Source organism: Lacrimispora xylanisolvens (assembly GCF_002934545.1).
In the GTDB taxonomy this organism is placed as follows: Bacteria; Bacillota; Clostridia; order Lachnospirales; family Lachnospiraceae; genus Lacrimispora; species Lacrimispora xylanisolvens.
In genome coordinates, this window is the sequence record NZ_PTJA01000013.1 from 115,343 (window position 1) to 173,013 (window position 57,671).

The following is a 57,671-nucleotide window of genomic DNA, read 5'->3' on the forward strand; positions in this document are numbered from 1 at the left end:
ATTCCAAATTAGATAGTATTGCTGATGAGTACAACATAAGACGTTAAAAACGACCTCTTTCAGGCTGTCAGAAAAAGGGTGAAAGGAGCTTCCCTTCATGTATACAAACACAGGTTATATGAATTTGACAGAAGAAGAACTGGAAAATATGAAAGTCCCATTAAGAGTCAACAGTTGCGGAGTCTACCGTCTGGTTTCTCTCAATGTTATGTCAACTTTTCGTCCTCTCGGACGTTCTGATTATCAGCTCCTTTATATCGCGTCAGGAAAAGCCTTTTTTACCTTTAATGGAACCGTTACCGAGGTTTCAGAAGGCAGCATGGTTTTATATCCTCCCCATACCCCCCAGCAATATGCTTATTATCTAAATGATAAGACGGAGGTTTACTGGCTACACTTTACTGGCAGCGAGTCTGCCACTCTGACCAAAGAAGCCGGTTTTAATGAAAGTCATATTCTGTATACCGGTATATCTTCCAAATACCAGGAACTATTCCTTTCAGTAATCCGGGAAATACAACTTACCCGCCCTTCCTTTGAGGAGCTGTCTGCCCTTTACTTAAAACAGCTTTTTCTCCTACTCAGACGAATCAGAGAAGAAGGTGGATTTAAAAAAACTGAAATTCAAAAACAGATGGAAAAAGCAGTCCGCTTTTTTCATGAAAATCTGGCAAATAATATCGAAGTTGAGACGTATGCCAGAGAACTTCATATGAGCACCTGCTGGTTCATCCGTTGTTTCAAGGAATATTCCGGAATGCCCCCTGGAAGGTATCTAACCGATATACGGATTAAAAAAGCCAAGGAACTCTTAGAAAGTACTGATTACAGCATCGGTGAAATAGGTGGGATCATCGGTTATGAAAACCCGCTCTATTTCAGCCGTATCTTCAAAAAAACTGCCGGAGTCTCTCCGGCTGAATACAGAAAAGCGGCAAGGTAAATGTATCCCCTGCCGCCTTTTTTCTATCGTTCAATGACACTATAGGTCTGCCGGTATTCCTTGGCTGTCATACCCATATATTTTTTAAATATCCTTCTGAAATAATCCACGTCTTCATATCCGCACCGGTAAGCAATCTCACTTCCTGTCAGATTCGTCTCAATCAGCATTCTGCATGCCTTGTTAAGCCGTGCTTCATGGATTCCTTCCGTCAGGGTCTTCCCGTAAACTGCATGATAGGTTCTCCCTAAATAATCCGGACTGCATTCCAGCTTTTCCGCCAATATGGAGGCAGATAATGGTTCTTTTATATGATTCTTAATATACTGTCCTGCCTGGTTGGCCAAAAGCACTTTTTGTCCGTTAATTTCCATGGGAGAAAGAGAATCACTCAGCTCGCAAAGCAGTTCTAACAAAACCAGATTTAAAATAGTTCTGTCCTCCCTGCATACGTTCTGCCTCTTAATAAACCGGCGAAACAGTTCCTCAAACTGCTGGGGCTTTCCGATCCGTATGAGCTGGGGAAGGGACATAATATCTGTTCCCGTCTCTTCTGCCTTCTCTTCCAAATGGAAATGAAGCCAGTAAAAATTCAAGTCCTTGCCAAATTCCCTGGTTCCCCAGTGATGTCTGCCAGGAAATAAAATCAGGGCCTCCCCCTCTTCCACTTCATATTCCACATCTTCCTCCGCAATTCCAAGCACACCGGAATTGACATATATTATTTCAAAGGAATCCATAACACGGTCTGCGTGCCGTCCCTTGCCCCCTGTAACCAGATATCCTGCATTTAATGCTCTTACTGGAAGAACTGCCTTTAGATGTAAGTAATGTTCCATGTGTCGCCCCCCTCTGTCGTCTTCAAGTCGGAATCATCCAGTTTTTCGCTTCTTTTTCCTCTTGTATCCTTTGACTCAAACTGGCAATATAGAGAAAGTATTTTTATTTCTATAAAAAGGATAGCAGATCTACGAATAAAAGAAAAGGGGAACACGGCAGATTTGCCGTTTATATATAATGGTTACAGACCTGATAAGAAAAAAAACGGCGTTTTCCAGCAAGGAAACAACGCCTATGACAGCTGCAGATTTTTCAAAAGGACGAAATCTTTTTATTGCGGAAGGATGCTGCGCCAATGGAATCGTTACACTCACCACAGGTGCATTTCTCTCCGGATACGCCAGCTCATTGGGAGCTGAAGACTCTTTAAACGGCATCATTGGTTCCATTCCAATTCTTCTTTGCAGCCTTCAGATGTTTTCTTCCATTCTTTTAGAAAGCCTCAGGAGAAGAAAAGGACTGATCGTTGGTTTTTCCTTCGTTCACAGGCTGCTGCTTTCACTGATGTTTTTTCTGCCGTTATTTATCACACAACCGGTCATTCGCCTGACAGCAGTGGTTATTCTCTATGGAATCGCCCACTTCTTTGGTGCATCCATCGGTACCGGAACCGGCAACTGGATACTCCAGCTGGTTCCCCAGAATATCAGGGGAGATTATCTTGGCAAAAAAGACTCCTTTGCCTTTGCTTTCTCCACTGTTTTAAGCCTTATCATGGGTAGAGTCATGGACTGGTTTCGAAATAACTCCATGGAACAGACCGGTTTTCTGGTAGTAGGGGCCACCGTTCTTCTGATTGCGTGCACAGACTTCTGGTGCCTGCTATCCATAAAGGAACCGGAAAGTACTCCCCATAAACAGAAGCTAAAGGATGTTCTTCTTGCTCCCATCGCTGACATAAAATACCGGAAGGTTATGATCACCTATGTATTCTGGAACCTGGCGCTGCAGATTGCAGGTCCTTTTTTCAGTGTATACATGGTTACCGGGTTGAAGATGGATTATACTTATATCACATTCCTTGGACTGATTTCATCCACCGTCCGGATTCTGGCTGCCTGGCTTTGGGGAAAACTGGCTGATGCCACCTCCTGGCTTCTTGCCGGCAGACTTTCCATGGGACTGCTTGGATTTATCCATATCAGCTGGCTCTTTATGACACCGGATACCTGCTATACCCTCCAGCCAGTCTTACAGGCCTTATCCGGAGCTGCGTGGGGCGGAATTGCAATTTCCGTATTTAATCTGCAATATCATTATGCACCGGAAGATAAACGGGTTTTATACGTCAGTGCCAATTCATCCTATGCGGGGCTCTGCGGCTTCTTATCCACCCTCTTAGGCGCCAGTTTACTGACCATACTCCCATCCTTTCAAATCGGGAATCTGCCAGTCAGCGGCATGCAGATTCTCTTCCTGCTGTCCGGTTCCTTAATACTGGGCTGCGTTCTTTATATGGGAAAACTGAAGAAATACTAACCGGTTACTGATCCTTTCTCCGGTCTTTGCAGGACTCCCGGATCACAAGCACCGGCTTTAATACCCGTTCCACCCGGCTTTCTTCGTCTGGAATTCCATGAATCTTTTCCAAAAGCAGTTCAGCCGCCATTGCCCCCAGCCGTTCCTGGGGGTGTGCAATGGTGGTCAGCTTTACCATACCATTTTCTGCTATGAAAGAATTGTCATACCCAGTGACAGATATCTCTTCCGGTACAGAAATTCCTTCTTTCTGTATGGTCTTAATGACCTCAAAGGCAATCTGATCGTTATAGCAGGCAATCCCGTCAACAGGAATCTTCTCCTCCAGCATAATCTTTAAAGCCTCAGAAGGCTTGGCAGACCGGTCCTCCGTATGATACCAGATCACCATATCCGGATCATAGGAAAACCCGCTTTCCTGAAGAGCCTTTACAAAACCTTTGTGCCTGTCCCTTCCCTGGCTGTCATCCGCCTTAAAAATCCCCAGTATATGCTTATGCCCCAGATCAAGGAGATACTTTGTCACCAGATATCCACCCATACAGTCATCAAGCCTGATATGGGGTTTGCTTTTCATCTGGGCATAGTAGCCCTGTATAAATACATAAGGTATTTTGTAAAAATCCAGCTTGTCATACAGTCCCCTGTGCCCGCAGAGAATCTCACTTTTGCTTGGTTCAATAATGAGCCCGTCCACATCCTTTTCCAGGATTTCTTCTAAACATCTGCTTTCTTTTAATCTGCTGTTTCCTGTATTTTTAATAATAATACTATAACCATTCTCCGTCAGCACCTGATCGATTCCCTGAATCAGCCGCGGGAAAATATAGTCGGACAAATAGGTAGTAATTACCGCTATATTGCCCGACCCTTTTTTCCTTCCCGCTTTTCTGGACACGAAGGTACCTCTGCCATGTTCCGCTTCAATGTAGCCTTCCTGCTCCAGGATGGACAGGGCTTTTCTCACCGTATGACGGCTGATATGGTAAACTTCCGAAAGCTGATTCTCCGAAGGAAGGCGGTCTCCCGGCTTCTTCTCTCCGGAGATAATCTCTTTTTTCAGTTCTTCCATTAATACGTAATACTTTGTTTTTCCACTGTCCGACACGGTAAGGACTCCTTGTTATTTTTTCTGCCCATAATAGGCATCCGGTCCGTGCTTTCTCATAAAATGCTTATCCTGCAAGGACTGGGGTGCTGGCTTTACTGCTGTATTTAACAGCTCTGTCATCAAATTCATTTTTGCAATTTCTTCTAATACCACCGCATTGTGAACTGCATTGGCGGCATCAGTTCCCCAGGTAAAGGGGCCATGGTTTTTGCACAATACCGCCGGAACATGCATAGGATCAATCCCCTGAAAGGTTTCTATTATCACTGTTCCTGTATTTTTCTCATATCCTTCATCAATCTCTTCCTGAGTTAAGTTTCTTGCACACGGAATCTCTCCATAGAAATAATCTGCATGGGTAGTGCCATAGCATGGCAGCGCTCTTCCGGCCTGAGCCCATGAGGTAGCCATAGGGGAGTGGGTATGGACTATTCCGCCAATCTTTTCAAATGCCCGGTACAGTTCCAGATGGGTGGCTGTATCCGAGGAGGGATTTAATTCTCCCTCCACCTGATTGCCGTCTAAATCCATAACCACCATATCCTCCGGTTTCAGCTTATCATAATCCACTCCACTGGGTTTAATGACAAACAACCCCTTTTCCCGGTCAATGCCACTGACATTACCCCAGGTATAGGTAATCAGCCCTCTCCGGGGCAATTCCATATTCGCTTCATATACACTTAATTTCAGTTCTTCCAGCATCGTATCGCCTTTATCCTTTCCCTATATGTATAAGCTGTCTACAGCCGCCCGTTCGATGGCAAGACCCTTTTTATACCGTTCCATAAATGTCTGAAATCCTGTTACATCTTCCGGATCCGGTTCCATGGTTTCACCTGCCATATCCTTAAACACCCGGTCAGATAAGTAATGATCCAGAGACTCGCCTTCCTTCTTACGAAGCAGGTATGATGCAAGCAGGGCTGCTCCCCAGGCTCCGCCTTCTCCGGCAGTCTCCATAACAGAAACAGGAACTCCCACAGCTACAGCCATGATTCTCTGCCCCGTTTCTCTGGTCTTAAACAGGCCGCCGTGTCCCAGAAGCACATCCAGCTTCACACCTTCTTTAAACAGAATCTCCATGCCCATATTTAAGGCTCCCAAAGCCGTATAAAGATGGACTCTCATGAAGTTTGCCAGGTCAAACCTGCTGTTGGGAGTTCGGACAAATAATGGTCTTCCCTCTTCAAAATGAGTGATATGTTCTCCTGACAAATAGCCGTAGGATAAAAGACCGCCTCCATCTTTATCGCCTTCCAGTGCTTTTCTATAAAGTGCGGTAAAAAGTTCATTTTTATCCGGTTTCATCCCCATGGTATTGGCAAACTCTTCAAACAAAGCTACCCATGCATTCAAATCAGAAGTGCAGTTGTTGCAGTGTACCATGGCAACAGCATCTCCTGCCGGTGTGGTAACCAGATCAAGCTCTTCATAAACTTTGGAAAGCTCCTTCTCCAGCACGACCATGGCAAAAACACTGGTACCTGCCGATACGTTACCAGTTCTCTTTGCTACAGAGTTGGTGGCAGTCATACCGGTTCCTGCATCACCTTCCGGCGGGCAGAGTGGAATTCCTGGCTTTAAATTGCCGCTTTCATCCAGCATGGCAGCTCCCTCTGCAGTAAGAGTACCTGCGTCTTCTCCTGCAGTCAGAACTTCAGGCATAATATCCCTTAATTTCCATGGCAGATTCCGGTCAGAGACAAGTTCATCAAACTGGCTGATCATCCGCTCATTAAAATCCTTTGTCTCACTGTCCACAGGAAACATTCCGGCACAGTCACCGATTCCAAGAACTCTCTTCCCAGTCAGCTTCCAGTGAACATATCCTTCCAGAGTAATCAGATAATCGATTTCAGAAACATGGCTCTCGCCATTTAAAATGGCCTGATACAGATGGGCGATGCTCCATCTTTGAGGAATGTGGAACGAAAACAGCTCCGTCAGTTTTCCTGCTGCCTCTTCCGTCATGGTATTTCTCCAGGTCCGAAACGGAACCAGTAACTCTCCATTCTTGTCAAATGCCATATATCCATGCATCATGGCAGAAAATCCAATAGCTCCGATGGTAGTAATCGTTACCCCGTACTTCTCCTTTACTTCATCTGCCATCTTCCTGTAGCTGTCCTTAACACCTTCCCATATATCATCAATGCCATAGGTCCAGATTCCGTTTTCATAACGGTTTTCCCAGTCATGACCGCCGGAAGCAATGGGATTATGATTTTCGTCTACCAGGACTGCCTTGATTCTGGTGGAGCCCAGTTCAATTCCCAGTGCGGTATTTCCTTCCCGGATTGCTGCTATTAATTTTTCGTTATCCATAGAAACCCCCTCAAACTTTCTATCAGTATCAGCGATATGCCACCGAATTCCATCTCAGTTCATTCTTAAAATCCCGGATATTTGTGTTTTCATCAATATAAACAGCCTCAATTCCCATTGCTTCTGCCCAGTCACCCAGTTGTTTTGCTGTCAGATCATAGGTAAATGCCGTATGATGGGCACCGCCTGCCAGGATCCAGCATTCTGCGCCGGTTATTAAGTTTGGCTCCGGAGTCCAGAATGCAGAAGCAACTGGAAGCTTCGGCATGGGTTTTTCCACCTTTTTGCAATTAACCGTATTGATAATAAGGCGGAAACGGTTTCCCAGATCGATGAGGGAGGCAGCAACTCCTCTGCCCTCTTTTGCAGTAAATACAAGTCTTGCGGGATCTTCTCTGTCTCCCATGGACAATGGATTTACCTTGATGCCTGCTTTTCCTTCTGCAATAGACGGGCAGACTTCCAGCATATGAGCCTGAAGAATCCCTTCCTTGCCTGGAACAAGATTATACGTATAATCCTCCATAAAAGAAGTTCCCTTTGCATCCTTAGTCCCCTCTGTCATCAGCTTCATTAAGCGTACCATGGCTGCTGTTTTCCAGTCTCCTTCTCCACCGAAGCCGTACCCTTTTTCCATCAGACGCTGAATCGCAAGTCCGGGAAGCTGTTTTAAGGAACCTAAATCACCGAAATGGGTAACGATTGCCTGATAATTCTTTTCTCTCAAAAATGCTTCAAATCCAAGCTCGATCCGGGCCTGAACTGCCACATGTTTTTTAAACTCTTCAGGATCTCTCCCCTCCAGCAAAATATCGTAGCGGTCATAATATTCTTCCACGAGCGAAGACACGTCTCCCGCTTTCACATCTGAAACATAATCTGCAACTTCATTCACCGGATAGGCATCGATCTCCCAGCCAAATTTCATCTGGGCCTCTACCTTATCTCCTTCTGTAACTGCTACGTTTCGCATATTGTCAGCAAAACGTACTACACGGATATGGCTGCTTTCTACAATTCCCACTGCAGTTCTCATCCAGGAAGCTATTCTTCTTTTTACGGAATCATCATCCCAGAAACCGGCAATTACCTCTCTTACTATTCCCATTCTGGTCACCATATGTCCGAATTCCCGATCGCCGTGGGCAGACTGGTTCTCGTTCATGAAATCCATATCAATGGAATCATATGGGATTTCCTGGTTAAACTGGGTATGTAAATGGAGCAGAGGTTTTCTGTATTCCTGCAAGCCTAAGATCCAGGATTTTGCAGGGGAAAATGTGTGCATCCAGGTAATGACACCTGCGCAGTCCTCATCATCATTTGCCTGACGGAACAAAGACCGTATGGAAGCATTGTCAATGAGCACCGGTTTTAAAACCACTTCATATGGCAGGAGGCCGGAGGCGTTAAGCCTGCCGGTTATAATTCCTGCATGTTCTGCTACATCTCTTAAGCAGGCTTCTCCGTAAAGATCCTGAGAGCCTGTTGCAAACCAGAATTGATACGCTTTTTGTTTCATATGTATAACCCCCTCCAGTTTTATTTGCCCAGACGAATTACGTTCCAGGATGCCTTGTGTAAGATGCTTGTTACAGTTCCGCCATCTATGGAAGACTGGCTGGTCTGTTTCGGTGCCACTTTTTCCTGAAACGGTCCGTTTACTGCTAACAGATCATCACTTTCCAGAACGGTGTGCTCCAGAACACGGTATCCCTCAAAACTTCTGACATCAATCGTCATTTCTGCATCATCTTTAATAGAACGATTGACTGCGAAAATGGTTACTTCTTCTTTTTCCTCATTGTAAACAGAAACTGCTTCCACTGCTGTTACATCTGCATGGGTGGCAGTGTCAAATTTCGGTGAGCTGATCACTGGTAAGAGAGCGGTTCCTCTTCCGTATGCTGACGCATGCATAAATGGATAGAAGATTGTCTGCTTCCAGGCTGCGCCGCCGCCAGCTTCTGTCATAATCGGAGCAATAACATTAACCAACTGTGCCAGACATGCCATCTTCACCCTGTCAGCATGCTTTAACAACGTGATCAACATCAGGCCTACTAAAAGTGCATCTTCAAAATTATAGATATCCTCTAACAGGGGAGGTGCAATCTGCCATGGATGTTTTTCTGTTGTTTCGTTATCAGCTGCAGAGGAGTGATACCATACATTCCACTCATCAAAGCTGATTTTAATATCCTTTTTGCCTCTCTTTTTCGCTTTCACATAATCGCAGGTAGCAATTACCGTACGGATAAACTGATCCATGTCGTCGGAAGAGGCAAGGAAATCCTCACTGTCTCCTTTTCCATTTCCATAATACTGGTGCATGGATACATAATCCACGTGATCATAGGTATGCTGGAGGGTAACTGCCTCCCAATCCGGAAATGTAGGCATGGTAAGGGAAGAGCTTCCACAGGAAACCAGCTCAATGGTCGGATCGATAATCTTCATGGCTCTTGCAGTCTCTTCCGCAAGGCGTCCATACTCTTCCATTGTCTTATGTCCCAGCTGCCACGGACCATCCATTTCATTGCCCAGACACCATGTTTTAATATTATGAGGCTCTTTATATCCATGACTGATTCTTAAATCGCTGTATTTGGTATTACCCGGGTGATTGCAGTATTCCAGAATGTTGCAGGCATCGGCAATTCCTCTTGTCCCCAAGTTTACCGCCATCATTACATCAGATCCTGCATTTCTTGCCCATTTGGTAAATTCATTTAATCCAACCTTATTCTCTTCAATGCTTTTCCATGCAAGTTCCAGTCTTCTCGGACGCTCACTCACCGGTCCCACACTGTCTTCCCAGTTAAAACTGGAAACGAAGTTTCCGCCTGGATACCGGATAATCGGAACATTTAATTCTTTTATCAAATCCTTTACGTCATTACGGAAACCGTATTCATCTGCCGATGGATGCTCCGGGCTATAAATACCGTCATAAACTGCTCTTCCAAGATGTTCGATAAAAGAACCATAGATCCTTTCGTCAACCTCTGAAATACGGAATTCTTTGTCAATCACCATTTTTACTTTGTTACATGCCATTAGTAGTGTCCAACCTTTCTAAACGATAATTAGTCTTATTCTCCGAATACGTTTCGGTAGTCATCCTGAAATTTCTTAATTCCCTGATCAGTTAAGGGATGTTTTGTCATCTGCTCCAGCACCGGATAAGGCACGGTAGCAATATCAGCACCGGCTTTTGCACAATCGATCACATGGATGGGATTGCGTATGCTGGCCGCTATGATTTCAGTCTCAATCTCATGGATTGAAAATATCTCTGTGATCTCATCAATGAGATCAATTCCAGGCATTGAAATATCATCAAGTCTTCCTAAGAACGGAGATACGTAGGTAGCTCCTGCTCTTGCAGCCAAAAGAGCCTGGGCTGCAGAAAATACCAGGGTCACATTGGTCTTTATTCCTTCCCCTGTCAGCACTTTGACCGCTTTTAAGCCTTCTGCAGTCATGGGAATCTTAACCACCATATTGGGATGGATAGCCGCAATCTGCCGGCCCTCTTCAATCATCCCTTTTGCATCTGTCGTAGTCGCTTTTACTTCACCGCTGATGGGACCATCTACAATTGATGTAATCTCTTCTATCACCTGTTTAAAATCCCTTCCTTCTTTGGCAATCAAAGACGGATTGGTGGTAACACCGCAGATAATTCCCATCTCATTGGCTTTTCTGATTTCTTCAATGTTTGCCGTGTCTACAAAGAACCTCATTGATTTCTACCTCCTGATTTTTCCATGAGAGTGAACCAGTCATCCTCTTACTTACAATTTATAACTTGTACGCACCATTGCACAAGTTGTTTTTATATATTTTACCATATCTGATCCTTTATTTCCAAATAATTCATTCCTGCATAAGCTGGTATATAGCACAAGAGATCAGGGCATTAATATGGTAATCTGTGTTTTTTCCACAATCTTATCATTAAAACACGGTAAAATGCACAATTTTATTTTTTAAATTTGTGAATGTTTGTTGACACTTTTGAAGAAAAATGGGGTATATTATTACATGTAACCCCCCCCCAATACATTATATAGTTTTTGCTACACCCCATAAGAAACGAAATACCTTCTCCGAAAAAAGACCAGCTTCCCCAGCTGGTCTTTTTCATTTACTTCTTTAGTTTTGTTTCTTTTTATTTCTGCGTTCGTTTAAAATGCGTTCAAAGTCAGCCGCATCACCATCTTCCTGAAGGCGGCGTCTTCGTTCCTCTTTTCGCATCGCAATTTCTTTCGACTCTTTTCTTTTCTTTTTCACTACAAACACAGTTCCGGCTGCTAACGCAAAAACCGCCGCAGCAATCCCAAGGGTTCCCATCACTCCAATCCCTTTTTGGGAGTTGTGATTTGTTTCCGCCTTTGTCTCTTCCTCCTGTTTCCCGGAAGATTCTGCTGACGGTTTCTCACTCTGGGATTCCTCCTGTTCTTTTGCCAACAGATAGGCCTGTCCTACTGCTCTGTCATTATAAGTATAGCGGATGAGTGCCACTGCACCTTTGGGGCTTCCTACTGGCAGATCCGTCACCAGTTCCTTATCAACCTCAGAAAGTTCTGCTCCTTTTGGAACAGTAACTGCTGCGTTCTGCTCCAGTTCCAGATCGGAAGGCTGATAGCTTTTAGAACCTATGGATACAGGGGTATCCCCAGATGTATATTCCGTCTCATTCCCTGCCAGGGGCAGGTTTTCGAAATTGGTAAAACCAAATTCAAGGAGGTTCTTCCCATCAATAAAATACTGCCTGGGCTTTCCCTTTAAAATAACGGAGATCAATCTTCTTCCATCTTTTTCTGCATAAGTAACAACCGTATTACCTGCTTTGATCAGATACCCGGTTTTTCCTGCAACAGCCGCAGGATAATAAAATTCGCTTGATTCATCTTTTGTCTTAACCAGTCTATGCTCATTTTCAATGGTCATCCCGTTGGGATTTTTGCTGGTAGGTGGAATTTTATGGGTGATGGCAGAACTGATCTCCACCAGTTTTTTATTATTATAAGCAGCACGGGCGATGAGTGCCATGTCATATGCAGTTACATGCTGGGTATCTCCATTTAAACCTGATGGATTTTCAAAATGGCTTTCTGTACAGCCAAGCTCCACCAGTTTGTCATTCATCATTTTTACAAAAGCTTCTCTGCTTCCTCCTACATGTTCCGCCAGAGCGTTGGCAGCCTGGTTGCAGGAATGCAGAATAAGAGAATAGAGGCAGTCCTCGACTGACAGCGTATCTCCATTGGTCACATTCAGTTTATTACCGCTTCCTTCTTCCACATTGTTAACAGCGTCCTTGGAAAATGTCACCATATCGGTCAGATCACTGTTTTCCAGAACGATTAAAGCAGTCAGTATCTTTGTAATACTTGCCGGTGGATAAGCGGCGTGTATATTTTGTCCAAAGATAACGGCGCCTGTATCTGCATCAATTACAATTCCCGACTCTGCCTGGATGCCCGTGTCAGACGGCCAATCCGGTTTTGCATAAACAGTCATAAGAAACAGCTGGCAAATCAGTACGCAGCTTAACAGTACTTTTATCCGACGTTTCACGTATCATCCTCCTGACATGAAATATGCCCTAAAGCCGCACCAGAATAAGTATACGGTTTTAGGGCACTATTTTACTTCGCGTAATCTGTAACTCTGGACTCCCGGATCACGTTAACCTTAATCTGTCCCGGATACTCTAAGGAATCTTCGATTTTCTTAGAAATATCACGGGCCAGGAGTACCATATCATCATCGTTAATCTGATCGGGAACTACCATAATCCGAACTTCGCGTCCTGCCTGAATGGCAAAGGACTTGTCCACTCCCTTAAAGGAGTTGGTGATATCTTCTAACTGTTTTAATCTGTTTGTATATGTTTCCAGAGTCTCTCTTCTGGCACCAGGTCTTGCAGCAGATATGGTATCTGCAGCCTGAACGATGCAGGCAATCAGACTCTGTGGTTCTACATCGCCATGATGTGATTCCACGGTGTTTAGTACGATTGCGGATTCTTTGTATTTCTTACACAACTCCAGTCCCAGCTGAATATGAGAACCTTCCATCTCATGATCCACAGCTTTTCCAATATCATGTAATAAACCGGCACGTTTTGCCATACGGATATCAAGACCGATTTCTCCGGCTAACAGCCCGGATAACTGAGCGACCTCGATAGAATGCTTTAACGCATTCTGTCCATAGCTTGTTCTATATTTCAGTTTTCCAAGCAAACGTATGAGTTCTGGATGAAGCCCGTGAATGCCCACTTCAAGAGCGGCAGCTTCACCTTCCTCACGCATATTGGTCTCTACTTCTTTTTGCGCCTTCTCCACCATCTCCTCGATTCTGGCTGGGTGAATACGTCCATCCACAATGAGGCGTTCCAACGCGATTCTAGCTACTTCTCTACGAACCGGATCAAATCCGGATAAAACAACTGCCTCCGGGGTATCATCAATAATCAATTCCACACCCGTCAGGGTTTCTAACGTGCGGATGTTACGGCCTTCTCTTCCGATAATACGGCCCTTCATCTCATCATTGGGAAGCTGAACAACAGAAACGGTTGTCTCTGCCACATGGTCCGCCGCACATCTTTGAATGGCAGTAACCACATATTCTTTTGCTTTTTTATCAGCTTCTTCTTTTGCTTTGTTTTCCAGTTCCTTAATTAATTTCGCAGTGTCATGTTTAACATCATCTTCAACAGATTTTAAAAGATATTCTTTTGCCTGTTCGGAGGTAAGTCCGGAAATTTTTTCCAGTTCCTGAATGCCTTTTTCATAAAGAGATTCCACTTCGGAATTTCTCTTATTCAGGGCTTCCTCTCGAGCAGCAAGACCTGCTTCTCGTTTTTCCATAGTCTCGGACTTCTTGTCCAAGTTTTCTTCCTTGCTTAATACTCGTCTTTCATAACGTTGAAGCTCAGCTCTTCTCTCCCTGGTTTCCTTTTCCAGTTCGTTCTTAGTCTTTAAAGACTCTTCTTTCGCCTCAAGGAGAGCTTCACGCTTCTTTGTCTCAGCGGTCTTTAATGCTTCATCTATTATTTCCCGGGATTTTTCTTCTGCAGAGCCAATTTTGCTTTCGTAAGTGTTCTTACGATACGCGGTCGCAGCAGACCAGGCAATAAAAGCAACTACTACTGATGCAATGATCGTAATCAATGCAGCCGTGAATACTGATACTGACACAGGAGCACCTCCTTATTTTATTTTCATTGTACAACAATACAACACTACAATTTTAAACTGTTTTATACATTATGTCAAGTATTTCACCTCTGTTTCCGGTATACTTATACACATTTTCACTATTGTCAGTCTTCGACAAAAATTTCGCCCAAAACCCGGCTTACCGCTTCATATGAGAAACCTTTTCTGCCCAGGGATGCCATCACTTTGCTCTTCTCTCTGGCGTCCATCTGCTCTGGGTTTAAGCGCTTTTTCCTGATATAATCTCTGACTATGGCAGCCTCATCTACAGGCTGCTCCTTTAATATATCTCCAATGATCTCCTTGTCCAGACCTTTTCTCTTAAGTTCATACTCAATCTGTCGTTCGCTCTTTTTTCTGGAATTAAATTCCACATACCTTTTTGCATATTCCTGGTCATTGATAAAACGGTGCTCCTTTAGGAAATGAATGGCATAATCAATGACCTCCTGGGGGTAAAACCCCTCTTTTAATTTTCTCCTCAGCTCCTGCTCCGTCTTATCGGAGGATTTTAAAAGAAACAGAACCCGTTCCCTGGCTCTCTTGTACAGAATCTCCTTCACGATCTCCCCATAAACCTCTTCCGTAATCTCGCTTCCTTCTTCTATGAAATATCGTTTTAATTCCCCTCTATAAAGAACAAGAGTAAAGTCATCATCAAGAATGACTTTACTCCTGCGTTTATCGACGGGCACTATCTCTGTTACTATCATATGCCCTCCAGTAGTTTTATTCCTTAACAGCTCCGGTCTTATCTTCTTCCGGTTTAATACGCTTGCTTTCCTTCTCCGGTGCACGGTCACCTGCAATTGATTTTTCCTCTGCAAGACCGTACTTCACGCGGACCTTATTCTCAATCTCCAGACAAACAGCCGGGTTGTCCTGAAGATAAATCTTGGAGTTTTCTCTTCCCTGACCGATCTTCACGTTATTATACGCAAACCATGCGCCGCTTTTCTCAACAATATTCTCTTTCACAGCCAGATCCAGGATATCTCCTTCTTTGGAAATTCCCCTTCCAAACATGATATCAAACTCAGCTTCTTTAAATGGAGGAGCGATCTTGTTCTTTACCACCTTCACACGGGCTCTGTTACCTACCATATCGCCGCCCTGCTTTAAGGTCTCAATCTTACGGATATCCATACGGACAGATGCGTAGAACTTCAGTGCACGGCCTCCGGTGGTTGTCTCCGGACTTCCGAACATAACTCCTACTTTTTCTCGAAGCTGGTTAATGAATAAAACAATACAGTTGGACTTGCTGATAACAGCAGTCAGCTTTCTGAGAGCCTGGGACATAAGCCTTGCCTGAAGACCTACGTGAGAATCACCCATATCTCCCTCAATCTCCGCTTTGGGCACAAGGGCTGCAACAGAGTCTACAATGATGATATCAACTGCACCGGAACGAACCATGGTTTCCGTGATCTCCAGAGCCTGTTCACCGTTATCCGGCTGGGAAATATATAAATTATCAATATCAACACCAATGTTCTTTGCATAAACAGGATCAAGGGCGTGCTCCGCATCGATAAAGCCTGCGATTCCTCCACGCTTCTGAACCTCTGCTACCATATGAAGAGCAACTGTGGTCTTACCACTGGATTCCGGTCCATAGATCTCCACAACTCTTCCTTTGGGAATTCCGCCAAGGCCCAGTGCGATATCCAGGCTTAATGCTCCGGTTGGTATGGTCTCTACATTCATATTGGTTCCAGAATCTCCCAGCTTCATGACAGATCCTTTTCCATATGCTTTCTCTATCTGGGTAAGTGCGGCATCCAGTGCTTTCAGCTTATCATCTTTATTCATCTTATCCTCCAACACGAACAAATGTTCTTTTAATATTATAATGATAGTATATTTCCAGGCAAAAGTCAACCTGTATTTTTCACGCTTCTTCAATCATACGCATCACACTCCTGCCTTAGTGGGTTTACTTTGTATGGCTACTTTGGAAAATAGGGCGAAACGCCTGAATGGGAGACAAAAAAGGCAGACTGCCTTATGACTTCTGTTTTACTATAGCACAGACAAAAGGACTCTGCAAGTTTTTCCTGACAAAGACGGATACGGACCGCCTTTAAAACAAGAACAGTCCGTATCCATTTTCTATAGCAGCAGCTGCTCTACATCAAGCATTCCCCACCCCTGCTGGTTCATGGGGAGCCCGGCATCCACAGCCCGTTCTCTTAACATTAATTTTACATCCCGGTTGCTCATATAGGGATATTTCTGCAGCAACAGTGCAATGGCTCCGGATACCAGGGGAGTGGACATGGAAGTCCCGCTTTTTGTCTGATACTGCCCTGGTTCATTGGAACAACTTATGATCCCGGCTCCGGGAGCAATAATTTCCGGCTTACAGATACATGCACCGGTAGGTCCTCTGCCGGAATAGTCAATCATCCGGTTTCCCATCACATTCACCTCTTTGTAATCATCGGAACACCCTACCGTTATCACTTTCCGGCTGATTCCCGGCGTTGTAATGGTATTGGTTCCAGGTCCCATGTTTCCTGCTGCAACACATACCACAAGACCGTCATCCCAGGCCGCATTCACCCCTCTTACCAGTACGGAATTTTCCGTCATGCCTTTTCTTGAAAAGGAACCAACCGATATATTTACAATCCTGATTCCATACCTCTCTTTGTTGTCACGGATCCACTTCAGTCCGGAAAGCACATCCGAAGCATATCCATTTCCTTTTTTGTCCAATACTTTCAGCATAATAATGTGGCACTCCGGAGCAACACCCATATAGAGGCCATTGGAGGCTCTGCCATCCCCTGCTATTATTCCGGATATATGAGTACCATGGCCATTGTCATCGTATGGTTCCCGCCTGCGGTGAACAATGTCCACAAAAGCTGCCAATCTATGTTCAAGATCCTCATGAAGGTAAATTCCCGTATCAAGAACTGCAACACCAATTCCGCGACCGGTCAGTCCCATGCGAAGGGCACTGTCACAGTGTATTACTTCTCTTACCTGATTCACAGTCCGCTACCTGATTCCTTTTTTTATTAAGATATTCCGGTACGCTTCCCATGGTTTCTTTTCCATCTAAAATACAGGTGGAATTTTACATTTGTATTTTTTCATGTGCATCTCTCAGTCGGTTTCCTTTGCTTCCTGGCGATGATGATACTTAACTTCTCCTCACGGAGGAATTTTCTATAACAAAAAAACTACCAGCAAATTGCTGATAGTTCGTAATTTTCTTTAAGTTATAAACATAATTATAAAACATAATAATATGGACAAATATCCTCAAAATGGCCATCTTTCATGTAAAATCCACCAGGAATTGTCCCAAGCTGTTTAAAACCAAGCCGTTCATATAAATGCCTTGCATGGGTATTCGTTGAAACTACAGCATTAAATTGCATAATTCTGAATCCATGCTGTTTGGCTTTAATAAGACAATCTGTTACTAACGCTTCACCAATATGCATTCCTCGGCTCTCAGAGCTTACCGCATAACTGGCATTGCAAATATGACCACATCTTCCCACATTGTTGGGATGAAGAATATATAGACCGTATATCTTGCCGCTTTCGCTATCTACTGCCACAGAGCAATATGTTTGTGATTTAAAAAAGGCATAGCCTGTTTCCCAGGTTAACAAAGCCTCCTGAGGAAAAGCAACTCCCTCCTCAACAACTTCATTCCATATGTGAATCATGAAATTAACATCATCTACCGTATATTCTCTTGTCTGAATCTTCAACTGAAAACATCCCTTCTTTTGAAATTTGATGTGCTTTTTTAATTCTTATCAATAGAATATCACCCTGCTTACCAACTATCAATATTAAATTCTAACTGCTGTACCCCTAAACAGTAAGGGAAACGAAGATGCCCCTGCTGGACAGGTAAAGCCAGGTAAATACTGATTCTAACAGCAATTCCATCTCATCTGATTTTTATGCAGATCATTAAAGTTAAGAAAATCTTCATAATCTATTCAAACAATATACAAACTTTTCAAGAAGCGGTGTGTTATACTAAACACATAAGAAATGCACAACGTAACAATTATCCTTTCACCCTTTTTGAAAATCCGAAAATCCTAAGAAAAGTCCCCTGTGTCATAGACACAGGGATTTTTCTGTGTAAAAGAGAAGATCCCGAATGCAATTATTCATACTTAATATTTTTAAGCACATCAAAGCAATCAAAAGTTGCAAAATAATCTTTTGGAGTCTCTGCCCTGCGAATCAGCTCTACAGACCCATCCTCTTTGAGAAGCAGCTCTGCAGATTTTAATTTACCGTTGTAATTATATCCCATGGCATACCCGTGAGCACCGGTATCATGAATAAAAAGCAGGTCACCCCTGGATATCTCCGGCAGCATGCGGTCAATGGCAAACTTATCATTATTCTCACAAAGCGAACCCACAACATCATACTTATGGCTGCAGGGAGCATCCTCTTTCCCCATAACCGTTATGTGATGGTAGGCACCATACATGGCAGGTCTCATAAGATTTACTGCACAGGCATCTACGCCCACATACTCTTTGTGTGTATGTTTTTCATGAATGGCTCTGGTAACCAATGCGCCGTACGGTCCTAACATAAACCGTCCAAGCTCCGTATAGATTGCCACATCCCCCATTCCTTCCGGAACAAGTACTTCTTCATAAACCTTTCTTACTCCCTCACCAATTGCCAGAATATCGTTGGGTTCCTGACCCGGACGGTAAGGAATACCGATTCCGCCGGAAAGATTGATAAAAGTAACCTCTGCTCCTGTTTCCTTTTTTAGCTTTACTGCAAGCTCAAAAAGAACTTTTGCAAGAAGGGGATAATATTCCGTAGTCACCGTATTGCTTGCCAGAAATGCATGAATTCCGAATTTCTTTGCTCCCTTACTCTTCAAAATCCGAAATGCCTCAAAGATCTGCTCTGTCGTCATACCATACTTGGCATCTCCGGGATTATCCATAATATCATTGCTGATCTTAAATATTCCGCCCGGATTATAACGGCAGCTGATGGTTTCCGGAATATGGCCAATGGCTTTTTCCAGAAAATCAATATGAGTAATGTCATCCAGATTGATAATTCCTCCGATCCGGTCTGCAAACTGAAATTCCTCTGCAGGCGTATCATTGGAGGAAAACATAATGTCGGAACCGGAAAATCCGATGGCGTCAGACATCATAAGCTCCGTCATAGAGGAACAGTCAGCCCCGCATCCATACTCTTTTAATATATTTAAAATAAATGGATTGGGAGTTGCCTTCACCGCAAAATATTCCCGGTATCCCTTATTCCAGGAAAATGCTTCTTTTAATTTCTTTGCATTCTCCCTGATGCCCTTTTCATCGTATAAATGGAAGGGAGTTGGATATTCATTCACAATTTCTTCTAATTGTTCTCTGGTTACAAATGGTCTTTTCTCCATTATTTTCCTCTCCTCTCATAACGTTACCATATGCAGAAAAGAGCCATCTCCGGCACATCTGCTGGTAAGCTACATTGTACCGGGGATAGACTCTTTTGTCTACACTTTTTTGTAATAATGTAAGAAGTCATTAATCGACTGTCACAACACGCATGATATTGGTATGAGCTGCAGGCTCATGCTTTCTTGCAGGACTTACTACACCTGCGGTTACAACCACTATGTCATTCTCTTTAATAATGGATCTTGCCTTTAACAGTTCCAGAGAAGAATAGATTAACACGTCAGTTGACTCGGCACGTCTTGCCTGGAATGGTATAACGCCCCAGTACAGCTGCATCTGGCGAAGAGCTGTTGCGCTTGGAGATAAACCGATGATTAAGCTTTCCGGTCTCCATTTGGATAACAGTCTTGTGGTGAAACCAGTGATACTTGGAGCTACAATCACTTTCGCTCCCAGGTCATGAGCGGTGGATACGGAAGAGTAGCATACTGCATTGGATACATTCTGTGTATTCACTGCAGATACCTTACGCTGTCTGTATCCGGTGTAATCCAGATGCTTTTCTGTTTCTTCCACGATGGAAGCCATCATGGAAAGAGCCTCTACCGGATATTTACCCATTGCAGTTTCACCAGAAAGCATAACTGCATCCGTTCCGTCATAAACAGCATTGGCAACGTCAGTTACTTCTGCTCTGGTTGGACGTGGATTACGGATCATGGAATCTAACATCTGTGTTGCAGTAATAACCGGTTTGCATGCCTCATTACATTTCTGGATAATTCTCTTCTGAATAAACGGAACTTCCTGAGCAGGAATCTCAACACCCATATCACCACGGGCAACCATGATTCCATCACTGACTTCAATGATTTCATCCAGGTTTTCAATCCCTTCGGCATTCTCAATTTTTGCGATAACTGCAATATCAGAGCCATGGGCATCCAGAATATCCTTAATTTCACGTACAGCTGCTGCCGTACGTACAAAGGAAGCTGCAATAAAATCAAAGCCCTGTTCGATACCGAAACAGATATCAGCTTTGTCCTTATCAGTAAGAGCCGGAAGTTTAATCTTTACATTTGGAACATTAACTCCCTTTCTCTCTCCCAGTTCGCCGCCGTTTACAATTCTGCAGATGATTTCGCTGCCCTTCACTTCTAAAACTTCAAGTTCAATCAGACCGTCATCAATCAGAATACGGTTTCCTGCAACTACGTCTGAATTTAAGCCGTCGTAGTTGATATGACCCTTACTCTCGTCTCCCACAATCTCTTCTGTTGTGAGAACATAGGTATCGCCTTCTTTCAAGGTTACCTTTTTACCATCTTTTAAAAGTCCGGTACGAATCTCCGGTCCTTTTGTATCAAGAAGAGCAGCGATTGGAAGGTCTAATTCCTGACGAATGCTCTTTAACATGTCAAGACGTTCTTTTTGTTCCTCATAATCACCATGTGAGAAGTTAAATCTGGCAATATCCATTCCGTGCTCAGCAAGTGATTTCATCAGTGCGCGGTCATTCGTGTTTGGTCCCATCGTGCAAATAATTTTGGTTCTCTTCATATTATCCTCCGTAGCTAGTTGGTCGTATCACCGGTTGTGGGGTTATCCGATGTTACATGTTTATGTGTATACAAATGCTCCGAACAGTATTCTAAACTGCCTTCACATTTTGAACAATACCGGAATTCCAGGTTTGGGTTATCCTTTTCGGTCCGACCGCATACGGCGCACTTGTGATGGGTTCCTCCCTGGGGCATTATTTTCATCTGACGATGAAAATTCTGCTTTCTTTTGATTTCCTTCGGATTAAACCGGTTTAAATCCCGGGTCAGAAGGAAAAACACGAAAAAGTTAATCAGCGACATAACAATCGTAACCCTGGTTGCCATATTTCCCATAATAAACTCATACAGGAAATAGATTCCATTAAACATCGCCATCCATTTGGCCTTAATGGGAATCACAAAAAACAGAAGAAATTCCAGATCAGGGAATGTCGCAGCAAATGCAAAAAACAGAGAATAATTTAAAAATTCCGTTGTCAGATAGATTCTCTGTCTGAAAAAGATGTAAACAACCAAAGCGGCTGCCACATGACCAATTACTCCCATAAAGAAGTAAACATTAAAACGGAAAGCTCCCCAGATTCTCTCTAAATTAACTCCCAGCATATAGTAAAGATACATGCCGATCAGACTTCCGAAAAGACTTCCTCCGCCCGGCGGATAAATCATAAAGGTGACAACTCTCCACACCTGACCGCTTAAAATCTTCTGTGCATCGAGTGCTAAATACTGTAAATAAAATTCCGGCGCAAAAAGCTGTAAAAACAGTCCGGTCCCATACATGCCAATAATATAGTACATAAGATTCGGAATGGCATATTTTCTGTATCTGCGTTCCAGATTATAAAAAAATTTCATGCGTTCAACCTTCCTAAGCTAAAACAAATCCTTTTTGGAAAAAATCCAGGCAACACTCAAAGTGAGAATCAGTGTAAGACCTAAAACAATCCAGAAGCCATATGGGCTGTCCGCAAACGGAACTCCCGCTGGATTCACATTCATACCATAAAAGCTTGCTACCATGGTAGGTATGGACATTACAATGGTGATAGTTGCCAGAAACTTCATGACAATGTTTAAGTTATTGGAAATAACGGAAGCAAATGCATCCATGGTTCCGCTCAGTATTCCGCTGTAGATGTTGGCCATCTCAATCGCCTGTTTGTTCTCTACGATAACATCCTCAAGAAGTTCGGTATCTTCCGGATATTTCTTAATCTTTTCATTCCTCATAAGTTTTTCTAACACGACTTCATTGGAACGTAAGGATGTGGTGAAATAAACCAGACTCTTTTCCAGTTCCAAAAGCTCAATCAGCTCCCGGTTTTTTGTGGATTTATGAAGTTTTTCTTCAACAACAGCGCTTTTCTTATCTATAACTCTTAGATACTGCAAATATAACGATGCGTTCTTATAAAGAATCTGAAGAATAAACCGGGTCTTCATGTAAGTATGAAAATCCCTGACTCGTCCATCCATAAAGGCATTTAATACCGTTGTTTCTTCCAGGCATACCGTTATGATAGCATCGTCAGTGGTGATGATTCCCATAGGTATGGTAACATACCAGTCTTTTCCGCCCCTCTCCTCAATGGTGGGGACGTCAACAAGAATCAGCGTGTAATTATTCTCTGTCTCAATACGGGAACGCTCTTCCTCATCAAGAGGAGCCCTTAAATCATCCGGATCAATACGGTAGGTATCTGCGATTTCCAGTATCTCCGTAGCTGTAGGATTGGTAAGTGCGATCCAGCACCCCGGAGAAAGCTCATCCTTTTGTTGAATCAGGCCGTCTTCTGTTTTATAAATCTGAATCATGGCTTTTCTCCCTTCTACGGAAGTATTTTGTGTATACTTTGGCGGACTTTGACTTATACATTATAGTTTCCCCGACCATTTTTGTCAAACGAAAAGCTACCTCAATTTGTGAACTTACACAAATTTTTCTAAGTTTAACATATTTTTAGCATGTCCTGGCAATTGTTTTATTTCTTATTTTATGTTAAACTGATGTCCGGTGAGTCAGCAACTTACTTTTACACTAAAGGAGGCAGGGGTTAACCCCGCACATATGAATACATACAACACTTTAGGAATCGATATCGGTTCCACAACCGTTAAGATTGCTATTTTAGATCAAAACCAACAGCTGTTGTTCGCTGATTACGAGCGGCATTTTGCAAACATACAGGAAACACTGGCAGGCCTTTTAAAGAAGGCCTTTGATCAGTTAGGGCCTATGGACCTTGTTCCGGCCATAACCGGTTCCGGCGGTCTTACACTGTCCCGTCATTTAAAGACACCATTCGTACAGGAAGTGGTGGCTGTTGCCACCTCATTAAAAGATTATGCCCCGCAGACCGACGTGGCAATCGAGCTTGGCGGAGAAGATGCTAAAATTATTTATTTCAGCGGCGGCATTGACCAGAGAATGAACGGAATCTGTGCCGGCGGCACCGGATCTTTTATTGACCAGATGGCTGCTCTTTTACAGACTGATGCCAAGGGTCTCGATGAGTATGCTGCCAATTACAAAGCGATCTATCCAATCGCTGCCCGTTGCGGCGTATTTGCCAAAACAGACATTCAGCCGCTTATTAATGAAGGAGCTACCAGAGAAGATCTGGCAGCGTCTATTTTTCAGGCAGTCGTTAACCAGACCATCAGCGGTCTGGCATGTGGTAAGCCAATCAGAGGCAATGTGGCGTTCTTAGGAGGACCACTCCACTTTCTTCCTGAGCTTCGGAAAGCGTTTATCCGCACTTTAAATCTCACCGGAGATGCAATTATCGCTCCCGAACATTCCCATCTCTTTGCTGCCATCGGCGCTGCCATGAACACAGAAGATAAGACGGATGCAAAGACCTCTCTTGAGGATATGATCTCCCGATTGTCAAATGGTATTCGGATGGAATTTGAAGTAAAGCGAATGGAGCCATTGTTTGCAGGTCAGGAAGATTTTGATGAATTTATTAACCGTCACAGCAGTCACTGTGTGAGAAAGGGAGAGTTATCTTCCTATCACGGCAAATGCTTCTTAGGAATTGATGCCGGTTCCACTACCACAAAAGTAGCCGTGGTTGGGGAAGACGGAACTCTGCTTTACAGCTTTTACAGCAGCAACAACGGATCTCCGCTGTCGACTGCAGTCCGCGCCATCAAAGAGATAAAAGAACAGATTCCTGATGACAGTCAGATTGTATGGTCTTGTTCCACCGGATATGGAGAAGCCTTATTAAAGGCTGCTTTTCTTCTTGATGAAGGAGAAGTTGAGACAATTTCCCATTACTATGCGGCTGCATTTTTTGAACCGGAAGTGGATTGCATCTTAGACATCGGCGGACAGGATATGAAGTGCATCCGCATAAAGAATAATACGGTAGACAGCGTTCAGTTAAATGAGGCTTGCTCTTCTGGCTGCGGTTCCTTTATTGAAACCTTTGCCAATTCCCTGAATTACAAAGTGGAAGATTTTGCCACGGAAGCTTTATTTGCAAAAAATCCCACTGATCTTGGAACCAGATGTACTGTTTTTATGAACTCCAATGTGAAACAGGCTCAAAAAGAAGGGGCTGAGGTTTCTGATATTTCTGCCGGACTTGCGTATTCCGTTATAAAAAACGCATTATTTAAAGTTATCAAAATAACAAGTGCCTCTGATCTGGGAAAACATGTAGTGGTTCAGGGCGGTACCTTTTATAACAATGCCGTACTTCGTAGTTTTGAAAAAATATCCGGCTGTGAAGCAGTAAGACCGGACATTGCCGGAATTATGGGCGCCTTTGGAGCTGCCTTAATTGCAAGAGAGCGTTATGACCAGTCGGCAAAGACTACAATGCTGGATCTTGACAAGATACTGGCTCTTCACTATGAAACATCCATGAGCCGGTGCAAGGGCTGTACCAACAACTGCGTTCTGACCATCAACCGGTTTGACGGCGGACGCCAGTTCATCTCCGGAAACCGCTGCGAGCGGGGACTTGGAAAAGAAAAAACAAGACGTGAGATTCCAAACCTGTTTGATTACAAAAATCACCGGATGTTTGATTACGAACCGTTAAGCGCTGATTTGGCCACACGGGGAGTCATCGGAATTCCACGGGTACTGAACTTTTATGAAAATTACCCCTTCTGGGCTGTATTTTTCCATACCTTAAAGTTCCGTACTGTACTGTCCCCACAATCCACCAGGAAGATCTATGAGCTGGGTATTGAATCCATCCCCAGTGAATCCGAGTGTTATCCGGCAAAGATCGCCCACGGTCATATAGAATGGCTGATTAAGCAGGGAGTTAAAACTATTTTTTACCCCTGTATTCCATACGAACGAAATGAAAGTCCTGATGCAGGCAATCATTTTAACTGTCCCATTGTAACCTCCTACGCAGAAAATATTAAAAATAACGTAGAAGGAATTAAAACAGAAGCCATTCGTTTCTTAAATCCATTTATGGCTTTTACCAATGAAGAAGTCTTAACAAAACGCTTAACAGAGGTCTTTACCAAAGAATTTAGCATTCCTGCATCGGAAGTTGCTGACGCTTCCCATAAGGCCTGGACAGAGCTCATGGCTTCCCGCACAGATATGGAGAAAAAAGGGGAAGAAACCTTACAGTGGTTAAAAGAAAATAACAGACACGGAATCGTACTGGCCGGCCGGCCTTACCATGTTGATCCGGAAATCAACCACGGAATTCCGGAACTGATTACCTCTTATGGTTTTGCAGTGCTGACCGAGGATTCCATCTCCCATCTTGCTGACATTGAACGCCCTCTGGTTGTAACAGACCAGTGGATGTACCATACCCGGCTTTACCGGGCTGCCAGTCTGGTGAAAAGAGAGAACAACTTAGACTTAATTCAGCTTAATTCCTTTGGATGCGGTCTGGATGCCGTCACTACAGATCAGGTTAATGATATCCTGACCGGTTCCGGCAAAATTTATACAGTACTGAAAATAGACGAGGTTAACAACTTAGGAGCTGCCAGAATCCGTGTGCGCTCTCTCATTGCCGCCTTAAAGGTACGTGACAAGCGTCACTTCGAGCACAAAGTTGTTTCCAGCGCCTATAACAGAGTGATGTTTACCAAGGAGATGAAACAGGAATATACCATCCTTTGTCCCCAGATGTCTCCTCTGCATTTTGATCTTTTACAGCCCGCTATCCGGGCATTCGGCTACCGCGTGGAAGTTCTGCAGAACGATAACCGCTCTGCCATTGATACAGGCTTAAAATACGTAAATAACGATGCCTGCTATCCTTCCCTGATTGTAGTCGGACAGATCATGGAAGCACTGCTTTCCGGCAAATACGATTTAGACAGGACTGCTGTGTTTATGAGCCAGACAGGCGGAGGCTGCCGTGCTTCCAACTATATCGGTTTTGTCCGCAGAGCCCTTGATAAGTCTGGGATGAGTCAGGTGCCTGTGATTTCAGTCAACGCAGGAAACATGGAATCCAATCCCGGCTTTACCATCTCACTGCCGCTGTTAACGAAAGCCATGCAGGCAGTGGTATACGGAGATATATTTATGAGGGTGCTGTACGCCACCCGGCCATATGAGAAGATACCTGGTTCCGCCAACTCTCTCCATGAAAAATGGAAAGAACGCTGTATTGTATCTCTCTCGAAGAAGTCCGCTGACATGATCGAGTTTTCCCGCAACATTAAGGGCATCATCAGAGATTTTGACAATCTGCCAAGAAACTCTGTGAAAAAACCAAAGGTCGGTATCGTAGGTGAGATTCTTGTGAAGTTTTCACCACTTGCCAATAACCGGATCGTAGAGCTTTTGGAAGCGGAAGGCGCTGAAGCTGTTATGCCTGATTTAATGGACTTTTTACTGTACTGCTTTTATAACACAAACTTTAAGGCAGATTTCCTTGGAGGTAAAAAATCCACTGCATTCATAGCCAATATGGGAATTTCACTTTTGGAATTCTTCCGTAAGACTGCCAAGCGGGAACTGGAAAAGAGTAAGAACTTTACCGCTCCGGCTCATATCGGAAACCTTGCTAATATGGCAAATGACTTTGTTTCCATCGGCAATCAGACCGGGGAAGGCTGGTTCTTAACCGGAGAGATGCTGGAACTGATCCATACCGGTACCAATAATATTGTGTGCACCCAGCCATTTGGCTGCCTCCCCAATCATATTGTGGGAAAAGGTGTAATCAAGGAGTTAAGAAAAGCATATCCTGACTCCAACATCATCGCAGTGGATTACGATCCAGGCGCCAGTGAAGTAAATCAGTTAAACCGGATTAAACTTATGCTTTCAACAGCACAGAAAAATCTTCTAAAAGAGCAAAATCAAACGACCGGACAGGAATAATGTTCTGTTGATACAAAATACCGGAAACCTGAGAAAAGGTTTCCGGTATTTTTTAATTATTACCCACTGCCAGCATCGCCTGAAAACAGTTATAGTTTAATCCGTGCTGTAATTCAAAGCTGAAATTTCTCATGTCCTCTTTTAGATAATTCCCCAGCTCTTCATTTCCTTCATAAGCAAAATCCATGAGTTCATCGATGTATCTCTTTAATTGTTCCTCCAGCTCTTCTCTGGTTTTTCCACTGATAAAAAGCTTAAGACGTTCCATCTCAATTGGGGAATATCCATTTAAATCAATGCTTTTACCTGCAATCCTGCAGCCTAAGACATTCCTTAACACAATCGATGCCAGATTAATGATCAGTTCTTCGTAATCACCAGAATAGGAGCTTAGTACATGCAAAATATAGTCCGCAGGCAGTTTCTGTAAAAAACTTTGTTCCAGACAGGCACTTCTTACATAGACTTCCATCAGATCCGCTCCGCACCGGGGTTCTAAGGAAACCAGCACCGGATAATCGAGAGTAAGAATATGGTTCATGGGGTAAAAGCGAGCATCATAATACAGGAAAAATTCCGGCATCCCTTTTTGAAAGGTATCATAACAGCACCGATTGCCGTAGTATTGAAACTCCTTCATCATAAGGTTATATTCCTGTTGGATTTTTTTAACCTTCTCTATGAGTATCTCATAACCCTGCCTGTAGGCAGTATCTGCAGATATGGTGGAGTGTGCCGTAACCAGATTCCTTAAGCCAGCTGCTGCATTTTCATATTCTTCTATGCAATAAATCACGGCTCCCATCAGCTGCCTCGCCTTATCATAAGAGATCGACGTACTTTCATTGCTTGTATAACGGGCTGCAAGCTTTGCCACTACAGGCAGTAACTCCTCCTGGCTATATTTCATCATCATCCTCTTCCCAGTTGTCTTGAAAACCAAATCTGGTTTTCCGTGCAAAGCCCTCCAGAGCAGTATCTTCCAGGTAATCTACGGATCCCTGACAGGGACCGTCAAACTGTTCCTTCATAAATTCAATCAGCTCATCATCCGGTATTTCATCCAGGGTATCATTTTTATACGAATAAAATATTTCCTGCAGCCGTCCAAGGGTATCCGTGTAATTATCCTGATATATATACGGGGAATCGCAAAAGGCAAAAATAAGCTTTGGAAGAATTCCTTCTCCAAATTCCACCCTTTCCTGCTTCTTTAAAATATTTGTTCTCTCTTTTAAAAGCAGTGCAGCATCTTCCTCTGATAATTTAAGACCAAATCGTCCGGTATATTCGTTTGCAGCATTTAATCTTGCAAGGGAAGTGTTGTCCTCCTGGTTCACCAACCATTTTTCATTGTCCATAATCATACTCCTTTCTGATAAATCCACAGTTTACGCCTGTTTCAGGGAAATTACAAGACTTGAAAAAAAGTGATTTTTGTGGTATTATATTACCATCAGATCAAGTGATTATTCTTATTTCACAGGAAATTTTATTTTTATCACATAGCTGCTGTCATGGTTTATCACTTCACATATTCCACCCATTTTAACCATCATAGACTTAATGTTCTGAATTCCCATTTTTGTGCTCTCCCCATTGTTTTTGCTTGGAGAGATTTCATTCACGAACCATACTTCCACCTGATTTTTAGAGTACTTCATCTCAATAATAACCGGCTCCCTTAAATCAGCGTATTTTATAATATTAGAGCTTATATTATTGACAATACGAATGATGTAATCAATGGAGACCGCAATTTTTACCGGTTCCCACTCAATCCGGCATTCTGTATCAAAGCCCTGACTTTCCAGAAACATAATCAGATCAGAGATCACATCTTCCATGATATACTGTACCATTTGGGGTTCTTCCAGTTCTTCTTCCTTTTCTTCGGCTACCAGAACACTTTCAAACAGCTGATCCGACAGAACTTTCATCTGCTTTGCTTTTTCTGTACATTTTTTTAAGTATTGCATCTGCTTTTCTGCCTCAGGAACCTTTCCGTTAGATAATAGTTCCAGATAGATCATTAAAGTTGTGAGAGGCGTCCTTAAATCATGGGACAAGCCTGTTACCAGACTTTTGTTGGCTGAACGCAGTTTCTCCTTCATCTCCATATTTTCTTTTAAAGACACCCTCATATCATTTAAACCATGGGCAAGGGAAGTAAGCTCATCTGATCCTCTGATGGAAATTTCTTTTTCCAGAGAACCTCCCTTTAATACTTTTACTTCCCGCTCCAGGAACGTGATATATGTGATCTTCTTCTCCATAAATCCAATACAGACTGCTAAAAACACCAGTACAGCTACGATCAGAGATATGGTCATGGCAGTAAGATAAAACTGGTACCCAAAGAATCCGTCCAGATACACCTTAGCAGGCCCATCCTCAAATTGTATGTCAAAATAAGGCTGATTCTTATAATATTCACCATCGCTCATAATCGAATCATATATAACACTGTCATCTCTGTATACCGTTATATAAACCATATTCTGACGTTCGATCCAGCTATCAAGTGCTGCCTTGTCCCATGAATTTATATGATTCTTTCTTACGTATTCCTGAAACTGATCTGCACTCTTCTTCTGCGCTTTGGCTACAAAGGGCTTACTGGTAAAATAAGAATCCAGGGTTTTCTGGGATACCATATTCGCCCCCATATAGATGAGGACTGCCAGGATTCCTGCTCCCATCATTACCAGTGAAAACTGAAGTTTCATGCTGTGCCGACGTTTATTCAAAGCGGTACCCCTTCCCCCATACGGTTTTTATATGCACCGGTTCCTGGGGATTTCCTTCTATTTTCATTCTTAGCTTACGGATATGAACCATAACCGTACTGTTGGATGAATAAAAATAAGGCTCTTCCCATATGCTTTCATACAGATTCTGAGCTGAGAAAACACGCTTTGGGTGCTTCATCATAAGGAGGAGAATTTTATACTCGATATCGGTCAGTTCCTTCTCATCTTCTCCTACCCATACCTCGTTGAACTCTTCATTAATGCGAATATCATACAGCTCCAGCCATTTTTCCTTATTCATACCGTCTGTAAGCTCTTTTCCTTTGTAAACCCGGTATCTTCTGAGAAGTGCCTGCACTCTTGCAAGAAGCTCTGAATAGGAAAATGGTTTGGACAGATAATCATCTCCTCCAGCCATAAGCCCAATTAATTTATCCGATTCCTGGGTCTTGGCTGTAAGAAATAAAACCGGCACAAAAGACCGTTTCCGTATCTCCCTGCATGTCTTTAATCCATTCATACCGGGCATCATGACATCCAGAATCACCATATCCGTATCTTCTGTTAACAGATCCAGACCCTCGTTTCCATTTTTAGCTTCTTCCACCAGATAATTCTGGCTTTCTAAAAGAATTCTTACCCCTTCCCGAATATCTTCATCATCTTCAATGATTAAAATTTTTAATTGTTCCATCTTATTCCTTCCTCACCCCAGATATCTGATAAAAAAATTATACTACATAACAGAGAAATATCAAATATTTAGTCGCTTCTTAATGCATCGATGGGATTTAAACCTGCTGCTCTTCTGGCCGGCATATACCCAAAAAACAGACCAATGGCAACGGAAACTCCAAATGCAATCACAACCGCGTTTAATGCAGGATGGGCGGTAACTCCTGCTGCCTTCCCCACAGCAGCTGTTACACCGCATCCAAACAGGATTCCGATTATTCCGCCGATGGAACTGGTAACTGCTGCTTCAATAATAAACTGCTGCATGATAGCCCCTTTATTTGCTCCAAGTGATTTGCGGATTCCGATTTCTCTGGTACGCTCTGTTACAGATACCAGCATGATGTTCATGACTCCCACACCGGCTACCAGAAGAGATATCCCTGCAATTCCTCCCGCCAGTCCGCTTATCATTGCCATCTGTTTATTCATGGAATCAAGTATCTTGCTCATGGCCATAACCCGGATCAGGTCCTTATTTTTCAGAATATCCATCAGGAATTTCTGGATCAGTATCACCCCATCATTTGCTTTTGAAACACTTCTCACAGTAAACAAGTAATCTCCTATATTTGCATTTTTCTCTATTTTTACCGCAACCGTGTAAGGGATCCAGACAAAATCATCTTCTCCTCCGCTCTCTGAATACTGTTTGTTTTTAATTTGATAAACTCCTGCAATATCAAAGGTATTGTCTCCTATTTTTATTTTTTTACCTACCGCATTTTCCCCGCTTCCATATAGCTCCTTAGCAACGTATCCCCCAATCACACAAATCCTCTGTCTTGATTCAATATCAGAATAAAGTATGGAACGCCCTGATTCCAATTGAAGCCCTTTTATATCGCCATACTGTTCACTGATGCCCGAAACTGTTGTATACTTTAATGACTGTTCCCCATTTCTCACTTTTCCAGAAACACTCACAACAGGGCTCATGCGTTCAAAAATATTGCTGTTGTCCTCATAAAATGAATACATCTGCCCGCTGTTTACAGATCTTGATGAAAGGTTTGTCACATTGACCTGTATCTGATTGGCGCCCATATCAGAGAAGCTTTTAATCACGCTGTCCATGTAACCGTTAACAAGACTTACCAGCACAATCACAGCTGCAACCCCGATTATGATTCCAAGCATGGTAAGAAACGACCGCATTTTATTGCCCCAGATACTTCTAAGTGCAAGTTTAAAGGATTGCCGCATAATCATCTGCCTTTCCATCAAAATTAATTTTCCCATCTGCAATCCGGATCACCCGTTTTGCTTCTAATGCGATGGTATTGTCATGAGTAATCATAATAATGGTGTTGCCTTCTTCATTAATCTGTTTTAAAAAATCCAGTACATCCCTGCTGGTTTTAGAGTCAAGCGCTCCTGTAGGCTCATCTGCTAAAATCAGGGACGGGTCTCCGGAAAGTGCCCTGGCTATGGATACCCGCTGCTGCTGTCCTCCGGATAGCTGCCCTGGAAGATTCCTCCATTTGTCCGACAATCCAACCTTTTCTAACGCCTTTCGCGTACGCTCTTTTCTCTCCGCTGTTTCTATACCTGCATACAAAAGAGGAAGCTCCACATTTTCAGCAATGTTTAACTTTGGAAGCAGATTATATTGCTGAAAGATAAAACCGATCATTTCATTGCGGATACGGGCAAGCTGTTTATCTCCCATATCCCGTACCGGTTCTCCTCCTAAGTAATATTCTCCTTTAGATGGAACATCAAGAGCCCCTATAATATTCATCAGAGTTGATTTTCCGCTGCCCGACTTACCTACAATGGCAACAAATTCCCCTTTTTCAATGGAAAGACTCACATCATTGTTGGCATAGACTACTTCCCCTTCAAGGTTATAGATTTTATAAATATGATCCAGTTTGATTAACTCGCTGTCTGTACAGTCCTTTTTCTTATTCCCCAGCTTCACCACCAGGTCCACCTCCCATGTCTTCCATTGGATTTCCCGCTGGCAATTCTGTTTCTGTCTGAGAAATATACACTTCATCACCTTCTGATAAGCCACTTGTTATCTCCACAGCATCTGCGCTGATCAGCCCTGTCTCTACTTTTACTGAACGAAATCCGGTGGGTATCTCTCCCTCAGGTTTAAGCACCTTATCATCCTTTATATAAACTAAATTTCCCCTCATAAGTGCGGCTGCCGGTATTAAAAGGACATCGTTGGCACTGCCCAGTGAAATCACTCCCTGCACATTAATGCCCGGTATCAAATCACCTTTTTTATCCAGAGTAACAATGACCGGATAGGTACTGACTCCATTGGTTACAGCACTTTCCAGGCTTACATTGGTGACAGTTGCAGGGTAAGTTTTACCCGGATAAGCATCTGCCGTTACAGCCACTTTCTGTCCAGTTTTCACCTTATGTATATCAAGCTCATCTACAGGTAGCTTAAATGTCAGTTCAGAAAGATCATAGATCACAGCAAGATCCGGTTCTGTGTTGGTATTTCTGCTTATGGTATCTCCTGCTTTATATTTTTTCGCAACCACGGTTCCAGAGATTGGAGCTTTAATTGTATAATTATCGTAACTTTTTCTGGTGCTGTCTAATTTATTCTTTGCCGCCTCTGCATTTTCCTCTGCCTGGTTCATGGGATCGGTGTAGCTCTTCTTTAAATCATCTGCACTTTTCTCTGTGATACGAAACAGGGGTGTTCCCTTTTGCACATAATCCCCTTCATTTACAAGAAGTGCCTCCACTTCAACAGAAACCGGAATATCGGCCTCCAGGGCACTGTTGATCTCTGGTTCAAAGGTGCCGTCTTCTGCACCAGATACTCCTCCAACAGAAGCGGTTGCTTTTACCTGGCTGGTCAAACCTCCTGGATTTTGTACCAGAATAGTGACTCTGCGAACCAGTCTGCCGCCAGTTAGTGCTGTTTCCTGGTTGGAAATGGTCTCCACTGTTCCCTGTATTTGTTCTCCGGTGTCAGAGAGTGTGATGACAGCGGCATTCCCTGCCCCAAAAGCAGCCGCATCGCCGGAAAGAAACGGCACCTTCAGTTTTACCACCTGATCATTATAAAGATCTGCAATTTTTGTTCCATTATCCACTTTAGAGCCTGCTTTTATAAACAGTTCCTTAATGTATCCGGTATTTTTAGCTTTATAGGTATTTCCGCTATATTTTTGTATTGCGTCTTCATAAAGCTTTTTCGCCTGTTCCAGAGAGCTGTTTGCCCTGGTTAATGAATTTTCAGAGCCTGATAATTCAGAATCCATGGCTGATTTATTAATTTCATATAGGATCTGTCCCTTTTCTACCTGATCTCCTTCCGAGAAATCGGCAGATACTATCTCACCTTCTGCCATAGAGGTTATCTTATATGTGTTTTTTGCAGCCAGAGTCCCCGATGCTTTTAATTCCGTATTAATATCTCCTTTTTTTACTACCGCAGTATTGACCGGTATCTGGTCATCAGACATGGCTTTTCTTCCCATTTGATTTACCACCGTAACTGACGCCAACAAAATAACGACAGCTATGGCAATAAGAAAAATATTTTTTTTCTTTCTCTTCATAGATCCACGCCTCATTTTCAATAGTCAATGGCATCCACCGCTGTATAAGTGGTTCCATTCTTGCTGCATACCATTACAACCTTATCCCCGACTGTCACTTTTCCATAGATTGAAAACAGATACTGCAGCTTGGAAGAATCCAGATTAATGGACAGGTAACCATTGCTGTCAACATTTTCACTGCTGCTGATATCGCTGTCTGAATTACTGCTGTCAATTTCAAGTCGAATGGAAGTTGGTGTAATGACATCGGTAGATTTATAATAAATGTTTTTAACCTCACCCAGTATCAGAACATAGGCATTTTCTCCGGTTAACGTATCCTTATCCCAGCCATCCGTTGTATAAGCCCAGATAGTTTTTGATTTAACGTTATAATAGATCACTACAAACCCATTAGTTTTTTGTGATTCCTTTACAGCAGCCAGAGTACTGGTAGCTCCGTTTAGAAAAACATTAGCCTTTTCTGAGCCAAAGGGAACGGATTGAATTACGCTGAAACCCTTCCTCACCAGCAGAGGCCCCTTTCTTTCATCTTTCAGAATCGAGATGGGATTAATCTCCCCATCGGAGTTAAGCTCACAATTTAATACCTTTCCGTAGATTTCACTGGAATCCTTTTTCTTTGTTTTAAGAAGATTGTAAAAAAGATTGACGCAGTCTGTCTGGGTCAGGTTCTCATCTGTTGTGCGGTTTAAGTTTTCATTCAGTTCCAGAAATTGAAATTTTGAAATACGGGAGGAGGTGATATTACCCGTAAAATCCTCATCTTTATATCCAAGTAAGGTAAGAACTGCTTTTACTCCCTCCCTGTATGTAATGTTATTTTCCGGCTTGAATACTCCCCCCAGATAACCTGTCATTAAACCCTGGGAAGCTGCGATTTTAATATATTCTGCATTGGGATTTTGTGAAGGAACATCTTTAAATACAGAGGAATCGGATTTTGAAAGGTTTTCCCTGAAGCTTGATGCGTTCACCAGCATTTTGGCAAACTCTCCTCTTGTAACAATCCCCGTGTTATTTGTCAATTCCATAATTCCAGTCAGGCTCACTACTTTATCACGCATACTAAAATCAGAAGAACTTATATTGGCAGATGCAATTACCGGATTAAATCCTGAAATCACGGCAGTTACGGTCAAAAAACTCCCCATGTTACGATACCAGCCATTTTTAATACCCATATGACATTTCTCTCCTTTTTTATTTGATACATTTATTATGAGCGGTAAATCTTAATGGTTTCTAAATGTCTTCTGAATAAATCTAAAATGATCTCCTTTGTCTATCTTTCTGCCAGGCAATCTGTTAAAATAACAGCAGAGAAATGAAAACAGGAGAAAATCATGAAGCGATACCAAATAGTTATTCTGCCTGCTATTCTTCTGCTGCTTGCAGGTTGTGCAAGATCTGCTGTCCTTTCCTCTCCCTCCGTCCAGGTGCCAGAAGAAACGGAGACCTCTTCCCCTTCACACACGGCCCCCCCTGCTGCCTCTGACCAGGTAGCTGTAAAAAAGGACAGGCTTCCGGAAGGAATCAGCGAAGATTTCATGGCTTTTATTAAATCCACATATGGAACCAGTGTCTATGACAGACTCATAACCTCATTTGAATCAGGCTCTGATGGGGGCGGACTCTGGCATGAACTGACCGGAAACTCACTTCTTGTTTTAAAGGATCTTTATTCTGGGATACTTAACAGCCCTGACACCGCACGTTCCCACAATATCTGGCTGAAACAATCATCTGAACCCAATCAGGTGGTGTTATCCTTTGCGGGAGATATTAGTTTTGCAGACGGATATGCCAATATGTCCGCATATTACGCAAGAGGTGGCATTGATTCCTGCATTTTGACAAATGTAAGAGCACGGATGGATTCCGCTGATATTATGATGATTAATAATGAATTCAGCTATAGCAGACGAGGAACCCCGCTGCCGGGAAAAGCCTTTACATTCCGTGCAGAACCTTCTATGGTACAAAATCTCCATTCCCTGTCCGTGGATCTGGTATCTCTGGCCAATAATCATGTTTACGATTACGGGGCAGATGCCCTTATAGATACTCTGGACACATTATCCGGTGCCGGAATTCCCTATGCCGGGGCTGGAAGAAATATTGAGGAAGCAAAAGAACCCGTCTATTTTATATCCGGGGGGTTGAAGATATCCTATGTCTGCGCCACACAGATTGAACGTTCCACCCGTTTTACAAAAGAAGCCGGTCCTGACAGTCCGGGGGTTTTAAGAACAGACAATCCTGATCTGTATTTAGGTGCTGTAGAAACAGCAAAGGAAAACAGTGACTTTGTAGTGGTGTTTATCCATTGGGGAACAGAAGGAACCAATTACTATGGAGAGGACCAGCAAAGTCTGGCTCGACAGTTTATTGACCATGGTGCAGGACTAATCATTGGCTGCCACCCCCATGTCCTTCAGGGAATTGAGTATTATAAAAGTGTTCCCGTTGTGTACAGTCTGGGAAACTTCTGGTTCAACAGCAGGACAATTCCAACCGGACTTGTAGAGGCAACGGTCACTCCAGACGGTCTTAAGAAACTTCAGTTTATCCCATGTATTCAGGAAAATTGCAGCACCGATCTGGTTGTTTCCCCTGATGAAAAGCAGAAATCTTTCCAGTATATGGAACAGCTCTCTTCCACAATTACCATAGATACTGAGGGGTTCATTCATCCTCTTCCAGAATAAGGTAAGATTACAATTCTATTAACAAATCGCCATTTTCTTACGTATTCTTACGCCTTTTTAACTTCCCTTGACCTTGTACCTACTCCATGGTTTAAAGTCTCCCTATCAGCCGATACGAGCTGAATAAGCCCGATAAACGGGCAGGAGAAATGAACGCCCTGACAGGAGATACAAACACCCTGGGGGGTATCCCTATATGCCCAAAAACCATGGGCGGGAGAGATGAAAGGAGAATTATTATGAAGAAACAGAAACTGAAATGGCTGATTCCCTGCGCTGCAGCGATTTTTACCATAGGTGCCTCCATGACATCCTTTGCAGCACAAGGTTGGTCCGAAGAAAACGGCAGCTGGGTCTACTATGACAAAAGTGGTGATATGACTACAGAGGCCTGGAGAAAATCAGGAGATAACTGGTTTTACTTAGATTCTGACGGACAGCTTGCTACAAACCAGATCATTGAAACAGACGATAATTACTATTATGTAAACTCTGTTGGTGCTATGGTTACTGACGAATGGAGAGAGGTTGCTTCTGACAGTGACGACGAAGATGCGGCAGATACCAACTGGTACTACTTCGGCAGCAACGGTAAGGCTTATAAGGCATCTACCAACGGTAAAACTAATTTTAAATCTATAAAAATTGCAAATGGAGAAACTCACTCCTACGCATTCGATACAGAAGGAAAGATGCTGTACGGCTGGCTTGATGATGCTTCTACCCGTGTTACTGGGGATGATGCATGGAAAGAGGGCATTTATTACTGTGGCGATGCTTCTGACGGTGCCCGCGTAGATGGCTGGAAATCCATTGAAGTAGAAGACGATACAGATAAGGATGACAATTTCAATGGTTCTTACTGGTTCTACTTTGGTTCAAACGGTAAAAAGACCACTGATACCACCAAAACCATTAACGGTAAAAAATATCGTTTTAATGAGAACGGTGCTGCAAAATATGACTGGTACGAGGCTACTCCTGCTTCTACTTCCACAGCAAGTTCTTCTAACCAGTTTTATAATCTTCCAGAAGAATGCTGGCAGGCAAAGGGCTGGTTCAAGGCAGTTCCAAGCGAAGAACTTGATGCAAAAGGTCATGAAGATGATACCCAGTACTGGTTCTATGCAAACAATGACGGCAACCTTGTAAAGAGCCAGATTAAGACCATTGACGGCATTCGTTATGCATTCAATGAAATGGGCGAAATGCTTCACGGACTTTATAAGCTGAACGTAACTGGCAATGTGATTGATTCTTATGATGAAATCGAGACAGAAAGCGAGCTTCCTGGTGTAGATGATACAGGTCTGGTTTACTACTTTGGAAATTCACCAAAGGAAGGCGCTATGGCTACAGGTAAAACTACCATTGATTTAGACGGAGAAACCTATACCTTCAACTTCCGCAAATCCGGAAGCAACAAGGGTGCAGGTTACAACGGCATCACTGATGACAGCATTTACATCCAGGGTCGTCTCTTAAAAGCTGATAAGGATGAGAAATACAAAGTAGTTGAATTCAACGGCAAAGAATACTTAATCAGCACCTCTGGAAAGCTTGCAAAGAGCAAAACTAATGTAAAAGACGGTGATGAGAAATATTACAGCACCAACAGTGACGGAACAATCAAAGCATCCGGTTACGACAAATTAAAATAATGACTCAATAACAGGAACGGCTGCACAGAATGGATTCTCCATCTTGCAGCCGTTCCTGTCTGATTGTATATTCCTGCTTCCTCCATCAGGAACCGTCATAAACTCTGGCTCCCTCATAAACTTCCTTCGTATCCACATGATCAATCACCTTATCTCCATTTTCCAGACCTGCCTTTATTACCGTCTGGGAAGAAGTTTTATACTCCACCTCCACCTGTTTCTTTTGTGCCCTTCCCGTTTCAATTATATAAACATAACTCTGATCATCTGTTTCGTATACCGAACTTGACGGAATCACCAGCTTATCCTCCCCCTGGTAGAGTGTAAACCGGACATCAGCTCCGTACCCTTCCTTATCCTCCAGATCCTGATTCTCATCCATATCGATCACTACATGAACCCTGTATTCATCCAGTCCCAATGCTGAAACTCCCTTTTGCGCATACCCGTATACCTTTTCTATGGAACCACTGTAAAGCTGATCCTGATTTCTGGTATTTACCACAACAGTGACCTTATCTCCTGGGGATAGACAGGGTGCGATGCTGGACAGAACATCTGATTCTGCTTTCATGGCCCCCTTCTTCGCAATTACTGCCCCTGTTTCCCCAACCTGTATGTAAGACATGTTTTTGACGGGAAGAGAAGTTACAATTCCGTCTCTGTCTGCTGTCACTGTGCATTTTTCGATTTTCTCTTCCAGCTGTTTTATGGTGGTCTCCTGAGCCTGAATCTGGGCGTTCAGCTGCTCCTCCACACTTTTATAAAACTTTCCGTTTATGGTGGTCTCATCAATTCCGGAACATTTCAGACTTTCCAGATATTGAAGACTTTCTTCATAACGCTGCTTTGCCTGTTCCCATGCCATAGAAGCATATTCATAAGAAGCACGGTCTTTTTCCCACTCTACCCTGGATATTCCGCCTGCTGCAAGAAGGGCATCTGAAGCCTGATAAACGGTAGCTGCAGTCTTTAAATCCGCCTCTTTTGCAGCCACCTCCTGCCTGGTCAGGCTTAAATACTCCTGAGGTGAGGAAGTCATCACCTGTCCAATACGGCTTTGTTCCAGCTTTGCCCGGTAACCGGAAAGTGCACTTTCACCAAGAGCCTTTTCATGCTGCAAATCGGTATCGTCTATGGTAAATATAACATCACCTTTCTTCACTGTATCATTTTCCGATACAAGAAGTTCCTTTACTGCTCCGGGAACCTGGGATACAAGACGGTATTCTCCTCCTGAGGTTATGGTTCCCTCCTCTGTATAACGATCCTCTATGGACTGAATCTGTGCTTTGACAGTTTCCACTCTGGCTCCTCGTAATCCTTTCGCTGCATTTATACCACAGTACAGGATCAGCAAAACCGCGGCCAGAGCCAGCCACATTTTCTTTTTCATTCTAATCGTTGGAATTTTCATTCGCCTACTCCCTTTCCTTTAAAATATCCGTAAGCCGGATCTTTTTTACGTAGCGGGTCTGGGCAAGCAGGGAAATACCTGCCATAACACCACAGGTTAAAAATGCCTTTAAATAACTAATGGAATTGATGGTTAAGTCAATGGTATAGCTGTCTGATATTACCAATTTCTCCAATAGAATCTTAATTCCAGTACTTCCAGGCAGGCCAAGGAGAACTCCGGCAATAAAATAAATTCCCTGTTCAAAAAAAAGAATTCTTCCGATTTCCCTGTCCGTTGCCCCCATAATCATCAAAGTACCAAATTCCGTAATTCTCTCCCTGATATTAATCATGGAGATATTATAAATGAGAATGCCTCCGGCTGTTACCGACATGAGAGCAAACATTCCTGTCATCGCCAGCATGCTTCCCATCATATTTTTATAACTTTTAACAATCCGGCTGGTGTCTACCAGCCAGGCTACACGACTGGTCTTCATAAGCTGGTCTCTCACCTCACTGCCCATTCCATCTTCCACTGTAAAAAGAATTGTATCCGTAAACGGTACGGACGGAAAGAAATGGTAAAATCCCTCTTTAGACATGTAGCAGCCGCTTCCCAGGCTTTCGCCGATTACTGCTTTTACCGGTACCTTTACTGGCTCCGGTGTAATTCTTGGTACCCTTATTTCGGCAATGTCTCCTGCCTTTAAATGCAGTTTCTCTGCCACTCTGGTGTTTAATATGATTCCATCATCGGGAGGCTCATAAAAAGTCCCGTACAGATCCATGATTCTCCACATATCAGATCCTGGATTTAAGCCATAGACCATTGCAAATTCCGTAAGATTTTCATGTTTCAGCTCTACAGCCATATTAACCACAGTTTCGCTTTTTTTCACTCCACGGATTGTCTCAACTGCTGACCTTGCCTTAAGATCAGAAATAAAACGGTCCGTAGATATCTGTATATCGTATGTCTGCACCTTGTCAAACTGGTCAAAATACATCTGGTTTGCCACTCCTTCAAATGACAGAAGAACCGAAGTCATGGAAAATGGAAAAGACACAGCCAGAATAATTAGAAAACCACGAAACGGATTCCTTACAACAGAGCGAAATCCCATCTTTTCCATTGTTTTCAGACGTTTTGCAAGAAATGAAGGCAACGCGATGAGAGTCCCTGCAGATGGAGTCTTTGCCCTCATTGCCTGGGCAGGTGTAATTTGAAGTATTCCTCTGACTCCCAAAAGAACAGACAGTACTCCAGTCCCTGCTGCAATCCCCAGCCCATTTAATCTGGTATTCCAGTAAATGCGGCTGACTGTATCCGGAAGATTGAAAAAATCAATATACATTCCAAACATGGTTTGACTGAATGGTACTGCCAGAATACTTCCAAGAAGACTCCCCAGTATTCCTACCTCCGCTCCCAGAAAAACATAGGATAAAATCAACTCCCTGTCACTCATGCCAAAGGCTTTCATAGTGCCAATAAGACCCTGATCCCGGTCGATCATCTTTTTTAAAACCACATACAGCATAAATATGGAAATAGACAGAAACAGAAACGGCAATGCAGTCCCCATTGCATATAACTCCTTCAGCTCCCCGTTTACCATATCATAACTTGCCTGTTTATCTCTGGAGGTAATGGAGACCAGTCCGAATCGTTGAAGCCGCTCCGTCAGCTGATACCGTACATCCTCATAGGAATATCCTTTTTCCAGACGAAATCCTAACTCATTGAGAGAGTCTCTCTTCCCCGTCAGCTCTTCCATCCTGTTTTTGTCAATGCATGCGATATCATAGATCTCTCCATCGGGTATCATGGCACCACCCGGAGGAATTGCATAGATATAATCAGGTGCACTGCAGGTCCCTGCCATCTGACAGGTAATCCGTTTTCCATCTGCCAGCAATGTAAAAGAAGTCCCATCGTCATATCCATAAATCTCTGACATGCGTCTTCCAAGAAAAAGACTGTCCTTTTCTGGTTTCTCTCCATTTAAACGCAGCTGGTTCAGAGAATCAGAAGGATCATAGGATAGTAAATGCACCGTAACAATCTCCTTTTGGGAGGGGGCCAGAAACCGTACATCAGCTGCCATTTTACCTGAAACACCTTCTATTCCGGGTATATCCGTAAGACGTTTCAGTTCTGCCTGAGGAATTCCGGCTACCGTAGCAAATACATCTGCCATCTCGCTGCTTTGGTAGTAACGGGATACCTGATCACCCAGATTTCTGAGTGTATCCATCATGGAAACATACACAAATATTCCAATCGCTATAATAAAAACCGTTCCCAGAAAGGAGCCCGGACTTTTTTTTACACACCGAAATACATTTCGTCGAAAACACCTCACTATAGCACAACCTCCTCCGGTTTTAAGGGATATTCGTTGACACGGATCTGTTCCAGACATCCATCCTTAAAATAAAAAACCCGGTCAGCAATCTGAGCTATAGTCTGATTATGGGTGATGAGAACAACTGTCTTTTCATACTTCCGGTTAAAGTCCGAAAGAAGCTTTAATATCTGACAACCTGTGCTACTGTCCAACGCTCCTGTTGGTTCGTCGCAAAGAAGAATATCGGGATTCTTACAAAGAGCCCTGGCAATGGCAACCCGCTGCTGCTGTCCCCCTGACATCCTGCTGGGAAAATGCTCCGCCCTGTCGGACAGTCCCACCTGTTCAAGGAGATACTCCGGATCAAGAGGATCACCAGAAAGCTCCGCTGCCAGTTTCACATTCTCCAATGCGGTCAGCCCCGGCATCAGGTTGTAGAACTGAAAGATAAATCCGGCATGCGCTCTTCGAAAAGCAGCAAGGCTCTTAGGATCTCCCCAGTCAAGAGACATCTCTTCATAATATACCGTTCCGCTGGTAGCCGTTTCAATTCCGCCCAATATATTTAAAAGGGTGCTTTTTCCGGAACCGCTGGGCCCCAGTATTACGATGAATTCTCCCCGGTATAGTTCAAAAGAGACATGTTTTAATGCCTGAACCCGTACCTCTCCCATGATATAATCCTTACAGATATCTGCAGCTTTCATCAAAATGTCCATAATTTTCCACCCCCACATACTATAATCATGTTATTCGATAAAAAGACGTCCGTCAATAGTCTCAACGACTGTTTTTATCAATAACAAAAAACAGCAAAAGAATCCCCACAAATCCGATTCTTTTACTGTTTTCTTAATTTCTATTTTATCTCCCGATATACTTTCTCCGCTGTAATGGGAAGTTCCCTGACTCTGGCACCCACTGCACTTGCTATGGCATCTGCAATGGCGGGGGAAGGAGTGTTAATTACAATCTCCCCAATGGACTTGGCACCAAAAGGTCCTGTGGGTTCATAGCTGCTCTCAAATTCCACCCGGATATTACCTACATCCAGTCTGGAAGGCAGTTTATACTGCATAAATGAATTCTGTATCATCTGACCTTTATCGGTGTAAGTGATATCCTCATAAAGCGCCATACCAATTCCCTGTGCCAGACCGCCCTCTGTCTGAATTCTTGCCAGATTGGGGTTGATGGTTGTTCCACAGTCTACAACTGCCACATAATCAATAAGCTCTGCCTCACCAGTCTCTTTATCTACCTCAACTTCTGCCATCCCTACCATGAATGGGGGAGGCGAAACTGGGGAGGTATGAGATGCGCCAGCAGAAAGCATATGATTATTGGAGCACATTACCTTATTTCCAATATCCTTTAATGATATCTCCAGGCCCCCTGCCGGCTGCCATACCCTGCTTCCGTCAAACTCCAGTGTATCTTTTTCACAGGATAAGTATTCTGCCCCTTTATCCAGTATTTTGTCACGCATCTCACGACAGGCCTTAACCACAGCCATGCCGGTTAAGTACATGGTACTGGAGGCATAGGATCCGGAATCATAGGGCGATACATCCGTGTCTGTTCCATGGACCACGATCTGATCTAAGTCGCACTCCAGACAATCCGAAGCAACCTGGGCAAGGGTGGTATCACATCCCGTTCCCATATCAGAAGCACCGATCATCAGCGTATAAAACCCGTCATCATTAAGCCGCAGTTCAACGGAGGCCACATCCACTCCTGATATGGCAGAGCCCTGCATCGCCATGGCAACACCCACTCCACGGACTTTCCCATTTCCCATATCAACTGACGGGTATTTCTTATCCCACTCCATCATTTCCTTCGCGCGGGCCATACAGCGGTCAAGTGCACAGCTATTTAGAGTTTCACCATAGTAAGCCGGCATGATATCCCCTTCTCTTACCATGTTTAATTCTCTTATTTTTACCTTATCCATCCCGATTTTCTCCGCAAGCTCATTGATGGCAGATTCCACTGCAAAAATTCCCTGAGTAGCTCCGTAACCCCGGTATGCACCGGCTGACATACAGTTGGTATAAACCACATCGTAAGCGAACCGAAATGCCCTGGGAGTTCTGTACAGCGGGATAGACTTATGCCCTGATAATCCTACAGTTGTAGGGCCATGTTCCCCATATGCTCCTGTATTGGATAATGTATATACGTCAATTGCCTGTAGAATTCCGTTTTTATCTGCTCCAACCCGGACCCGGATTTCCATTTCATGACGGGGAGAGGAAGCGATCTGGGATTCATACCTGCTGTAAATAATTTTAGCCGCCCTGCCGGTTTTCATGGTAACAATTGCAGGGTAAACCTCTGCCACTACCGTCTGCTTGGCTCCGAACCCTCCTCCGATTCTGGGCTTGATCACCCGAATCCGTGACTTTGGAATATCCAGTGCATGAGCCAGAATTCTTCTCACATGAAAGGTGACCTGAGTGGAAGCTACCATATTCAGTCTTCCATAAGCATCCAGATAGGAGTAGGCACGGAATGTTTCCATCATGGCCTGCTGGTTCGCTTTTGTATGATATACCTGCTCTACCACATAATCACACTGCTCTAATAGTTCATCCACGTCTCCATGCTCTTCTCCTCCGCAGGCGCATAAATTACGGCGATTATCTGCCCCAACCGGGCAAAGACTTTCCCAGTTATCTTCCGGATGGATGAGAACCTTGTGATCCTTTGCCTTTCTGAAATCAAGAACTGGCTCTAAAACCTCATAGTCCACCTTAATAAGCCGCATGGCATGGTCTACTGCTTCTTCGGTTTCTCCTGCAACAATTGCAGCAGCATCACCCACGAATCGCATTCTTTGATCTAAAATCAGCCTGTCATACGGGCTTGGTTCCGGATACGTCTGTCCGGCCATGGTAAACCGTTTATTGGGCACATCCTGGTATGTAAGAATGCAGACAATTCCATCTACCTTATTTGCTTTCTCTGTATCAATCTGACTTATTAAAGCATGGGCATGAGGACTTCTTAACACCTTAACAATCAGACAGTCACCCGGCGCCAGATCGTCTGTAAAAACAGGCTTTCCAGTCACCAATGCTTTCGCATCCTTCTTTATTACAGAGGTATTCACGGTGCGCATTTTAGCATTCATTCCTGTTTTCTCCTCTGCTTAAATAATTTTTTACAGCACGCAGCTGCCCCATATATCCGCTGCAGCGGCAAAGATTGCCTGCCAGATACTCTTTCACATTCTCTTCATCATAAGAATCCAGTTCTTTTTCCATAGCAAGAACATTCATGATCAGTCCAGGGCTGCAAAAACCGCATTGCTCGGCCCCCTCCGCTGCAAGGAAAGAACCAAATTCCTCCGCTTCCTTTTGAGCGCCCTCCAGTGTTACCACATCGCAGCCATCCGCTCTGGCTGCAAGATAGGAACAGGATAGCCTTGAAACTCCGTTGACAAGGACGGTGCACAGCCCGCAGTTTTCCGTCTCGCAACCGCATTTCACACTGTAACAGCCTTTTCTTCTCAACAGGTGGAACAGGGTTTCATCATCACTTGTCTCCTCATAAATGAGTCTTCCGTTTAATGTAAATTCAATCTGCATTTACCCTTCCTCCCGATCCAGTGCCATGAAAAGCCGTTTTACATATACCGCAGTGAGATGCTTCCTATACTCTGCACTGCCTCGAAAATTGGTGCCATAACGAAAATGGTCCGCTGCCAGTGCCGCCAGCTCCTTCACATCTTCCCCTTCCTTGCGGCTTATGACAGCAAGCTCTGCCTTTGCGGGTCTTGCTCCCACTGATACGTAATAAGTATCATCCGTTGCAGACACACAGCATGCAATAAGAGGGAAATCCGTTTTGGCCATTCGGGAAGAAGCATAGAATGCCCTTCTGCCGTCCTTTTTAATCCGGATTCTTACCAGAATATCCCGGTTAAATTTCTGACTGCAAAATTCCTTAAGTGGAATAATTCCTCCCTTATAAAGCTCTACATAAGTATCCAGTGCCAGCATGCAGGTAAGAATGTCAGAAAATCCAAATCTGCCAAATATGCTTCCTCCCACCGTTGCTCCATTGCGAAACTGAACGCCTACGATGGAACGGGTACATTCCTTAAATAAACCTGGAAAATACCCATCAAGCCCCTTGTGTATTTCCAGCTGGCGCAGTGTACACATTGCTCCGATTACAAACTCTTCATCCGTTTCCTCGACTTCGTCAAGTCCTAGACCGGACAAATCCACCAGAGTCATTTTTATCCTGTTCTGAACCTTCAGCCACATCATTCCTGCACCGATTACACTGCTTCTTTTCTGGTTCAGATTATAAGCTTCTTCCAGACTTTCTGCTCTTACGTAATTTTTAAATCTGATCACTTCAATTATCCTCCTGCATAGAACTGGATCTATCAGTAAATGCCGCCCATATTAATAAGTATTAGTTATAAATGACAATATATTTATTAAAAACCCAAAAAAGTATATCATACTCTCACCTGATTTGACAATATTATTTTCCTGGAACAACAACTTGTCCCATCTGCCGTCAAGTGATAAGATGGAAAAAAAGCAGAAAGGACGTGTATGATGCAGGCATATCTATTTGTTCATTTTAAAGAAAAGGAAGATCCCGATGGAGAAGCCGTTTATTTTTCCATCAGCAAAGATGGATTTCACTGGCAGGAAATAAACGGAGGCAATCCCATTCTTACCAGTGGCATCGGAGAACAGGGTGTGCGGGATTTTACCATTTGCCGCACAAAAGAAGGGATTTATTACATACTTGCCACAGATTTAAGCCTTGCAAGAAATTTTAAGACAAAGTATAAAGGGAGCTGGGAAAATGTCGGCAGGGAAGGCAGCAGGAATCTGGTTCTCTGGGAATCTCCCGATCTGATTCACTGGTCCGCCCCACGCCTGATTTCCTTTGGAAGTGAGCCCTTTGGATGTGTCTGGGCTCCAGACATTATTTTTGACAGTGAAGCAGGTGATTATCTGATTCACTGGTCTTCTTCCCACCCTTCCAACAACTATGGGAATAAAAAAATTTATTACAGCAGAACTAAGGATTTTAAATCATTTACCAGCCCCAGGGTACTATATGAAAAAGAAGACAGTGATATTATTGATTCTGCCTTATATAAAGATGGTGAAACTTTCTACCTCTTTGTCAAAAGTAATCCCAATCCTGCTGCCATATTACTGCTTCAGTCACAATGTATTACCGGTCCATTTTCTATCATTCCCAAGTTTAGCGAAGAGATGAAAAAACTGGAACAGGGACAATACGAAGCCCCTACAGCTTTTCGGACAGAAGAAGGACGCTGGTGCCTGTTTTTAGATTACTATGGTACAAAAATAAAAGAGAAACAGGGATATGTTCCCTTTATTGCTGAGGCAATTTCTTCCGGCAATTTCATCCGTTCCGATGGATCTTTCTCTTTTCCTTACGGATTCAAGCATGGCACTGTTTTAACGATTAACCAGGAAGAATACAACCGATTGGACTCTGCTCATTTTATTTAAGAAAAATTTGGCATAATAAATCAGCCAAAAACGCTTACAATAATAGATGCAACAACCAATAAAGGAGGGTCAAATCGATGTTAGTAAACGGCAAAAATGAATGTATCCAATGTACTATTGACAATTGCGCTTACCATGCCAAAAGTGTTGACTACTGCACACTGGAAAAAATCAAAGTAGGTACCCATGAGCAGAACCCTACAAAAAAAGAATGCACAGACTGCGAATCTTTTAAAAACCAGGCATAAAAGCCAAATCTAATTTCCTCCTGACATGCAGAAAAGAGTGAATTCCTTCCTGCATATGAAAAAAGCTGCTGCACCCAGACGTGCAGCAGCTTTCTGTTTCATTAGTTATTATAAATCGGATACTTATCGCAGATTTTTGTTACCTCAGCTCTGATGTAATCGGCCTTATGATCAAAATCAGTTGCCGCAAGCCAGATACATTCTGCAATCTTTTCCATGTCTTCTTCCTTTAATCCTCTGGAAGTAACAGCCGGAGTACCAACCCGGACACCGGAAGTAACAAAGGGGCTTCTTGGATCATTTGGAACTGCATTTTTATTCAGAGTAATAAATACCTCATCACAACGGTTTTGAAGTTCTTTTCCGGTAACTTCCATCCCTCTTAAATCAATCAGCATCAGATGATTGTCTGTGCCGTCGGTAAGAATATGAAATCCCTGCTTAACCAGTGCAGCAGCAAGCGCCCTGGCATTCTTTACTACCTGCTCCTGATAGGTCTTAAACTCAGGCTTTAACGCTTCTCCAAAGCATACTGCCTTTCCAGCGATTACATGCTCTAACGGACCGCCCTGAGTTCCCGGGAAAATTGCTTTATTAAAGTTAAACTTATCAGCAGCCTCCTGGTTAGCCAGGATCATACCGCCTCTTGGTCCTCTTAAGGTTTTATGAGTCGTAGTAGTAACCACATCTGCATAAGGAATGGGGCTTTCATGAATTCCAGCTGCAACCAGACCTGCAATGTGAGCCATATCCACCATCAGGTAAGCTCCCACCTTATCTGCCACTTCTCTAAACCGCTTAAAGTCAATGGCTCTGCCATAGGCACTTGCGCCAGCTACAATGAGTTTTGGCTTATGTTCCACTGCCAGACGTTCCATCTCATCATAATCAAGGAATCCGTCATCATTGACTCCATAAGGAACGATATTAAAATAAAGACCGGAAAAGTTTACTGGGCTTCCATGAGTTAAATGACCGCCATGATTTAAATTCATTCCCATAACGGTGTCGCCTGGATTTAACATGGCAAGAAATACCGCCATATTGGCCTGGGCTCCTGAATGAGGCTGAACATTGGCATAATCACAGCCGAACAGTTTTTTTGCACGTTCAATGGCGATGGTTTCCACAACATCCACCTCTTCACATCCGCCGTAATAACGCTTTCCAGGGTAACCTTCCGCATATTTATTGGTAAGCACAGTTCCCATAGCCATCATTACCGGTTCTGAAACAATGTTTTCGGAGGCGATTAATTCCAGATTTCTCCGCTGACGTGCGCATTCCTTTTCGATGGCTTCTCCTACTTCCTTGTCAAAGCCGGTGATAAACTTCATTACTTCATTTACCATGTCCAATCCCTCACTTTTCCTTTTGAATCGTTACTCTTTAGCATTTTGGTAGATTATATAGCAAACTTCCTTAAAATGTCAAGGCTTTCTCAACTTCTGCGTGTCGAGCAAGAAGCTTTTCATAAAGATCCTGTTGCCTGATCTAGCTTAAAATCCGGTAATTTTTTATTACAATCTGAAGCGATTTATTTCCATTGTATTCATTTACAGCCGGATAATACACCACGTCAAGCTGGCGGCGATTTCCCAGTTCTTCTACAAATAAATCTCCGTCTTCAAACAAAAGCCCATCCATAGGGGTACCATTTTTTGTTACCAGTGAAAATTTGACCACATTCCGGTTTTTACCCAGTACACGTACACTTCGAATGGACAAATCCTTTTGTGCAAACAGCGGTTTTTCATTCCCCTGCCCATATGGTTCCAGTAAATCCAGTTCCTCAATCAAAGGCTCACTTATGTACTCCAGAGGCATGGGAACATCAATCCATACCTTCTTAACAAAATCCGCTTCTGTTAATTCTGCTTTTTCGTTCAGAGCCCTGCGGAATTCATCAACGTTTTCCTTTAACAGAGACAGCCCTGCTGCCATTGGGTGCCCTCCGAATTTCAGCAGAAGTTCCTTTACCTCCACCAGAGCGTCAAACATATGGTAAGACTCAATGGATCGTCCGGAACCCTTTACATGCTCCTCCCCATCCGTCAGCACAAATGCCGGTTTCTGAAAACGCTCTCTTAATCTGCCGGCGATGATTCCAGCAAGTGACTCATGGCAATCCGGCAGATATACCACCAGAACCTTATCTTTCGAAAAATGTTCTTCTACCAGCTTTACCGCTTCGTCTGTTCCCGATTTGGTCATATCCTTCCTCTGGTCATTGAGATCCTTTAATTCAACTGCCATTCTGTCTGCTTCTTCCTCTTCCTCACATAAAAGCAGAGAAAGAGCCAGCTTGGCAGTCACCAGACGTCCGCCTGCATTTAAACAAGGGCCGATGACAAATCCAATCTGATATGCCGTGATATGATCCTTATCCAGATTATTCTTCTCAATGAGTTTTAAAAGCCCCAGACTTTTTGTTTTCCCAATGCGTTTTAAACCTTCTTTCACAATAATCCGGTTCTCGTCCTGCAGCTTCATCACATCTCCAACGGTTGCTATGGCAGCAAATTCCACCATATCAAAGGATTTCTCTTTTGATATGCCAAATGCCTCATACAAAGCCTGTACCAGCTTAAAGGCCACCATGGCACCGCAAATCTCAGGAAACGGATACCTGCAGGCTTCCTGCTTGGGATTAACAATCGCATCACCCGGTGGCAGCATTTCCTGCCCTTCGTCTTTGCGAATATCATGATGATCTGTTATAATCACTGTCATCCCAAGTTCTTTGGCAAGACTGATTTGTTCCACTGCGGCGATTCCATTATCACAGGTCACAATTGTATCAATGCCATCCTCGTAAGCTGCCCTGATGATAGATTCATTAATTCCATATCCATCCTTAATTCTGTCCGGAATTTCATAATCCACAACGGCACCTGTCTCTTTCAGTGCCTGAAACAAAAGATATGTAGAACAGACCCCGTCAATATCATAATCCCCTACGATCCGTATGGGCTTCAACTGTTGTATCTTTTCTTTTAAAATCAAAATGGCACGGTCCATATCTTTCAGCAGACAGGGGCTGTATAAGTCACTCAGCCCCCCTCTTAAATACTTTTCCACGGCTTCCCGCCCTAATACTTCCCGGTTTCTGATAATTCTTGCCGTTACCGGTGATATATGATGAAACTTTGCCATTTCATCAAAATCAGCCCGTTTAGTCTGAAGCATCCATTGCTCTGCTGCCATCTTTTTTGATCTCCTTAATAACACGCTCTTGTGCTGTCTTTTCTTTTGTGCCTTTTATCTCTCTCAATTTCCTGGCCTTTGTTATTTCCCGAATCCTTTTATTCCCTGTTTCCTGATCCTCCTGCAAGCCTTCTTTCCGCCTTTTTGCGGCAGACAAACGATTCATAAGGCTTGTAATGGAATAAAGAATGGGAGCAAAGTCCCCCCGGTAAGCTTTTTCACAGGTGGATTTTACCTCAAAGTTCTCACTTCCGATTTCCTGAAATAAATATTTTTCATCGTCAATAATATGCTTTAACCGGTCAATCAATTCATTGACAGAATTGGTCAGGATTCCGATTTCATCTCTGGACTGGTAGGTTAAATAGACCCCCAGATCTCCGTCTGACACTCTTCTGGTTCCTTCCACAAGATCCTTTACCGGTTTATCAATGGCAATGATGATATAAATCACAAGGAGTGAGATTAAGAAACCCACCACACCAACGCTGATGACCTTCATCCTTGCCAGACGCATATATAGATGATCCCCTTCAATGCTGGCTGCTTCCGATCCTTTTCTGTTATAATTCACAACCTCTAAAAACCCGTCGCTTGCCTCATCAAACAACACTCTGGATTCTCCCATGATAATGTTAAATGCTTCACTGGATTTATTTTCCCGGCTGACAGAAAGAAGGCGATAGCTGCATTCTAAATATTTCCTCCAGTTATCTTTGGCCTCGTTCATTAACTGACGGTCTGATTCATCCGTAATATAAAGTTCATACCTGGCAAAAGACCGGTCTATCTCAGTTTTAATGCCATTCATCTCCCGCTCCAGCTGAGATTTGTCAACCCCGTTTGAAGTGACCACATGGTTATATTCCTTAATACGGTAATCAGATGTCTTCGTGTTTAACTCTTCCGCAATGATAATTGCAGGCACCCATGACTGTGAGATCACAGTACTGGCTTCATTAATCTTACTAGCTGTAATAACAGATTCCGTTCCAATAAATATTAATCCCAAAATGCTGATTGCCCCCAGCAAAATGAGTTTTGTTTTTATTTTAATATTTCTGATAGATGTCACTTTCATATTCCCTTAATCTCTTCCTCCTGGACCGGTAATCCGGTATTTCCTTTTCTACAGTTGACCAGAATGCTTTTGAATGATTCATATAAGAACGATGAGCCAGTTCATGAACTACCACATAATCAGCCAGATCTTCCGGCAGCAGCACAAGTCTCCAGTTAAAGTTTAGGTTTCCCTTTCCGCTGCAGCTGCCCCATCTGGTGGCCTGATCCCGAATGGCGATTCTGCCGTAATCCGTGTTCATAATTTGTGCCCACACAGCAGTTTTCTCCTCCAGATACTGCCTTGCACGCTGTCTGTACCAGTTCTTAATCACTGTTTTGACTGTATCCTCCCCATCTATGGGACCAGTGAGTGTTAATTCTTCTGAAGATTCCTTTATTAAAATTCCCTTTCTCCTAACATCATGCAGGATGCGAATAATGCGCTTTTCTCCAAATAGCAGCAGTTCACTCCCATCGACCCATGAAAACTGATTTATTACTGGCCGGGATCTGATCTTTAAGACTGCCTCATACACCCATCTGCTGTTTTTTAATACCAGCTCATGCCCCAAACGGTAAGGTACCGTGAACGGAAGTCTTACGATCACTTCTCCTGTTTTTGAGACCTGAAGCGCCATGGTTCTCCGTTTGGATTTTACAATCTTGTAGTTTAAGAAAGTTCCATCTTCAAAGGGCAGAATACCTGTGTTCCTTCTATCTTCATTATGTTCCTCTTCCATATATACAATTCCAATCTCTTATTTTCTTTTTCCTCATTCGCAAAGAAACCCGTATCCTCAATTATATCGAAAAATGGAAAAGGAAACAATAGTAATTGTGGTTTATTCAGAGCGTTCCGCGATCTCCTGCAGCCTCTTATAATCAGCGATAAAATACCCTTTCTCTTTTTTCATAATTCCCTCATCACAAAATTTCTTCATGACAAACAGTATATGACGGTAACTGACATTCATATACTCAGAGACATCCGTATGGGAAATCCCATACAATCCCCCTTTGTGATGGGTCAGTATAAAGGAAGCAAGTCTTTTTTCCAGAGAATAATTAAGATATTCACTAAGCCGGGAACTTCTTGTCATCAGTTTACTGGAAATATAGGATGCGAAATAGAAAGAAACCTCAGCATCCTTTTTACACATATCTCTAATGACTTCCAAATCAAACTCCAGGCAGCAGATGTCATCCACCACTTTATTTTCTTTTGTGAAGTCCTCATTGCAGAAAATAGAAAGCTCTCCCAGCCAGTCCTCTCTTCCTGCAAAATCAAGAATGGAGCGGCGGCCGTTTTCATGATCTATATATATTTTTACTGCGCCGGAACAGATATAATAACAGCGGGAAAAGGACTCCCCCACCTTAAAAATATTGCTGCCTTTGGGGAAGCGTTTCTCCTGCCCCATTTTTAATAAATGATTCGGAATCTCACACGTTATAAACTGTTTCATTATAATTTCCTCTGATATGATAAATCTCATAGTAGGTTATCCAGAAACTATGGTATCATATTCCTGAGGTGAAAACAATGACGAAGAAAAACACAAAATTAATTGCTTATTCCATCCTGAACTTTGTACTATTTGGATTTGGAGTATCGCTGCAGTTAAAAGCAGCCATCGGCCAGAGTATTTTAAATGCAATGGCAGTTACACTTTCCTTTCTCATTCCATGGAAGGTTGGTACCATATTAAACCTGATTAATACCATTTTTTTTATCAGCTATTTACTTTTAAGACGTACCAGATTAAACTATAAGGACATCATTCAGATTATCGCTACCATTGCCAACGGAATTATTATTAACTTTTTTCTCTACCAGGTTCTGTCCGGCTTTACGGCCGAAAGCTACCTTTTCAGAGTACTGCTCTATGCAACCGGTTTGATTTTCGCTTCCATAAGCCTTGGCGCTGTCCTGGCAATTGGAATTATAAAGTTCCCCTTAGAGAGTCTCTGCCTTACCATTACGGAACTTTATCACAAGAAATTTACCGCAGTACGCATGAGCTTTGATGTGATATTTCTGGTTGCTGCCATCGCCCTTACCTTATGGGCACATACACCCTGGCAGATCAGGGAAGGAACCGTAATCAGTGTTCTGCTCCTTTCCCCTCTGTTAGGAATCTGCTTAAACTACTTTAAGAAGCACTGGAATATGGAGGATTAAAAACATGTACCAAACATACTTAATCGATATTGACAACACCATTCTGGATTTTGATGCGGCAGAAGAGCGAAGCTTTCAGAATGTAATAGAATCCTACTGCCTTCCCTTTGAACGCAGCATGCTGGATGAATATAAAAAGATAAACATGAATCTCTGGAGTCTGCTGGAGCAGGAGAAGATCAGCAGGGAAGAAGTATTTCATACAAGATTCTCCCTATACTTTCAGACTCTGGAAAGAGAAGTTGATGGAGTGGAGGCTGAATCCCGCTATCGAAGCTTTCTTGGCAACAGCCCGGAGCTCATCCCCCACGCAAAGGAGACGCTGACCCAGCTAAAAAGCATGGGGAAAAAGCTCTATACCGCTTCCAACGGGGTCTATACCACCCAGGTTACCAGACTAAATCAGGCTGGTATCTTCGACCTGTTTGACGGAATGTTTATATCGGAAAAAGTGGGTAGCGAAAAGCCATCTATCCACTTTTTTAAACACTGCTTTGATCATATACCTGATTTCAATCAGGAAGAAACCATCATGGTGGGGGACAGTTTAAGTTCTGATATCAGGGGCGCCGTTAATGCCGGCATTGACTCCTGTCTCTTTACCCGCACAGATTCTCCCGCCAGGTCTGATGCTACTTATACCATTCATGATCTGTCCCAGCTTTTAAACCTGTAGGTCTCTACAGACAGAATCTTCCTTCCAAAGCCAGGAACTGATCCAGTACCATTTTGCTTACCCTGGCTCCAAATATGGTGGCCGGATGAGCCGGATAATACATGGCATCGGAAAATTCTTTATGAAACATGACTATCACATACGGTCCATATGGAGTAAATACGATGCCTCCGTCATTGCGGCAGGCATCCATGCTCCCGCTTTTTGAAGCCACAGAAATCAGTATCTCATCTGTATTGTCACTGTCCATATAGACTGGGGGAAAGTCTTTTGTAATCATACTGTTGTAATGCTGCTTTTTCAATATTTCAAGCATTGCCCCATCCGCTTTCTTGCTGATCAGCTCTCCCTTTACCAGTCTTGTAAACACACTTCCATAATCGTTTGGAGTGCTGGTTCCCAGTTGCCGGTACCGGTCAAAGTGAATGGGATTATAAAGAATCGTATCCTTGCACCCCAGCTTTTGAATACAGCTGTTAATGGTTTCCAGTCCCAGATAATCAATCATCATATTGGTAGCAATGTTATCACTGACGATAATCATAAAAACAGCCGCATCTTTTACCCTCAGTACAGCCCCTGGTTCCAGGGCTGCCAGTACGCCGCTCCCATCCACCACATGTTCCGGCTTATATTCCACCAGCTCCTCAAGGCTTTTGTTCCCTTTTTCCACTTCATCAAACAAACAGGCAAGTATAAAGGTCTTGATGGTACTTGCAGTCTCATATTTTTCATCCTGTCCCATAGTGATCACATTACCATGAAAATCATTGAGATAGATTCCCATTTTCCCGTCATAGCTCATTAGTTCTGCCTGAATTCTTTTCTCTAATGTAAATCTATTGTCCATGTCATCCTCCGATTTTTATTAGAATATACTCCCTGAAGCATACCAGCTATTGGCCAGATCCTCCCGATAATCCGCTGCATGGGGATTTAAACTGTTTATGACCACTCCGCTGCTGCCAATCTTACCGGTGGAATGAATATATGATCCATCTCCCAGGTACATGGCAATATGACCCGGAAAATACATGAGATCCCCTGGAAGCATTTCATCCCTGGGAATTTCCTTAACCGGAAACCCCGGCTGTATTTTTGCATCCCGGAATATAATAATCCCGTTCATCAGATAGCTCTGTGAAGTTAAACCAGAACAGTCAATTCCCAATGACGTTCTGCCCCCCCACCGGTACTGGGTGCCCAGATACTCCATTGCCGTCTCAATCACTGCCAGGCGAAATTCTCTTTCATCCACAATTTCCTTCTGTGGAAGATGATCCGTCCACAAAGCGCTTTGGGAATATTCTTTCGGACGCAGATACTGATTCCTCATAAACCCCTTCTGCCCGTCAAATAACTCAACCATTGCCCATCCAGGTTCCTCAGACTCAAACTCTCTCACCTTAATCAGTGCTCCTCTGGGAACACTCATGATTCTCACTCCCTGGACCCTGGGAATTGACATGATATCCACGAATTCCCCATCTGTTACCATCAGACCGCCTTCTTCCCAGTTAATCAGGTCAGAAAGACCGGTCAGTTCCACATCCTCTTTTCTTACATACCCCGGATAATGATAGGCTGTTACAACCGGATAAAATCCCTGGTCTTCTTCCCCTGTGATACGAAGTCCCATACCGTATATCCCTTCATCTGCAATGGAAGAAACCAGTTTCTTTTCCCTGTTCTCCTTTGTTTCTCCAGGCCGGTCCCATATGGTAATTACCGGCTTTTTAATTACTGCAAACTGCTGCTCCATCACTGTCTCCCTTCATTCCAAAGAACCGGACCTGCAAATCAAAGGCAGCGAATAGTTCCGCTGCCTGTCATCCGTTTCGTCAACGCTCATATAATTTCTTATATTCTTCCGCCTCTTTTTTATTCGCCAGTACATAATGTTCGTTTCTGATTTCCTGCCAGAAAGGCGGATCAGTTGAATAATCATGGATGGACGGATCATAAACCATCAGCTTTTTCTCCTTCTCATGCTTTGGATCCGGCATGGGTATTGCCGAGAGAAGCGCCCTTGTGTAAGGGTGAATGGCATGGGTGATCAATTCCTCCGTCTCAGCCATCTCCACGATCTCTCCTTTGCGTATGACTGCAATCCGGTCAGTAATAAACCGCATAACCGATAAATCGTGGGCAATGAACAGGTAAGTAATCTGACGTTCTTTCTGAATTCTGGTAAGAAGATTCAGAACCTGAGCCCGTACCGACACATCAAGAGCAGAAATCGGTTCATCCGCTATGATAAACTCCGGTTTCATAATCAGAGATCTTGCAATGCCGATCCGCTGCCTCTGGCCTCCCGAAAACTCATGGGGGAAAC

49 protein-coding genes (2 of these 49 running past the window's edge) are annotated in these 57,671 nt (G+C 43.3%); 10 read left to right on the plus strand and 39 right to left on the minus strand.

The window, feature by feature from the left end; translation table 11 throughout:
- A protein-coding gene (locus BXY41_RS21055; protein WP_104438853.1) for a hypothetical protein crosses the window boundary here: on the plus strand, positions 1–47 show its 3' portion. It extends 529 nt beyond the left edge of the window; the window shows 47 of its 576 coding nt (coding positions 530–576); its start codon lies beyond the left edge, outside the window; it ends in the stop codon at positions 45–47.
- Between the two features lie 50 nt (positions 48–97).
- Positions 98–943, plus strand: a complete 846-nt coding sequence (locus BXY41_RS21060) for a helix-turn-helix domain-containing protein (protein WP_104438854.1) — start codon at positions 98–100, stop codon at positions 941–943.
- 23 nt (positions 944–966) lie between these two features.
- On the opposite strand, the gene BXY41_RS21065 is transcribed toward BXY41_RS21060, so the two are convergent.
- Positions 967–1,782 carry a helix-turn-helix transcriptional regulator gene (locus tag BXY41_RS21065; RefSeq protein WP_104438855.1) on the minus strand — a complete coding sequence of 272 codons (816 nt, stop codon included), beginning with the start codon at positions 1,780–1,782 and terminating at the stop codon, positions 967–969.
- Between the two features lie 235 nt (positions 1,783–2,017).
- On the opposite strand from BXY41_RS21065, the gene BXY41_RS21070 reads away from it, so the two are divergent.
- On the plus strand, positions 2,018–3,262 hold the full coding sequence (locus tag BXY41_RS21070; protein WP_242980297.1) for an MFS transporter: 1,245 nt from the start codon (positions 2,018–2,020) through the stop codon (positions 3,260–3,262).
- A 4-nt stretch (positions 3,263–3,266) separates the two neighbouring features.
- Here the strand turns inward: BXY41_RS21070 and BXY41_RS21075 are convergent, their stop codons facing one another.
- The 16 genes from BXY41_RS21075 to BXY41_RS21150 all read right to left on the minus strand — a co-directional run bounded on the left by BXY41_RS21075 (position 3,267) and on the right by BXY41_RS21150 (position 22,757).
- Complete coding sequence (locus BXY41_RS21075) at positions 3,267–4,334, minus strand: GntR family transcriptional regulator (protein WP_104438908.1); 1,068 nt, start codon at positions 4,332–4,334, stop codon at positions 3,267–3,269.
- Positions 4,335–4,385: 51 nt separating this feature from the next.
- On the minus strand, positions 4,386–5,078 hold the full coding sequence (locus BXY41_RS21080; protein WP_104438857.1) for an L-ribulose-5-phosphate 4-epimerase: 693 nt from the start codon (positions 5,076–5,078) through the stop codon (positions 4,386–4,388).
- Positions 5,079–5,099: 21 nt separating this feature from the next.
- Positions 5,100–6,701, minus strand: a complete 1,602-nt coding sequence (locus BXY41_RS21085; protein WP_104438858.1) for a xylulokinase — start codon at positions 6,699–6,701, stop codon at positions 5,100–5,102.
- A 28-nt stretch (positions 6,702–6,729) separates the two neighbouring features.
- A complete protein-coding gene (gene araA, locus BXY41_RS21090; protein WP_104438859.1) occupies positions 6,730–8,223 on the minus strand; it encodes an L-arabinose isomerase in 1,494 nt (497 codons plus the stop codon).
- Between the two features lie 20 nt (positions 8,224–8,243).
- Positions 8,244–9,761, minus strand: coding sequence for an arabinosylfuranosidase ArfA (arfA, locus tag BXY41_RS21095; protein ID WP_242980300.1), 1,518 nt, complete (start codon positions 9,759–9,761; stop codon positions 8,244–8,246).
- Between the two features lie 35 nt (positions 9,762–9,796).
- The gene (fsa, locus tag BXY41_RS21100; RefSeq protein ID WP_104438860.1) at positions 9,797–10,450 is read right to left on the minus strand and encodes a fructose-6-phosphate aldolase; all 654 of its coding nucleotides are present in this window, start codon (positions 10,448–10,450) and stop codon (positions 9,797–9,799) included.
- 412 nt (positions 10,451–10,862) lie between these two features.
- Positions 10,863–12,290: a D-alanyl-D-alanine carboxypeptidase family protein gene (locus tag BXY41_RS21105; protein ID WP_104438861.1), complete on the minus strand. Its 1,428-nt coding sequence runs from the start codon at positions 12,288–12,290 to the stop codon at positions 10,863–10,865.
- Between the two features lie 71 nt (positions 12,291–12,361).
- Complete coding sequence (rny, locus tag BXY41_RS21110) at positions 12,362–13,921, minus strand: ribonuclease Y (protein WP_104438862.1); 1,560 nt, start codon at positions 13,919–13,921, stop codon at positions 12,362–12,364.
- A gap of 125 nt (positions 13,922–14,046) precedes the next feature.
- Positions 14,047–14,655, minus strand: coding sequence for a regulatory protein RecX (locus BXY41_RS21115; protein WP_104438863.1), 609 nt, complete (start codon positions 14,653–14,655; stop codon positions 14,047–14,049).
- 16 nt (positions 14,656–14,671) lie between these two features.
- Positions 14,672–15,757, minus strand: coding sequence for a recombinase RecA (gene recA, locus BXY41_RS21120; RefSeq protein WP_104438864.1), 1,086 nt, complete (start codon positions 15,755–15,757; stop codon positions 14,672–14,674).
- Positions 15,758–16,057: 300 nt separating this feature from the next.
- Positions 16,058–16,948 (minus strand): S8 family peptidase, encoded by an 891-nt coding sequence (locus tag BXY41_RS21125; RefSeq protein ID WP_104438865.1) that lies wholly within the window; start codon positions 16,946–16,948, stop codon positions 16,058–16,060.
- A gap of 242 nt (positions 16,949–17,190) precedes the next feature.
- Positions 17,191–17,682 carry a GNAT family N-acetyltransferase gene (locus tag BXY41_RS21130; RefSeq protein ID WP_207657086.1) on the minus strand — a complete coding sequence of 164 codons (492 nt, stop codon included), beginning with the start codon at positions 17,680–17,682 and terminating at the stop codon, positions 17,191–17,193.
- Positions 17,683–18,092: 410 nt separating this feature from the next.
- The gene (locus BXY41_RS21135) at positions 18,093–19,367 is read right to left on the minus strand and encodes a diaminopimelate decarboxylase (protein WP_104438866.1); all 1,275 of its coding nucleotides are present in this window, start codon (positions 19,365–19,367) and stop codon (positions 18,093–18,095) included.
- Between the two features lie 130 nt (positions 19,368–19,497).
- A complete protein-coding gene (gene pyk / locus BXY41_RS21140; protein WP_104438867.1) occupies positions 19,498–20,934 on the minus strand; it encodes a pyruvate kinase in 1,437 nt (478 codons plus the stop codon).
- 14 nt (positions 20,935–20,948) lie between these two features.
- Entirely contained in the window at positions 20,949–21,797 is an 849-nt protein-coding gene (locus BXY41_RS21145) for a DUF1751 domain-containing protein (protein ID WP_104438868.1), read from the minus strand.
- Between the two features lie 18 nt (positions 21,798–21,815).
- Positions 21,816–22,757, minus strand: a complete 942-nt coding sequence (locus BXY41_RS21150; RefSeq protein WP_104438869.1) for a magnesium transporter CorA family protein — start codon at positions 22,755–22,757, stop codon at positions 21,816–21,818.
- Between the two features lie 253 nt (positions 22,758–23,010).
- Between BXY41_RS21150 and BXY41_RS21155 the strand changes: the two genes are divergently transcribed.
- The gene (locus BXY41_RS21155; protein WP_104438870.1) at positions 23,011–27,276 is read left to right on the plus strand and encodes a 2-hydroxyacyl-CoA dehydratase; all 4,266 of its coding nucleotides are present in this window, start codon (positions 23,011–23,013) and stop codon (positions 27,274–27,276) included.
- Positions 27,277–27,328: 52 nt separating this feature from the next.
- Here BXY41_RS21155 and BXY41_RS21160 read toward each other — a convergent pair whose 3' ends face one another.
- The 8 genes from BXY41_RS21160 to BXY41_RS21195 all read right to left on the minus strand — a co-directional run bounded on the left by BXY41_RS21160 (position 27,329) and on the right by BXY41_RS21195 (position 35,496).
- Complete coding sequence (locus BXY41_RS21160) at positions 27,329–28,192, minus strand: DUF6179 domain-containing protein (RefSeq protein ID WP_170072505.1); 864 nt, start codon at positions 28,190–28,192, stop codon at positions 27,329–27,331.
- On the minus strand, positions 28,176–28,637 hold the full coding sequence (locus BXY41_RS21165; RefSeq protein WP_104438872.1) for a DUF6323 family protein: 462 nt from the start codon (positions 28,635–28,637) through the stop codon (positions 28,176–28,178). The genes BXY41_RS21160 and BXY41_RS21165 overlap by 17 nt, the downstream gene beginning before the upstream one ends.
- A gap of 114 nt (positions 28,638–28,751) precedes the next feature.
- Positions 28,752–30,026, minus strand: coding sequence for a sensor histidine kinase (locus tag BXY41_RS21170; protein ID WP_104438873.1), 1,275 nt, complete (start codon positions 30,024–30,026; stop codon positions 28,752–28,754).
- Entirely contained in the window at positions 30,019–30,723 is a 705-nt protein-coding gene (locus tag BXY41_RS21175) for a response regulator transcription factor (RefSeq protein WP_104438874.1), read from the minus strand. The genes BXY41_RS21170 and BXY41_RS21175 overlap by 8 nt, the downstream gene beginning before the upstream one ends.
- A gap of 68 nt (positions 30,724–30,791) precedes the next feature.
- On the minus strand, positions 30,792–31,970 hold the full coding sequence (locus BXY41_RS21180; RefSeq protein ID WP_104438911.1) for an ABC transporter permease: 1,179 nt from the start codon (positions 31,968–31,970) through the stop codon (positions 30,792–30,794).
- The gene (locus tag BXY41_RS21185; protein WP_242980310.1) at positions 31,954–32,685 is read right to left on the minus strand and encodes an ABC transporter ATP-binding protein; all 732 of its coding nucleotides are present in this window, start codon (positions 32,683–32,685) and stop codon (positions 31,954–31,956) included. Before BXY41_RS21185 ends, BXY41_RS21180 begins: the two co-directional genes overlap by 17 nt.
- Entirely contained in the window at positions 32,675–34,309 is a 1,635-nt protein-coding gene (locus tag BXY41_RS21190) for an efflux RND transporter periplasmic adaptor subunit (RefSeq protein ID WP_242980302.1), read from the minus strand. Before BXY41_RS21190 ends, BXY41_RS21185 begins: the two co-directional genes overlap by 11 nt.
- 17 nt (positions 34,310–34,326) lie before the next feature.
- Complete coding sequence (locus BXY41_RS21195) at positions 34,327–35,496, minus strand: S-layer homology domain-containing protein (RefSeq protein WP_104438877.1); 1,170 nt, start codon at positions 35,494–35,496, stop codon at positions 34,327–34,329.
- A 162-nt stretch (positions 35,497–35,658) separates the two neighbouring features.
- On the opposite strand from BXY41_RS21195, the gene BXY41_RS21200 reads away from it, so the two are divergent.
- Positions 35,659–37,023: a CapA family protein gene (locus BXY41_RS21200; protein WP_104438878.1), complete on the plus strand. Its 1,365-nt coding sequence runs from the start codon at positions 35,659–35,661 to the stop codon at positions 37,021–37,023.
- 239 nt (positions 37,024–37,262) lie between these two features.
- The gene (locus BXY41_RS21205; RefSeq protein WP_104438912.1) at positions 37,263–38,684 is read left to right on the plus strand and encodes a PspC-like choline-binding domain-containing protein; all 1,422 of its coding nucleotides are present in this window, start codon (positions 37,263–37,265) and stop codon (positions 38,682–38,684) included.
- Positions 38,685–38,769: 85 nt separating this feature from the next.
- Here BXY41_RS21205 and BXY41_RS21210 read toward each other — a convergent pair whose 3' ends face one another.
- From BXY41_RS21210 to BXY41_RS21235, 6 genes are all read right to left on the minus strand, one after another.
- Entirely contained in the window at positions 38,770–40,101 is a 1,332-nt protein-coding gene (locus BXY41_RS21210; protein WP_104438879.1) for an efflux RND transporter periplasmic adaptor subunit, read from the minus strand.
- A 4-nt stretch (positions 40,102–40,105) separates the two neighbouring features.
- Positions 40,106–42,451 carry an ABC transporter permease gene (locus BXY41_RS21215; RefSeq protein ID WP_104438880.1) on the minus strand — a complete coding sequence of 782 codons (2,346 nt, stop codon included), beginning with the start codon at positions 42,449–42,451 and terminating at the stop codon, positions 40,106–40,108.
- Positions 42,451–43,155 carry an ABC transporter ATP-binding protein gene (locus BXY41_RS21220; protein ID WP_104438881.1) on the minus strand — a complete coding sequence of 235 codons (705 nt, stop codon included), beginning with the start codon at positions 43,153–43,155 and terminating at the stop codon, positions 42,451–42,453. Before BXY41_RS21220 ends, BXY41_RS21215 begins: the two co-directional genes overlap by 1 nt.
- 140 nt (positions 43,156–43,295) lie before the next feature.
- Positions 43,296–45,566 (minus strand): xanthine dehydrogenase family protein molybdopterin-binding subunit, encoded by a 2,271-nt coding sequence (locus BXY41_RS21225; protein WP_104438913.1) that lies wholly within the window; start codon positions 45,564–45,566, stop codon positions 43,296–43,298.
- A 1-nt stretch (position 45,567) separates the two neighbouring features.
- Positions 45,568–46,035, minus strand: a complete 468-nt coding sequence (locus BXY41_RS21230; protein WP_104438882.1) for a (2Fe-2S)-binding protein — start codon at positions 46,033–46,035, stop codon at positions 45,568–45,570.
- Complete coding sequence (locus BXY41_RS21235) at positions 46,036–46,812, minus strand: FAD binding domain-containing protein (protein ID WP_104438883.1); 777 nt, start codon at positions 46,810–46,812, stop codon at positions 46,036–46,038.
- Positions 46,813–47,019: 207 nt separating this feature from the next.
- Between BXY41_RS21235 and BXY41_RS21240 the strand changes: the two genes are divergently transcribed.
- Positions 47,020–47,961: a glycoside hydrolase family 43 protein gene (locus BXY41_RS21240; protein WP_242980304.1), complete on the plus strand. Its 942-nt coding sequence runs from the start codon at positions 47,020–47,022 to the stop codon at positions 47,959–47,961.
- A gap of 77 nt (positions 47,962–48,038) precedes the next feature.
- Positions 48,039–48,209, plus strand: coding sequence for a DUF1540 domain-containing protein (locus BXY41_RS21245; RefSeq protein ID WP_104438885.1), 171 nt, complete (start codon positions 48,039–48,041; stop codon positions 48,207–48,209).
- Positions 48,210–48,310: 101 nt separating this feature from the next.
- Here BXY41_RS21245 and glyA read toward each other — a convergent pair whose 3' ends face one another.
- The 5 genes from glyA to BXY41_RS21270 form a co-directional block, all read right to left on the minus strand.
- The gene (glyA, locus tag BXY41_RS21250; RefSeq protein WP_104438886.1) at positions 48,311–49,561 is read right to left on the minus strand and encodes a serine hydroxymethyltransferase; all 1,251 of its coding nucleotides are present in this window, start codon (positions 49,559–49,561) and stop codon (positions 48,311–48,313) included.
- 142 nt (positions 49,562–49,703) lie between these two features.
- Positions 49,704–51,416, minus strand: coding sequence for a single-stranded-DNA-specific exonuclease RecJ (recJ, locus tag BXY41_RS21255; protein WP_104438887.1), 1,713 nt, complete (start codon positions 51,414–51,416; stop codon positions 49,704–49,706).
- Entirely contained in the window at positions 51,385–52,497 is a 1,113-nt protein-coding gene (locus BXY41_RS21260) for an MCP four helix bundle domain-containing protein (protein ID WP_104438888.1), read from the minus strand. The genes recJ and BXY41_RS21260 overlap by 32 nt, the downstream gene beginning before the upstream one ends.
- Positions 52,469–53,218 (minus strand): M48 family metallopeptidase, encoded by a 750-nt coding sequence (locus BXY41_RS21265; RefSeq protein ID WP_242980306.1) that lies wholly within the window; start codon positions 53,216–53,218, stop codon positions 52,469–52,471. Before BXY41_RS21265 ends, BXY41_RS21260 begins: the two co-directional genes overlap by 29 nt.
- A gap of 102 nt (positions 53,219–53,320) precedes the next feature.
- Positions 53,321–53,944, minus strand: coding sequence for a cyclic nucleotide-binding domain-containing protein (locus BXY41_RS21270; protein ID WP_104438889.1), 624 nt, complete (start codon positions 53,942–53,944; stop codon positions 53,321–53,323).
- A gap of 77 nt (positions 53,945–54,021) precedes the next feature.
- Between BXY41_RS21270 and BXY41_RS21275 the strand changes: the two genes are divergently transcribed.
- Both BXY41_RS21275 and BXY41_RS21280 read left to right on the plus strand, forming a co-directional pair.
- Positions 54,022–54,660, plus strand: coding sequence for a YczE/YyaS/YitT family protein (locus BXY41_RS21275; protein ID WP_104438890.1), 639 nt, complete (start codon positions 54,022–54,024; stop codon positions 54,658–54,660).
- A gap of 4 nt (positions 54,661–54,664) precedes the next feature.
- A complete protein-coding gene (locus tag BXY41_RS21280) occupies positions 54,665–55,336 on the plus strand; it encodes a YjjG family noncanonical pyrimidine nucleotidase (protein ID WP_104438891.1) in 672 nt (223 codons plus the stop codon).
- A 4-nt stretch (positions 55,337–55,340) separates the two neighbouring features.
- Here BXY41_RS21280 and BXY41_RS21285 read toward each other — a convergent pair whose 3' ends face one another.
- The 3 genes from BXY41_RS21285 to BXY41_RS21295 all read right to left on the minus strand — a co-directional run.
- Positions 55,341–56,186 carry a serine hydrolase gene (locus BXY41_RS21285; protein ID WP_104438892.1) on the minus strand — a complete coding sequence of 282 codons (846 nt, stop codon included), beginning with the start codon at positions 56,184–56,186 and terminating at the stop codon, positions 55,341–55,343.
- Between the two features lie 18 nt (positions 56,187–56,204).
- Positions 56,205–57,098: a C40 family peptidase gene (locus tag BXY41_RS21290; protein ID WP_170072509.1), complete on the minus strand. Its 894-nt coding sequence runs from the start codon at positions 57,096–57,098 to the stop codon at positions 56,205–56,207.
- A gap of 79 nt (positions 57,099–57,177) precedes the next feature.
- A protein-coding gene (locus tag BXY41_RS21295) for an ATP-binding cassette domain-containing protein (RefSeq protein ID WP_104438894.1) crosses the window boundary here: on the minus strand, positions 57,178–57,671 show its 3' portion. Its footprint extends 439 nt past the window's final position; 494 of the gene's 933 nt are visible here — the last part of the coding sequence; the start codon falls outside the window, past its right edge; it ends in the stop codon at positions 57,178–57,180.

Bases quoted from the DNA above. Each gene is read 5' to 3' on its own strand.
- BXY41_RS21195 (WP_104438877.1), bottom strand. From the start codon at position 35,496: ATGGGTATTAAAAATGGCTGGTATCGTAACATGGGGAGTTTTTTGACC.
- BXY41_RS21260 (WP_104438888.1), bottom strand. From the start codon at position 52,497: ATGAAAGTGACATCTATCAGAAATATTAAAATAAAAACAAAACTCATT.
- BXY41_RS21225 (WP_104438913.1), bottom strand. From the start codon at position 45,566: ATGCGCACCGTGAATACCTCTGTAATAAAGAAGGATGCGAAAGCATTG.
- BXY41_RS21150 (WP_104438869.1), bottom strand. From the start codon at position 22,757: ATGATTCAGATTTATAAAACAGAAGACGGCCTGATTCAACAAAAGGAT.
- BXY41_RS21230 (WP_104438882.1), bottom strand. From the start codon at position 46,035: ATGCAGATTGAATTTACATTAAACGGAAGACTCATTTATGAGGAGACA.
- BXY41_RS21200 (WP_104438878.1), top strand. From the start codon at position 35,659: ATGAAGCGATACCAAATAGTTATTCTGCCTGCTATTCTTCTGCTGCTT.
- BXY41_RS21220 (WP_104438881.1), bottom strand. From the start codon at position 43,155: ATGGACATTTTGATGAAAGCTGCAGATATCTGTAAGGATTATATCATG.
- BXY41_RS21075 (WP_104438908.1), bottom strand. From the start codon at position 4,334: ATGGAAGAACTGAAAAAAGAGATTATCTCCGGAGAGAAGAAGCCGGGA.
- araA (WP_104438859.1), bottom strand. From the start codon at position 8,223: ATGAAACAAAAAGCGTATCAATTCTGGTTTGCAACAGGCTCTCAGGAT.
- BXY41_RS21240 (WP_242980304.1), top strand. From the start codon at position 47,020: ATGATGCAGGCATATCTATTTGTTCATTTTAAAGAAAAGGAAGATCCC.
- BXY41_RS21085 (WP_104438858.1), bottom strand. From the start codon at position 6,701: ATGGATAACGAAAAATTAATAGCAGCAATCCGGGAAGGAAATACCGCA.
- pyk (WP_104438867.1), bottom strand. From the start codon at position 20,934: ATGAAGAGAACCAAAATTATTTGCACGATGGGACCAAACACGAATGAC.
- BXY41_RS21245 (WP_104438885.1), top strand. From the start codon at position 48,039: ATGTTAGTAAACGGCAAAAATGAATGTATCCAATGTACTATTGACAAT.
- recJ (WP_104438887.1), bottom strand. From the start codon at position 51,416: ATGGCAGCAGAGCAATGGATGCTTCAGACTAAACGGGCTGATTTTGAT.
- BXY41_RS21165 (WP_104438872.1), bottom strand. From the start codon at position 28,637: ATGGACAATGAAAAATGGTTGGTGAACCAGGAGGACAACACTTCCCTT.
- fsa (WP_104438860.1), bottom strand. From the start codon at position 10,450: ATGAGGTTCTTTGTAGACACGGCAAACATTGAAGAAATCAGAAAAGCC.
- BXY41_RS21145 (WP_104438868.1), bottom strand. From the start codon at position 21,797: ATGAAATTTTTTTATAATCTGGAACGCAGATACAGAAAATATGCCATT.
- BXY41_RS21265 (WP_242980306.1), bottom strand. From the start codon at position 53,218: ATGGAAGAGGAACATAATGAAGATAGAAGGAACACAGGTATTCTGCCC.
- BXY41_RS21210 (WP_104438879.1), bottom strand. From the start codon at position 40,101: ATGAAAATTCCAACGATTAGAATGAAAAAGAAAATGTGGCTGGCTCTG.
- BXY41_RS21285 (WP_104438892.1), bottom strand. From the start codon at position 56,186: ATGGACAATAGATTTACATTAGAGAAAAGAATTCAGGCAGAACTAATG.
- BXY41_RS21180 (WP_104438911.1), bottom strand. From the start codon at position 31,970: ATGCGGCAATCCTTTAAACTTGCACTTAGAAGTATCTGGGGCAATAAA.
- BXY41_RS21115 (WP_104438863.1), bottom strand. From the start codon at position 14,655: ATGATAGTAACAGAGATAGTGCCCGTCGATAAACGCAGGAGTAAAGTC.
- BXY41_RS21080 (WP_104438857.1), bottom strand. From the start codon at position 5,078: ATGCTGGAAGAACTGAAATTAAGTGTATATGAAGCGAATATGGAATTG.
- BXY41_RS21065 (WP_104438855.1), bottom strand. From the start codon at position 1,782: ATGGAACATTACTTACATCTAAAGGCAGTTCTTCCAGTAAGAGCATTA.
- BXY41_RS21135 (WP_104438866.1), bottom strand. From the start codon at position 19,367: ATGGAGAAAAGACCATTTGTAACCAGAGAACAATTAGAAGAAATTGTG.
- BXY41_RS21190 (WP_242980302.1), bottom strand. From the start codon at position 34,309: ATGAAGAGAAAGAAAAAAAATATTTTTCTTATTGCCATAGCTGTCGTT.
- BXY41_RS21160 (WP_170072505.1), bottom strand. From the start codon at position 28,192: ATGATGATGAAATATAGCCAGGAGGAGTTACTGCCTGTAGTGGCAAAG.
- BXY41_RS21275 (WP_104438890.1), top strand. From the start codon at position 54,022: ATGACGAAGAAAAACACAAAATTAATTGCTTATTCCATCCTGAACTTT.
- glyA (WP_104438886.1), bottom strand. From the start codon at position 49,561: ATGGTAAATGAAGTAATGAAGTTTATCACCGGCTTTGACAAGGAAGTA.
- BXY41_RS21070 (WP_242980297.1), top strand. From the start codon at position 2,018: ATGACAGCTGCAGATTTTTCAAAAGGACGAAATCTTTTTATTGCGGAA.
- BXY41_RS21060 (WP_104438854.1), top strand. From the start codon at position 98: ATGTATACAAACACAGGTTATATGAATTTGACAGAAGAAGAACTGGAA.
- BXY41_RS21290 (WP_170072509.1), bottom strand. From the start codon at position 57,098: ATGGAGCAGCAGTTTGCAGTAATTAAAAAGCCGGTAATTACCATATGG.
- BXY41_RS21270 (WP_104438889.1), bottom strand. From the start codon at position 53,944: ATGAAACAGTTTATAACGTGTGAGATTCCGAATCATTTATTAAAAATG.
- arfA (WP_242980300.1), bottom strand. From the start codon at position 9,761: ATGGCATGTAACAAAGTAAAAATGGTGATTGACAAAGAATTCCGTATT.
- recA (WP_104438864.1), bottom strand. From the start codon at position 15,757: ATGAATAAAGATGATAAGCTGAAAGCACTGGATGCCGCACTTACCCAG.
- BXY41_RS21155 (WP_104438870.1), top strand. From the start codon at position 23,011: ATGAATACATACAACACTTTAGGAATCGATATCGGTTCCACAACCGTT.
- BXY41_RS21205 (WP_104438912.1), top strand. From the start codon at position 37,263: ATGAAGAAACAGAAACTGAAATGGCTGATTCCCTGCGCTGCAGCGATT.
- BXY41_RS21175 (WP_104438874.1), bottom strand. From the start codon at position 30,723: ATGGAACAATTAAAAATTTTAATCATTGAAGATGATGAAGATATTCGG.
- BXY41_RS21280 (WP_104438891.1), top strand. From the start codon at position 54,665: ATGTACCAAACATACTTAATCGATATTGACAACACCATTCTGGATTTT.